58 protein-coding genes (2 of these 58 only partly in view) are annotated in these 54,701 nt (G+C 71.8%); 27 read left to right on the top strand and 31 right to left on the bottom strand.

The window, feature by feature from the left end; translation table 11 throughout:
* On the bottom strand, window positions 1-160 hold the beginning of the coding sequence (locus AB0J42_RS16070; RefSeq protein WP_364294370.1) for a TetR/AcrR family transcriptional regulator. 524 nt of this gene lie to the left of the window's left edge; only the first 160 of its 684 coding nucleotides appear in the window; it begins with the start codon at window positions 158-160; the stop codon falls past the left edge of the window.
* 119 nt (window positions 161-279) lie between these two features.
* Between AB0J42_RS16070 and AB0J42_RS16075 the strand changes: the two genes are divergently transcribed.
* The 10 genes from AB0J42_RS16075 (at window position 280) to AB0J42_RS16120 (ending at window position 7,603) form a co-directional block, all read left to right on the top strand.
* Window positions 280-801, top strand: a complete 522-nt coding sequence (locus AB0J42_RS16075) for a cupin domain-containing protein (protein WP_364294373.1) — start codon at window positions 280-282, stop codon at window positions 799-801.
* Between the two features lie 669 nt (window positions 802-1,470).
* The gene (locus AB0J42_RS16080; RefSeq protein WP_364294376.1) at window positions 1,471-1,827 is read left to right on the top strand and encodes a YciI family protein; all 357 of its coding nucleotides are present in this window, start codon (window positions 1,471-1,473) and stop codon (window positions 1,825-1,827) included.
* A 460-nt stretch (window positions 1,828-2,287) separates the two neighbouring features.
* Complete coding sequence (locus AB0J42_RS16085) at window positions 2,288-2,542, top strand: hypothetical protein (RefSeq protein ID WP_364294379.1); 255 nt, start codon at window positions 2,288-2,290, stop codon at window positions 2,540-2,542.
* Window positions 2,517-3,029, top strand: a complete 513-nt coding sequence (locus AB0J42_RS16090) for a DUF6879 family protein (RefSeq protein WP_364294382.1) — start codon at window positions 2,517-2,519, stop codon at window positions 3,027-3,029. The genes AB0J42_RS16085 and AB0J42_RS16090 overlap by 26 nt, the downstream gene beginning before the upstream one ends.
* A complete protein-coding gene (locus tag AB0J42_RS16095) occupies window positions 2,963-3,886 on the top strand; it encodes a helix-turn-helix transcriptional regulator (protein ID WP_364294385.1) in 924 nt (307 codons plus the stop codon). Before AB0J42_RS16090 ends, AB0J42_RS16095 begins: the two co-directional genes overlap by 67 nt.
* 57 nt (window positions 3,887-3,943) lie before the next feature.
* Window positions 3,944-4,324, top strand: coding sequence for a hypothetical protein (locus AB0J42_RS16100; RefSeq protein ID WP_364294388.1), 381 nt, complete (start codon window positions 3,944-3,946; stop codon window positions 4,322-4,324).
* Window positions 4,321-4,548 carry a hypothetical protein gene (locus tag AB0J42_RS16105; protein ID WP_364294390.1) on the top strand — a complete coding sequence of 76 codons (228 nt, stop codon included), beginning with the start codon at window positions 4,321-4,323 and terminating at the stop codon, window positions 4,546-4,548. The genes AB0J42_RS16100 and AB0J42_RS16105 overlap by 4 nt, the downstream gene beginning before the upstream one ends.
* A gap of 632 nt (window positions 4,549-5,180) precedes the next feature.
* Window positions 5,181-5,816 carry an epimerase gene (locus tag AB0J42_RS16110; protein ID WP_364294393.1) on the top strand — a complete coding sequence of 212 codons (636 nt, stop codon included), beginning with the start codon at window positions 5,181-5,183 and terminating at the stop codon, window positions 5,814-5,816.
* Window positions 5,817-5,891: 75 nt separating this feature from the next.
* Window positions 5,892-6,992 carry an LLM class flavin-dependent oxidoreductase gene (locus AB0J42_RS16115; RefSeq protein ID WP_364294396.1) on the top strand — a complete coding sequence of 367 codons (1,101 nt, stop codon included), beginning with the start codon at window positions 5,892-5,894 and terminating at the stop codon, window positions 6,990-6,992.
* Window positions 6,989-7,603, top strand: a complete 615-nt coding sequence (locus AB0J42_RS16120; RefSeq protein WP_364294399.1) for an FMN reductase — start codon at window positions 6,989-6,991, stop codon at window positions 7,601-7,603. Before AB0J42_RS16115 ends, AB0J42_RS16120 begins: the two co-directional genes overlap by 4 nt.
* A gap of 1 nt (window position 7,604) precedes the next feature.
* Here AB0J42_RS16120 and AB0J42_RS16125 read toward each other — a convergent pair whose 3' ends face one another.
* The 8 genes from AB0J42_RS16125 to AB0J42_RS16160 form a co-directional block, all read right to left on the bottom strand.
* Entirely contained in the window at window positions 7,605-8,204 is a 600-nt protein-coding gene (locus AB0J42_RS16125) for a DUF1349 domain-containing protein (RefSeq protein ID WP_364294402.1), read from the bottom strand.
* Window positions 8,205-8,371: 167 nt separating this feature from the next.
* Window positions 8,372-10,414 carry a bifunctional aldolase/short-chain dehydrogenase gene (locus tag AB0J42_RS16130; RefSeq protein ID WP_364294683.1) on the bottom strand — a complete coding sequence of 681 codons (2,043 nt, stop codon included), beginning with the start codon at window positions 10,412-10,414 and terminating at the stop codon, window positions 8,372-8,374.
* A 29-nt stretch (window positions 10,415-10,443) separates the two neighbouring features.
* Window positions 10,444-11,589, bottom strand: a complete 1,146-nt coding sequence (gene rhaI / locus AB0J42_RS16135) for an L-rhamnose isomerase (protein ID WP_364294405.1) — start codon at window positions 11,587-11,589, stop codon at window positions 10,444-10,446.
* Between the two features lie 13 nt (window positions 11,590-11,602).
* Window positions 11,603-11,914: an L-rhamnose mutarotase gene (locus AB0J42_RS16140; protein WP_364294408.1), complete on the bottom strand. Its 312-nt coding sequence runs from the start codon at window positions 11,912-11,914 to the stop codon at window positions 11,603-11,605.
* 70 nt (window positions 11,915-11,984) lie between these two features.
* Window positions 11,985-13,058 (bottom strand): rhamnose ABC transporter substrate-binding protein, encoded by a 1,074-nt coding sequence (rhaS, locus tag AB0J42_RS16145; protein WP_364294411.1) that lies wholly within the window; start codon window positions 13,056-13,058, stop codon window positions 11,985-11,987.
* Window positions 13,055-14,029, bottom strand: coding sequence for an ABC transporter permease (locus AB0J42_RS16150; RefSeq protein WP_364294414.1), 975 nt, complete (start codon window positions 14,027-14,029; stop codon window positions 13,055-13,057). Before AB0J42_RS16150 ends, rhaS begins: the two co-directional genes overlap by 4 nt.
* Window positions 14,022-15,053, bottom strand: a complete 1,032-nt coding sequence (locus AB0J42_RS16155; protein ID WP_364294417.1) for an ABC transporter permease — start codon at window positions 15,051-15,053, stop codon at window positions 14,022-14,024. The genes AB0J42_RS16150 and AB0J42_RS16155 overlap by 8 nt, the downstream gene beginning before the upstream one ends.
* Window positions 15,050-16,546: a sugar ABC transporter ATP-binding protein gene (locus AB0J42_RS16160; protein WP_364294419.1), complete on the bottom strand. Its 1,497-nt coding sequence runs from the start codon at window positions 16,544-16,546 to the stop codon at window positions 15,050-15,052. The genes AB0J42_RS16155 and AB0J42_RS16160 overlap by 4 nt, the downstream gene beginning before the upstream one ends.
* A 168-nt stretch (window positions 16,547-16,714) precedes the next feature.
* On the opposite strand from AB0J42_RS16160, the gene AB0J42_RS16165 reads away from it, so the two are divergent.
* The 6 genes from AB0J42_RS16165 to AB0J42_RS16190 all read left to right on the top strand — a co-directional run bounded on the left by AB0J42_RS16165 (window position 16,715) and on the right by AB0J42_RS16190 (window position 21,923).
* Window positions 16,715-18,031: a rhamnulokinase family protein gene (locus AB0J42_RS16165; protein ID WP_364294686.1), complete on the top strand. Its 1,317-nt coding sequence runs from the start codon at window positions 16,715-16,717 to the stop codon at window positions 18,029-18,031.
* Window positions 18,028-19,074 (top strand): substrate-binding domain-containing protein, encoded by a 1,047-nt coding sequence (locus AB0J42_RS16170; protein WP_364294426.1) that lies wholly within the window; start codon window positions 18,028-18,030, stop codon window positions 19,072-19,074. The genes AB0J42_RS16165 and AB0J42_RS16170 overlap by 4 nt, the downstream gene beginning before the upstream one ends.
* Window positions 19,075-19,107: 33 nt before the next feature.
* Complete coding sequence (locus AB0J42_RS16175) at window positions 19,108-19,617, top strand: hypothetical protein (RefSeq protein WP_364294429.1); 510 nt, start codon at window positions 19,108-19,110, stop codon at window positions 19,615-19,617.
* Window positions 19,618-19,646: 29 nt separating this feature from the next.
* Window positions 19,647-20,252 carry a cyclodeaminase/cyclohydrolase family protein gene (locus tag AB0J42_RS16180; RefSeq protein WP_364294432.1) on the top strand — a complete coding sequence of 202 codons (606 nt, stop codon included), beginning with the start codon at window positions 19,647-19,649 and terminating at the stop codon, window positions 20,250-20,252.
* Between the two features lie 160 nt (window positions 20,253-20,412).
* Entirely contained in the window at window positions 20,413-21,240 is an 828-nt protein-coding gene (locus tag AB0J42_RS16185) for a bifunctional 5,10-methylenetetrahydrofolate dehydrogenase/5,10-methenyltetrahydrofolate cyclohydrolase (protein ID WP_364294435.1), read from the top strand.
* 2 nt (window positions 21,241-21,242) lie between these two features.
* Window positions 21,243-21,923, top strand: a complete 681-nt coding sequence (locus AB0J42_RS16190; RefSeq protein WP_364294438.1) for a type 1 glutamine amidotransferase — start codon at window positions 21,243-21,245, stop codon at window positions 21,921-21,923.
* Window positions 21,924-21,993: 70 nt separating this feature from the next.
* On the opposite strand, the gene AB0J42_RS16195 is transcribed toward AB0J42_RS16190, so the two are convergent.
* Complete coding sequence (locus AB0J42_RS16195) at window positions 21,994-22,734, bottom strand: sulfite exporter TauE/SafE family protein (protein WP_364294441.1); 741 nt, start codon at window positions 22,732-22,734, stop codon at window positions 21,994-21,996.
* Window positions 22,735-23,142: 408 nt separating this feature from the next.
* Entirely contained in the window at window positions 23,143-24,384 is a 1,242-nt protein-coding gene (locus AB0J42_RS16200; RefSeq protein ID WP_364294444.1) for an alpha/beta hydrolase, read from the bottom strand.
* Between the two features lie 86 nt (window positions 24,385-24,470).
* Here AB0J42_RS16200 and AB0J42_RS16205 point away from each other — a divergent pair, with 86 nt between their 5' ends.
* On the top strand, window positions 24,471-25,163 hold the full coding sequence (locus tag AB0J42_RS16205; protein WP_364294447.1) for an endonuclease V: 693 nt from the start codon (window positions 24,471-24,473) through the stop codon (window positions 25,161-25,163).
* On the opposite strand, the gene AB0J42_RS16210 is transcribed toward AB0J42_RS16205, so the two are convergent.
* Window positions 25,126-25,497, bottom strand: a complete 372-nt coding sequence (locus AB0J42_RS16210; RefSeq protein ID WP_364294450.1) for a hypothetical protein — start codon at window positions 25,495-25,497, stop codon at window positions 25,126-25,128. The genes AB0J42_RS16205 and AB0J42_RS16210 overlap by 38 nt on opposite strands.
* Between AB0J42_RS16210 and AB0J42_RS16215 the strand changes: the two genes are divergently transcribed.
* Window positions 25,490-25,621 carry a hypothetical protein gene (locus AB0J42_RS16215; RefSeq protein WP_364294453.1) on the top strand — a complete coding sequence of 44 codons (132 nt, stop codon included), beginning with the start codon at window positions 25,490-25,492 and terminating at the stop codon, window positions 25,619-25,621. The genes AB0J42_RS16210 and AB0J42_RS16215 overlap by 8 nt on opposite strands.
* Here the strand turns inward: AB0J42_RS16215 and AB0J42_RS16220 are convergent.
* Entirely contained in the window at window positions 25,598-26,221 is a 624-nt protein-coding gene (locus AB0J42_RS16220) for an NAD(P)-binding domain-containing protein (RefSeq protein WP_364294456.1), read from the bottom strand. The genes AB0J42_RS16215 and AB0J42_RS16220 overlap by 24 nt on opposite strands.
* An 82-nt stretch (window positions 26,222-26,303) precedes the next feature.
* Between AB0J42_RS16220 and AB0J42_RS16225 the strand changes: the two genes are divergently transcribed.
* Window positions 26,304-26,738, top strand: coding sequence for a helix-turn-helix domain-containing protein (locus AB0J42_RS16225; RefSeq protein ID WP_364294459.1), 435 nt, complete (start codon window positions 26,304-26,306; stop codon window positions 26,736-26,738).
* On the opposite strand, the gene AB0J42_RS16230 is transcribed toward AB0J42_RS16225, so the two are convergent.
* Window positions 26,630-27,106 (bottom strand): DUF2283 domain-containing protein, encoded by a 477-nt coding sequence (locus tag AB0J42_RS16230; RefSeq protein WP_364294462.1) that lies wholly within the window; start codon window positions 27,104-27,106, stop codon window positions 26,630-26,632. The genes AB0J42_RS16225 and AB0J42_RS16230 overlap by 109 nt on opposite strands.
* A gap of 68 nt (window positions 27,107-27,174) precedes the next feature.
* On the opposite strand from AB0J42_RS16230, the gene pyrF reads away from it, so the two are divergent.
* Together pyrF and AB0J42_RS16240 are read left to right on the top strand one after the other, a co-directional pair.
* Window positions 27,175-27,963 carry an orotidine-5'-phosphate decarboxylase gene (gene pyrF / locus AB0J42_RS16235; protein ID WP_364294465.1) on the top strand — a complete coding sequence of 263 codons (789 nt, stop codon included), beginning with the start codon at window positions 27,175-27,177 and terminating at the stop codon, window positions 27,961-27,963.
* 130 nt (window positions 27,964-28,093) lie between these two features.
* Complete coding sequence (locus AB0J42_RS16240; protein WP_364294468.1) at window positions 28,094-28,267, top strand: hypothetical protein; 174 nt, start codon at window positions 28,094-28,096, stop codon at window positions 28,265-28,267.
* Window positions 28,268-28,638: 371 nt separating this feature from the next.
* On the opposite strand, the gene AB0J42_RS16245 is transcribed toward AB0J42_RS16240, so the two are convergent.
* Window positions 28,639-30,201 carry a 2-isopropylmalate synthase gene (locus AB0J42_RS16245; RefSeq protein WP_364294471.1) on the bottom strand — a complete coding sequence of 521 codons (1,563 nt, stop codon included), beginning with the start codon at window positions 30,199-30,201 and terminating at the stop codon, window positions 28,639-28,641.
* 180 nt (window positions 30,202-30,381) lie between these two features.
* Here AB0J42_RS16245 and AB0J42_RS16250 point away from each other — a divergent pair, with 180 nt between their 5' ends.
* Both AB0J42_RS16250 and bla read left to right on the top strand, forming a co-directional pair.
* The gene (locus AB0J42_RS16250; protein ID WP_364294474.1) at window positions 30,382-31,071 is read left to right on the top strand and encodes a FadR/GntR family transcriptional regulator; all 690 of its coding nucleotides are present in this window, start codon (window positions 30,382-30,384) and stop codon (window positions 31,069-31,071) included.
* A gap of 579 nt (window positions 31,072-31,650) precedes the next feature.
* A complete protein-coding gene (bla, locus tag AB0J42_RS16255) occupies window positions 31,651-32,553 on the top strand; it encodes a class A beta-lactamase (protein ID WP_364294477.1) in 903 nt (300 codons plus the stop codon).
* A 373-nt stretch (window positions 32,554-32,926) separates the two neighbouring features.
* Here bla and AB0J42_RS16260 read toward each other — a convergent pair whose 3' ends face one another.
* The 11 genes from AB0J42_RS16260 to AB0J42_RS16310 all read right to left on the bottom strand — a co-directional run bounded on the left by AB0J42_RS16260 (window position 32,927) and on the right by AB0J42_RS16310 (window position 44,065).
* Window positions 32,927-33,151 carry a hypothetical protein gene (locus tag AB0J42_RS16260; protein ID WP_364294480.1) on the bottom strand — a complete coding sequence of 75 codons (225 nt, stop codon included), beginning with the start codon at window positions 33,149-33,151 and terminating at the stop codon, window positions 32,927-32,929.
* A 109-nt stretch (window positions 33,152-33,260) separates the two neighbouring features.
* Window positions 33,261-34,145: a ribokinase gene (gene rbsK / locus AB0J42_RS16265; protein ID WP_364294483.1), complete on the bottom strand. Its 885-nt coding sequence runs from the start codon at window positions 34,143-34,145 to the stop codon at window positions 33,261-33,263.
* Window positions 34,142-35,470, bottom strand: coding sequence for an ADP-ribosylglycohydrolase family protein (locus tag AB0J42_RS16270; RefSeq protein WP_364294486.1), 1,329 nt, complete (start codon window positions 35,468-35,470; stop codon window positions 34,142-34,144). Before AB0J42_RS16270 ends, rbsK begins: the two co-directional genes overlap by 4 nt.
* Complete coding sequence (locus AB0J42_RS16275) at window positions 35,470-36,609, bottom strand: ADP-ribosylglycohydrolase family protein (protein WP_364294489.1); 1,140 nt, start codon at window positions 36,607-36,609, stop codon at window positions 35,470-35,472. Before AB0J42_RS16275 ends, AB0J42_RS16270 begins: the two co-directional genes overlap by 1 nt.
* Entirely contained in the window at window positions 36,606-37,574 is a 969-nt protein-coding gene (locus tag AB0J42_RS16280; RefSeq protein WP_364294492.1) for an ADP-ribosylglycohydrolase family protein, read from the bottom strand. The genes AB0J42_RS16275 and AB0J42_RS16280 overlap by 4 nt, the downstream gene beginning before the upstream one ends.
* 5 nt (window positions 37,575-37,579) lie before the next feature.
* Window positions 37,580-38,698, bottom strand: coding sequence for an ADP-ribosylglycohydrolase family protein (locus tag AB0J42_RS16285; RefSeq protein WP_364294495.1), 1,119 nt, complete (start codon window positions 38,696-38,698; stop codon window positions 37,580-37,582).
* Complete coding sequence (locus tag AB0J42_RS16290) at window positions 38,695-39,990, bottom strand: sugar ABC transporter substrate-binding protein (RefSeq protein WP_364294498.1); 1,296 nt, start codon at window positions 39,988-39,990, stop codon at window positions 38,695-38,697. The genes AB0J42_RS16285 and AB0J42_RS16290 overlap by 4 nt, the downstream gene beginning before the upstream one ends.
* A gap of 9 nt (window positions 39,991-39,999) precedes the next feature.
* Window positions 40,000-40,818, bottom strand: a complete 819-nt coding sequence (locus tag AB0J42_RS16295) for a carbohydrate ABC transporter permease (protein ID WP_364294501.1) — start codon at window positions 40,816-40,818, stop codon at window positions 40,000-40,002.
* The gene (locus AB0J42_RS16300; RefSeq protein WP_364294504.1) at window positions 40,815-41,705 is read right to left on the bottom strand and encodes a sugar ABC transporter permease; all 891 of its coding nucleotides are present in this window, start codon (window positions 41,703-41,705) and stop codon (window positions 40,815-40,817) included. Before AB0J42_RS16300 ends, AB0J42_RS16295 begins: the two co-directional genes overlap by 4 nt.
* Window positions 41,702-42,751, bottom strand: coding sequence for a LacI family DNA-binding transcriptional regulator (locus AB0J42_RS16305; protein WP_364294507.1), 1,050 nt, complete (start codon window positions 42,749-42,751; stop codon window positions 41,702-41,704). The genes AB0J42_RS16300 and AB0J42_RS16305 overlap by 4 nt, the downstream gene beginning before the upstream one ends.
* Before the next feature lie 108 nt (window positions 42,752-42,859).
* The gene (locus AB0J42_RS16310) at window positions 42,860-44,065 is read right to left on the bottom strand and encodes an MFS transporter (RefSeq protein ID WP_364294510.1); all 1,206 of its coding nucleotides are present in this window, start codon (window positions 44,063-44,065) and stop codon (window positions 42,860-42,862) included.
* 24 nt (window positions 44,066-44,089) lie between these two features.
* On the opposite strand from AB0J42_RS16310, the gene AB0J42_RS16315 reads away from it, so the two are divergent.
* Entirely contained in the window at window positions 44,090-45,613 is a 1,524-nt protein-coding gene (locus AB0J42_RS16315; protein ID WP_364294513.1) for an ROK family protein, read from the top strand.
* 398 nt (window positions 45,614-46,011) lie between these two features.
* Complete coding sequence (gene mihF / locus AB0J42_RS16320; RefSeq protein WP_364294516.1) at window positions 46,012-46,317, top strand: integration host factor, actinobacterial type; 306 nt, start codon at window positions 46,012-46,014, stop codon at window positions 46,315-46,317.
* A 205-nt stretch (window positions 46,318-46,522) separates the two neighbouring features.
* On the opposite strand, the gene AB0J42_RS16325 is transcribed toward mihF, so the two are convergent.
* Both AB0J42_RS16325 and AB0J42_RS16330 read right to left on the bottom strand, forming a co-directional pair.
* Complete coding sequence (locus tag AB0J42_RS16325) at window positions 46,523-47,170, bottom strand: response regulator transcription factor (protein WP_364294519.1); 648 nt, start codon at window positions 47,168-47,170, stop codon at window positions 46,523-46,525.
* Window positions 47,161-48,408 (bottom strand): sensor domain-containing protein, encoded by a 1,248-nt coding sequence (locus AB0J42_RS16330; RefSeq protein ID WP_364294522.1) that lies wholly within the window; start codon window positions 48,406-48,408, stop codon window positions 47,161-47,163. The genes AB0J42_RS16325 and AB0J42_RS16330 overlap by 10 nt, the downstream gene beginning before the upstream one ends.
* Window positions 48,409-48,571: 163 nt before the next feature.
* On the opposite strand from AB0J42_RS16330, the gene AB0J42_RS16335 reads away from it, so the two are divergent.
* Both AB0J42_RS16335 and AB0J42_RS16340 read left to right on the top strand, forming a co-directional pair.
* A complete protein-coding gene (locus tag AB0J42_RS16335) occupies window positions 48,572-49,846 on the top strand; it encodes an acyltransferase (protein ID WP_364294525.1) in 1,275 nt (424 codons plus the stop codon).
* Window positions 49,812-52,349, top strand: a complete 2,538-nt coding sequence (locus AB0J42_RS16340) for a DUF3516 domain-containing protein (RefSeq protein WP_364294528.1) — start codon at window positions 49,812-49,814, stop codon at window positions 52,347-52,349. The genes AB0J42_RS16335 and AB0J42_RS16340 overlap by 35 nt, the downstream gene beginning before the upstream one ends.
* Here AB0J42_RS16340 and AB0J42_RS16345 read toward each other — a convergent pair.
* From AB0J42_RS16345 to dusB, 3 genes are all read right to left on the bottom strand, one after another.
* Complete coding sequence (locus AB0J42_RS16345) at window positions 52,336-52,797, bottom strand: GNAT family N-acetyltransferase (RefSeq protein ID WP_364294531.1); 462 nt, start codon at window positions 52,795-52,797, stop codon at window positions 52,336-52,338. The genes AB0J42_RS16340 and AB0J42_RS16345 overlap by 14 nt on opposite strands.
* A 307-nt stretch (window positions 52,798-53,104) precedes the next feature.
* A complete protein-coding gene (locus AB0J42_RS16350; protein WP_364294534.1) occupies window positions 53,105-53,668 on the bottom strand; it encodes a hypothetical protein in 564 nt (187 codons plus the stop codon).
* A gap of 18 nt (window positions 53,669-53,686) precedes the next feature.
* A protein-coding gene (gene dusB, locus AB0J42_RS16355) for a tRNA dihydrouridine synthase DusB (RefSeq protein WP_364294537.1) crosses the window boundary here: on the bottom strand, window positions 53,687-54,701 show its 3' portion. 95 nt of this gene lie beyond the right edge of the window; only the last 1,015 of its 1,110 coding nucleotides appear in the window; its start codon lies beyond the right edge, outside the window — the gene reads right to left on this strand; the stop codon is at window positions 53,687-53,689.

Here is a 54,701-nt window from a genome sequence, read left to right on the forward strand (position 1 = left end):
CGTGCGCGACCCCGGCGGTGCGGGCGATGTCGGCGACGGTGACCTCGGCGTAGGGGCGCCGCGCGAAGTTCTCCATCGCGGCCTGCAGCAGTTTGCGGCGCGTCTCCTGGGCGGCCAGTTGCCGCCGGGTGGGCGGCTTGCCGGTGACGGGCGGGGTCACGTCTGTTCCTTCCGGCGCGGGCGGTTTCTCACCAGGGTAGGGCTCTCACTTGATTGACTGTCGTTCAATGACTTATATTCAACCAAAGTATGAGCGACACCGCGCGAAAGGACCCCACCGTGGCTTTCCGGTTACCGCTGCCCGACCAGGACGACCCCGTCTGGACGGCGGCCAACGGCTTCATCGTGCGCAGGGACGAAGGCACCCTCCGGCGCATCGGGCACGAGAGGATGACGGTCAAGATCACCGGTGACGAGACCGGCGGCACCCTCGCCCTCATGGACGGCGTCATCGAGCCCGGCCACGGCAACACCCCGCACATCCACTCCAAGGAGGACGAAGCCTTCTACGTCGCCTCCGGCGCCTTCGAGTTCATCAACGGCGACCAGAAGATCAAGGCCGAGGCCGGCGACTTCCTCTACATCCCCAAGGGCACCCGCCACGGCTTCCGGAACATCGGCGCGGACCCGGCCCGACTGCTCATCTTCTACCTGCCTGCCGGCCCCGAAGCCTTCTTCCTGGCCCACGGCGAAACCGACGGATCACCGGCCCCGTGGACGGACGAGAAACTCAACGGCATGGTCGACATCCTGGGCGCCCACAACATGGTGCTCCTCCCCACCAACCACGACTGGGACTGAGCCCGTCAGCCAACCCCCCGCTAAGAGGTCTTAATAAGCTAAGGGCTTCGCCGTAGAGGCGCTTCGCGCCTTTCCCGCTCAGGCGTTTCTTCCAGTCGGCCCGGCGGCCGACCCCTGAAGGCCCTCGCTCCACTCGGACGGCTTTCTTGGAAGAGCGCCTGGCGGCGCTCCACCAGGGGGATCTGGTCACCATCTATGCAATAGATAGGCAGTCAGGCGTCGTACGCGTCGGCTCAAGGCCGGGGCGCGGCGTGAGGCTGCCAGGGCCGTCAGACCTCGCCGGGACCGATTGATCGTCAGCACCTCGCCCGACCCAGACGACCTTCCCTCCGGGGAGATAGGCGCCCCAGCAACCTTCCCTCCGGAGATAGGCCCAGCGGCCCCTTCACGGATAGGCGCCCCAGCGACGCGAGGGCACGCCTACAGCGCTTATCTGAGGATCCGATGGCCAGTGTCTGGTGAGGTGGGGCCCATGTCCCACACGTCGATGATTAGCATCTCCGAGGCCGTGGACTTGAGCTGCACGAATGCCGCTTCGCTTCATGACACCTGAGATTGTGTCGGGAGCCATGTCGAGTCCGGCGGTACACGTTCGACGCGTCGGCGAGGGGACGGAGATCCGGTCACCCTCGCACGAAGTCGACCAGGTACTCATCCCGGAAGGAAGCCATGAAATACGTGCTGATGCAGTTCGGCGACGAAACCGTCCTGAGCGGCAAGTCTCAGGAATGGGTCCAGCAGATGATCAAGTTCATGAGGAAGTTCACCGAAGGGCTGAGGGAGTCCGGTGAACTGCTCGCCGATGAAGGGCTGGCACTCGCACCGAATGCGAAGCTGGTGAGTCTCGAAGACGGCGAGGTGTCCGTGCGGGACGGCACGTTCGCCGAGCCCAGCCAGTCACTGGCCGGCTGGTGGCTGGTGGACGTCGTGGACGAGGCCAGAGCGCTGGAGCTCGCCCGCCAGATCGTCGCCGGGGCCGGCGAACCGGTGGAGGTCCGCCGATGCCACGAAGCTCCGGTGATGTGAACGGATCAGGCCAGGAGTCCCAGAGTCTCGGGCATCTCGCAGGCCGTCAGTGAGAGGGCACGGGCTCGCTTAGGAGATGCGGTTTCGGCTATCGGCTATCGGGAGGTGGTTACCGCAGTAACCCGTCCCGCGTTTCTGGTGGAGCGCCGCCAGGCGCTCTTCCCGGGAAGGCTGTCCGAGCGGAGCGAGGGCCGTCAGGGGTCGGCCGCCAGGTCGACCGGAAGAAACGCCTGAGCTGGAAGGGCGCGGAGCGCCTGGTGGCGAAGCCCACACAAGGGCACCTGAGTGCCGACGAATGGCATGGGATTTAGAGTTGGCATGCCATTCAGAAAAAGGAGGCATATGGACAGCTTCTCCCGCTATGTCTGACGGCCTCCAGAGCGTGATTTCCATATCGCTTGACGGTCCAGGCGTCACCATCCAGGCTCGCGTGTGTGCAAGTCCACGCACCTTCGGAGCAGTGGAGGCCATCATGGCGCTTCGGTTCATCGGCATCGACGGCACCAGCGAGCACGGCGGCTGTCCCTCCGTCTGGGTCGATGACGAGGACGGAAGCTTCGTCATCCAAGGCGTCGTTGTCACGGATCCGGCGAAGGTGCGGCAGGTCGCGGCCCGAAGCCCGCTCGCACCGGGCGAGATGATCGTCAGACTCCCGGCTCACATGCGCGGCTACCTCCTGGAGGCGTGTGATGGACGTGTCCCCGACGCTGGATGAACTGCTCGGGCGCTGCACACGCTCAGCCGTGCACCTGGAGATGCGCGACGGCTACGGTCATGGGAGCCCCGGCTATCAGGCCTGGAGAGAGGGCCTTCCCTTCGACCGCACCGACTTCGACGCACCGTGGGTCAACCTGATCAGGGAGACGGTCGGCCGCGGGATCGTGGTGCGCCGTGCCCGCATCGTCTCGGAGCCTGTCAGCGATTACATCCGCTACGAACATGCCGCCACGCCCTACGCCAATCTCGCGGGCGGCGAGCAGGTTCGCTGGCTCCCTCGGGCCAGAGCCTCCGATCTGACCCTGCCCGGCAATGACTTCTGGCTGTTCGACGGGCGGCTCGTGCGCTTCGGTCTGCACTCGGGCGACGGCGAAGCCACAGGTCATGAGGACTGCGGTGACCCGGCTGTGGTGGCACTGTGTTCCTCTGCCTTCGAGGCCGTCTGGGAGCGCGGCATCGACCACGTGAACTACCGACCGGCCTGATTTCGGACGTGTCCACCTCGCCTTCGTCCAGCGCCCATGAGGCCCGCCTGTCCATCGGCAAGCGGCTGCGAGAAATTCTCCGGGATTCGGGCATCACCGCCAGGGCTCTGGCTCGGCAAGCCGGCTGGGACGAGTCGAAATGCTCTCGACTTATCAATGGCCGCACCCTGCCGTCCGACGACGACATACGGACCTGGTGCCGGATCTGCGGCGCCGAAGACGAGATCCCCGATCTGATCGCCGCCAGCCGCGACGCCGACAGCATGTACGTGGAATGGCGGCGGTTACAGCGCAGAGGCATGAAGCACCTGCAGCAAACGCGGCTCTCCCTGTACGAGCAGACCCGGCTCTTCCGCTTCTACTGCTCCCAGTTCATGCCGTGGCCCCTCCAGACGCCCGGCTACATGCGAGCCGTCCTGTCAGCGTTCGCCGACTTCCACGAGGCGCCACGCGACATCGACGAGGCCGTCCAAGCCCGCGCCGCCCGCAGCAGGCTGCTCTATGAGGGACAGCACCGGTTCGCCATCATCATGGAAGAGTCGGTCCTGCATGATCGGATCGCCGACGATGCCGTTATGGCCGGGCAACTCGGACAGCTCCTGGAGGGCATGTCTCTCCCGTCCGTGTCCCTGGGGATCATCCCGTCCGACGCCCCGCGCCGCCTGTGGACGATGGAGACCTTCTCGATCTACGACGACAGGCGCGTGTTCGTGGAACTCCTCTCAGCGGGGGTGACCGTCACCCAGCCCAGGGAGATCGCGCTGTACGTCAAGGGATTCACGGAACTGGCAGACCACGCGGTCTACGGCGACAAGGCCCGCGCTCTGATCACGGCCGCGCTGGCGTCTCTTGCCTAATTGCAAGTTCGTACAAGTTCGTTGAGCCCCGAAACGGCCGGCTCCTACCGTCGGATCATGGCCCGCACACGCACGATCGCCCTCTCCGATGACCACCTATCGGAAGAGGAAGCGGGGGCGCAGAAAGCCGCCCTGGATCAGCTTCTCCCTCACCTGACAGCCGTCGGACTCCACACGGAACTGCTCCAAAGGGTGACGATCGGAGCGGGGCAGCCGAACCAGGCCGTCGAATCCCGTCGGCATCCGCCTCAGCTCATCGTCTACGCGGGCCTCCGGAAGATCGCCACGATCAGCATCGGGCCTCGCTCCGGCAGTTACCTGATCGAGCTGGGGGGCTGCGGCGCACTGATCCAGTCGGCCCCGATCGAAGTAGTCCCTGCGTCGCGGCCGGACCGAGCGGCCCAACTCATCAAGGAACATGCCGGAGCGCCGGAATGACGTCGGACCCGCCGCCGATCCGCTGGTCCCCCTCCCCTCGTTCCCTGACCTGCGAGCTCGGCCGGGTGGGCACGCGGACGCTGTTCTCGATCATTGATCGGCGGTACGAGTTCGCGCTGCATCCCCAGATCCCTGGACGCGACGGGATCACGCTGCGCAGCGAGGCGTTCGAGGTTCACGATCAGCCTCCTGAAGCCGCCCGGGAGAGGGCGGGCGCGCGCTAAGGAGATGTGGCACGAGTTCCTGCTGGACCTGGCCATGCCCAGCGGGCACCGTAGCCCGGACAGAAGAAATCGAACGAGGCGACGAGGTCTTTCAGCTTCGCACAGGCGTCGGACGAAGTCGGCACCACATGAGGTCGGACAAAGTCGGCACCGCATGGAGGCCGGACAGGGTTTCCGGCACGGCTCGGAGGTCGGACGAGGCCCTCCGACAACCACACGGAGTCACGACGACCCGGTGAGAGCGTGCCGGCTGTCCACGGCTCCCCCACCGGTGACCGCACCCGGCCAGGGGTTCCCGGTACACGCCCATCAGGAGCGGCTACCGCAGCCACCCCGTCCTTGAACGCCTATCGGGAAGTGGCTACCGCAGCCACCCGTCCCGGGTTTCTGGTGGAGCGCCGCCAGGCGCTCTTCCCGGGAAGGCTGTCCGAGCGGAGCGAGGGCCTTCAGGGGTCGGCCGCCAGGCCGACTGGGGGAACGCCTGAGCTGGAAAGGCGCGCAGCGCCTCTACGGCGAAGCCCTTTGGCGAAGCCCTTTGGCGAAGCCCTTTGTGGTGAGGCCCTTTGTGGTGAGGCCCTTCGGGTTGACCGTCAGGGGAATGATGGCGGGGTCTGGGTGGTTAGGCTGCGTACGTGCGGGTCATCGTGTTCGGGGCCGCCGGCATGCTCGGGCAGGGCGTGCTCCGGGAGTGCCTGGACGACGAACGGGTGACGGCGGTGCTGGCCGTCGGCTCCCCGGCCGGTGTCGCGCATCCGAAGCTGCGCGAGGTCCGGCACGACGATCTGCTCGACCTCACGCCCATAGCGAGCGAACTGGCCGGTTACGACGCCTGTTTCTCCTGCCTGACCTCGTCGTCGGCGCGGATGCGGGAGCCGGAGTACCGGCGCGTCACGTACGACTCCACGCTCTCGGTGGCGAGGACGCTCGCGGAGGTCGGCCCCGGCTCCACGTTCGTGTACCTGTCGAGGGCCGGCGCGGACGCCCGGAGCCGGACGATGTGGGCGAGGGTGACGGGTGAGACGGAGAACGCGCTGCTGGCGCTGCCGCTGGACGTCTACGTGTTCCGCCCCGGTTACGTCCAGCCGACGCACCGGACCGGGTTCTACCGGCTGGCGTACGTGGTGGCGGCGCCGTTCTATCCGGTGCTGCGGCGGCTGTTCCCGTCGACGGTGACCACGGCGGCGCAGGTCGGGCGGGCGATGATCGCGGTGGCCGAGCGGGGGGCGCCGGGCCGGGTTCTGGATGCGGCGGCGATCAACGCTCTGTGACACCCTGGAATAACGAGCTCCGGCTGGGCGCTTACATAGCTGTTGAAAGTTCAACAGTAAAGATGGGTGACTAATATGCAGTTCGGCATCTTCAGCGTCGGTGACGTGACCACGGATCCGACCACAGGGCGGACGCCCACCGAGGGCGAGCGGATCAAGGCGATCATGCGGATCGCGCTCAAGGCCGAGGAGGTCGGCCTGGACGTGTTCGCCACCGGTGAGCACCACAACCCGCCGTTCGTGCCGTCCTCCCCGACGACCATGCTCGGCTACGTCGCCGCCAAGACCGAGCGGCTCATCCTGTCGACCGCGACGACGCTGATCACCACGAACGACCCGGTCAAGATCGCTGAAGATTACGCCATGCTGCAGCACCTGGCCGACGGCCGGGTGGACCTGATGATGGGGCGTGGCAACACCGGCCCGGTCTACCCGTGGTTCGGCCAGGACATCCGCCAGGGCATCCCGCTGGCGATCGAGAACTACGCGCTGCTGCGCCGGCTCTGGCGCGAGGACGTGGTCGACTGGGAGGGCCGCTTCCGCACGCCGCTGCAGGGCTTCACCTCGACGCCGCGCCCGCTGGACGGGGTGCCGCCGTTCGTGTGGCACGGCTCCATCCGCAGCCCGGAGATCGCCGAGCAGGCCGCCTACTACGGCGACGGCTTCTTCGCCAACAACATCTTCTGGCCGAAGGAGCACTTCATGCGGCTGATCGACCTCTACCGGCGGCGCTACGCCCATTACGGGCACGGCACGCCGGAGCAGGCCATCGTCGGGCTCGGCGGGCAGGTGTTCATGCGGAAGAACTCCCAGGACGCGATCCGCGAGTTCCGCCCGTACTTCGACAACGCGCCGGTCTACGGGCACGGGCCGTCGCTGGAGGAGTTCATGGCCGAGACCCCGCTGACGGTGGGCAGCCCGCAGCAGGTCATCGACCGTACGCTCGAGTTCCGGGAGTACTTCGGCGACTACCAGCGGCAGCTGTTCCTGATGGACCACGCCGGGCTGCCGCTGAAGACGGTGCTGGAGCAGCTCGACATCCTCGGCGAGGAGGTCGTGCCGGTGCTGCGCAAGGAGTTCGCGATCGGCCGCCCGGCCGAGGTCCCCGACGCCCCCACCCACGCCTCCCTGGTCGCCGCCCGGGACGCGAAGAACCCGAAGGAGGTCAACGCATGAAGCTCGCCGTCGTCACGGCTGGGCTGACCCAGCCGTCCTCGACCCGCCTGCTGGCCGACCGTCTCGCGCAGGCCGTCGGCGAGCGTCTCGGCGGCGCGGCCGAGACGACCGTCGTCGAGCTGCGCGACCTGGCGACGGACATCGCCGGGAACTTCGTCACCGGGTTCCCGAACGCCCGGCTGCGCGAGGCGATCGACGCCGTGACCGGGGCGGACGGGCTGATCGCCGTCACCCCCGTGTTCACCGCCTCCTACAGCGGGCTGTTCAAGTCGTTCTTCGACGTGCTCGACCCGGAGGCGCTGACGGGCAAGCCGGTGCTGATCGGCGCGACCGGCGGCACGGCCCGGCACTCGCTGGTGCTGGACCACGCGATGCGGCCGCTCTTCGCGTATCTGCGGGCCGTGGTGGTGCCGACCGCGGTCTACGCGGCCTCGGAGGACTGGGGCGGCGGCGGTGACGCCTTCACCGACGGGCTGTCGGACCGGATCGCCCGCGCGGGGGCGGAGCTGGCGGCGCTCATGCGCCCGTGCCGGCACTCCCCGAACGGGAAGCAGACCGAGGAGGTCGTGCCCTTCGAGGAGTATCTGGCCTCGATCCGGCCGCCGTCCTGACCTACTCGCCGTTGCGCAGGTCGGACAGGCGCGTCGGGGTGTGGCGGATGTCCTCGAAGCGGACGGTGGCGCCCGGGCCGGTGGGGCTCTGGGCGAGGAAGCCTGCCTCGGGCTCGCCGTCGAGCGCGAAGTACCTGATGAGGCTCCAGGGGCCGGCCCCGGCTGCGGCGTGGAAGGCGAACGCGGGGCCGACCCTGGAGACGCGGAGCCGGACGTCGTCGCCGGTCATGGGCAGGGAGTTGCAGTCGTCGGAGACGCCGCCGCGAGTGACCACCGAGACGATGGTGGGGACGCCCTGCGGGGAGAGCTCCAGGCAGAGCTTGGCCCATCGCTCGTCGTCGGCGTAGAGGAGCAGGACGCCCGCGTCGAAGGTGGAGCGCAGGTCGACCCTGATCCGGGCGCTGAGGGTGAAGTCGCCGTCCAGGCGCCCGACGAGGGCGGGGGCGTTGGCGTAGTGCTTCGGCTCGCCGGGGTCGGAGAAGAGGTCGGTGCGCGGCCCGGCGGTGATGACGAGGGCGTCGTCGCCGTCGGCGTGCCACTGTCCGGGCTGGTTGAGCCAGCGGAGCGGCGCGGGGAACGCTGGCAGGGTCACGGCGGCCATCAGGTGTTCTCCTCCCGGGGGTGTCGCGGACGGGCCCACCCTAGCGCCCCGGGGCGGGAGCCCGTCCGCGCCCCCGGCGCGCGGGCGGGCTCCCTGGCACGGATCAGCGCAGGTACGGATCAGCGCAGGTACGGATCAGCGCAGGTACGGATCAGCGCAGGTACGGATCAGCGCAGGAACGCGGCGGCCACCCCCGCGTCCACCGGAACGTGCAGGCCGGTGGTGTGCGTGAGGTCGCCGCCGGTGAGCGCGAAGACCGCCGCGGCCACGTGCTCCGGCAGCACCTCCTTCTTCAGCAGCGTCCGCTGGGCGTAGAACTCGCCGAGCTTCTCCTCCTCGACCCCGTACACCTTCGCCCGGTTGGCGCCCCAGCCGGAGGCGAAGATGCCGGAGCCGCGGACCACCCCGTCGGGGTTGACGCCGTTCACCCGGATGCCGTGGCCGCCCAGCTCGGCGGCAAGGAGCCGGACCTGGTGGGCCTGGTCGGCCTTGGCGGCGCCGTAGGCGACGTTGTTCGGCCCGGCGAAGACGCTGTTCTTGGAGGAGATGTAGACGATGTCGCCGCCCAGGTCCTGGTCGATCATGACGCGGGCGGTCTCGCGGGAGACGAGGAACGAGCCGCGCGCCATCACGTCGTGCTGCAGGTCCCAGTCGTCGAGCGTGGTCTCCAGCAGCGAGCGCGACAGCGACAGCCCGGCGTTGTTGACGACCAGGTCGACGCCGCCGAAGGCGAGCACGGCCTGCCGGAGCGCCTCCTGGACCTGCTCCTCGGAGGTGACGTCGACGCCTGCCGCGATCGCCACGTCCTGCGGCCGGTGGGCGTGGGCGCCCAGTTCGGCGGCGACCTTCTCGGCGGCGGGCAGGTCGCGGTCGGCGACCACGACGCAGGCGCCCTCGGCGGCCAGCCGCCTGGCGGTGGCGGCGCCGATGCCGGATCCGCCGCCGGTCACCAGGGCGACCCGACCGGTGAGCGGCCTGGGCTTGGGCAGGCGGCGCAGCTTGGCCTCCTCCAGCTCCCAGTACTCGATGCGGAACTTCTCCGCCTCGTCGATGGGCCGGTAGCTGGACAGCGCCTCCGCGCCGCGCATCACGTTGATGGCGTTGACGTAGAACTCGCCGGCCACCCGGGCGGTCTGCTTGTCCTTGCCGAAGCTGAACATGCCGACGCCGGGCACGAGCACGATGGCCGGGTCGGCGCCGCGCATCGGCGGGGAGTCGGGGGTGGCGTGGCGCCGGTAGTAGGCGGCGTACTCCTCCCGGTAGCGGGCGTGCAGCTCGCGGAGCCGGGCGACCGCCTCCGCCAGCGGCGCGTCCGGGGGCAGGTCCAGCACCAGGGGGGCGACCTTGGTGCGCAGGAAGTGGTCCGGGCAGGAGGTGCCGAGCGCGGCCAGCCGGGGGTGCTCGGCCCGCGACAGGAAGTCGAGGACCTCGGGGGTGTCGGTGTAGTGGCCGACCTGGCGGGCGTCCGTGCCGGCCAGGCCCCGGACGACGGGGAACAGCTCGGCGGCGCGGCGGCGCCTGGCCTCCTCCGGCAGCGGCTCGTGGACGACCGGCCCGAACGGGTCGGGGCGGCCGTGCTCGGCGATGTAGGCCTCGGCGGTGCGGATGATGTCGAGGGAGTTGCGCTCGCACTCCTCGCTCGTGTCGCCCCAGGCGGTGATGCCGTGGCCGCCGAGGATGCAGCCGATCGCCCGGGGGTTGGCGGCCTTGATGGCGGCGATGTCGAGGCCGAGCTGGAAGCCGGGCCGCCGCCACGGCACCCACACCACCCGGTCGCCGAAGATCCGCCGGGTCAGCTCGGGGCCGTCGGCGGCGGTGGCGATCGCGATGCCGGAGTCGGGGTGCAGGTGGTCCACGTGGGCGGCGTCGACCAGGGCGTGCATGGCGGTGTCGATGGAGGGGGCGGCGCCGCCCTTGCCGTGCAGGCAGTAGTCGAAGGCGGCGACCATCTCGTCCTCGCGTTCGACGCCCGGGTAGACGTCCACGAGTGCGCGCACCCGGTCCAGGCGGAGCACGGCCAGACCGGCGGCCTTGAGCGTGCCGAGGTCGCCGCCGGAGCCCTTGACCCACATCAGCTCGACGTCGCCGCCGGTGACGGGGTCGTTCGCGGTGCCCTTGGCGGAGGTGTTGCCGCCGGCGTAGTTGGTGTTGCGGGGGTCGGCGCCGAGGGCGTGGGAGCGGGCCAGGAGCTGTTCGACGGTGCTGTTCATGTCGGGGCCGTTCATGTCGGGGGTGGTCATCAGGCGCCCCAGCCCGCCTGGTCGCCGCCCACCCGCTCGGCGGCGATTGTCTCGAAATATCCGGACTTGGCGTAGGCGGCCATCGGGTCCGGCTCCAGCCCCATCTCCTCCCGCAGCTCCGCCAGGAGCGGGCGCACGTCAGTGTTGTAGGCGTCCATCAGCACGGCGTTGGCGCCGAGCACGTCACCGGCCCGCTGCGCCGCGGCCAGCGCCTCCCGGTCCACCAGCAGCGCCTTGGCGGTGGCCTCCTGCACGTTCATCACCGACCGGATCTGCCCGGCGATCTTCGGCTCGATGTTGTGGCACTGGTCCAGCATGAAGGCGGTCCGCTCGGTGTAGCCGCCGCCCCTGATCACCTCGTACATGATCCTGAAGAGCTGGAAGGGGTCGGCGGCGCCCACCATGAGGTCGTCGTCGGCGTAGAAGCGGGAGTTGAAGTCGAAGCCGCCGAGCTTCCCCTCGCGCAGCAGGAACGCCACGATGAACTCGATGTTGGTGCCCGGCGCGTGGTGGCCGGTGTCGACCACGACCTGCGCCTTCGGGCCGAGCTTGAGGCAGTGCGCGTAGGCGGTGCCCCAGTCGGGCACGTCGGTCATGTAGAAGGCGGGCTCGAACAGCTTGTACTCCAGCAGGAAGCGCTGCTCGTCGCCGAGCCGCTCGTACACCGCCGCCAGCGCCTCGGCCAGCCGGTCCTGGCGCTCGCGCACGTCGTCCTGGCCGGGGTAGTTGGTGCCGTCGGAGAACCAGAGCTTGAGCGTGTCGGACCCGGTGGCGTCCATGATGTCCACGCATTCGAGCAGGTGCGCCAGCGCCTTGGCGCGTACCTCCGGGTCCGGGTGGGTGACGCTGCCGAGCTTGTAGTCGTCGTCCTGGAACACGTTGGAGTTGATCGCGCCGATGCCCACCCCCAGCTCGGCGGCGTGCCGGGCCAGGTCCTCGTAGTCGTCGACCTTGTCCCACGGGATGTGCAGCGCCACCGTCGGCGCCACCCCGGTGAACGCGTGCACCTGCGCGGCGTCGGCGATCTTCTCGTACGGGTCGCGCGGCACCCCCCGCTGGGCGAAGACCTTGAAGCGGGTGCCGGAGTTGCCGTACGCCCACGACGGGGTCTCGATCCGCTGCCTGCGGAGCTGTTCCTTGATCATTTGTCTCCCCGATTCAGTCGAGATGGAAAACTTCTTCGAGCAGGACCCGGCCCTCGTCGGCGCGGCCCGTCTCGAAGAAGGGCGCCATGTCGGTCTCCCACCGGGCGCTCACCTCGGCGGCGGCCATCGCCCGCTGCGCCGCCTCGAAGTCGTCGGTCTCCAGGTAGCCGACGAGCAGCCCGTCGTCGCTGAGGAAGAGCGAGTAGTTGCGCCATCCCGCCTCACGCAGCGCGTCGAGCATCTCGGGCCATACCTGCCGGTGTCTCTCCCGGTACTCCTGGAGCCGGTCCGGCCGGACTCGCAGCAGGAAGCACACCCGCTCCACAGATCTCTCCTTTCCGCGCGCACGCGCGCCCCGGGCCGGTCCCGGGGCGCGCGGTGCGTGCCGATGAGGGTCAGAAGTCGAAGTCGTCGATGTTGGAGGCCTCGAAGGTGAACGGCGGGCCGAGGATGATCTCGCCGTTCGCGCCGACGGTCCGCTCGCCGAGCCGGCCCGCCTGGAACGTCTCGCCCTCGGCGCCGGTGATCTGCCCGGACACCAGCGCGGCGGCGGCGTAGGAGGCCAGGTAGCCGAGGTCCTTGGGGTTCCACAGGGCGAACTTCTCGACGGTGCCGTCCTTGACGAACTGGCGCATCTGGTTCGGCGTGCCGAGGCCGGTGAGCACGACCTCGCCCTTGTACTTGGAGCCGGAGATGTAGCGGGCCGCCGCCGCGACGCCGACGGTGGTGGGCGAGATGATGCCCTTCAGGTCGGGGTAGGCCTGCAGCAGGCCCTGGGTCTCGGTGAACGACTTCTGGTCGTCGTCGTCCCCGTAGGCGACCTTGACGAGCTCCATGTCCTTGTACTCGGGCTTGGTCAGCTCGTCCTTCATGAACTCGATCCAGGTGTTCTGGTTCGTGGCGTTGGCCGTGGCCGACAGGATCGCGATCTCGCCCTTGTGGCCGATCATCTCGGCGAGCAGCTGGATCTGGCTGCGACCGATCTCTTCGGATCTGGCCTGGTTGATGAAGAGGTCACGGCACTCGGGAGCGGCGTCCGAGTCGTACGAGACGATCTTGATGCCCTTCTCCCTGGCCTGGTTGAGCGGCCCGCACACGGCGTTGGGGTCGTTGGCCGAGATGAGGATGGCGTCGTGGCCCTGCTGGGTGAGGGTGTTGATGTAGGAGATCTGCGAGGACGCGGAGGCGTCGGACGGGCCGACCTCCTTGGCCTCACCCTGGAACTCCGCCGCCGCCTCCTCCCCCGCCTTGGCGACGATCGTCATGTACGGGTTGTTGATCTGCTTGGGCAGGAAGGCCAGTTTCAGGCCCGGCTTGATCGGCGCGTTCGGGTCGGCGGAGGCCGCCGCCGCGGAGGAGGCGGGCGGCTCGGCGGGCGCGGAGGTGACGCTCGACTTGGTGGTGCCGCCGCAGGCGGCGGCGCCGAGGGCGAGCACCGCGGTGAGGACGGCGAGGCGCATCGGTCTCATGAGGTTCCTTTCAGTGCCGACGTGCCGGTTCTGACCGGTTTGAGCAGGGAGATGAGTCGGGGGGTGAGCACCGAGACGATGAGCAGGAGGCCGGTGACGATGGACTGGATCTCGGTCGAGACGTCGTTGAGCATGAGCAGGTTGCGCAGCAGCCCGATGAGCAGCACGCCGGCGATGACGCCGCCGAGCGTGCCCTTGCCGCCGTCGAAGTCGACGCCGCCGAGCAGTACGGCCGCGATGACCGCGAGTTCGATGCCGAGGCCGTTGTCGGCGCGGGCGGAGCCGTAGCGCAGGGTGAAGACGACCCCGGCGAAGGCGGCGACGGTGCCGGAGAAGACGAAGAGCAGCAGCTTGATCCGCTTGACCCGGATCCCGGCGAAGAACGCGGCCTGCTCCTGCGCGCCGATGGCGAACAGCGCCCGGCCGAACCCGGTGGCGTGCAGCACCACCGCGACGACCACGGCCAGCAGCACGAAGAGCGCGATCGGGTACGGGATGAACGTGCCGGGCACGTTGCCCACGGCCAGCGCCGTGTACTGGGGCGGGAACTGGGCCACCGCCTTGTCGCCAAGCACCACGTACGCCAGGCCCCGGTAGAGGGCGAGCGTGCCGATCGTGACGGCCAGCGACGGCAGCCCGAGCCGGGTGACGAGCAGCCCGTTGACCAGCCCGCAGAGCGCGCCGGCGAGCACCACCAGCGGGATGATCGTCTCGATGGGCAGGCCGCCGTCCCACAGCGCGCCCACCAGCGCACTCGACAGGCCCAGCACGGACGCGACCGACAGGTCGACCTCGGCGGCCACCACGAGCATGGTCATGGCGAGCGCGATGAGCGCGATCTCGCCGAGGTCGCCGAGCGCGAACGACAGGTTGCCGGCGGTGGCGAACGCAGGCGAGCCGAGCGAGCCGCCCGCGAAGACGGCGACCAGCAGCAGCCCGATGATCACATCCCAGCGGAGCACCCTAGCCATGTCGGCTCCTCCTCCTGAGCAGCCGGGCGACCCGCAGGGCCAGCACCCGGTCGACGCTGATGGCGAGCAGCAGCAGCGCGCCGGTGATGGCCTGCTGCCAGAACGGGTTGACCCGGAGCACGACCAGGGCGCTGCCGATCACGGTGAGCAGCAGCGCGCCGAGCGCCGCCCCGTACACGCTGCCGACGCCCCCGGTGATGGCCACGCCGCCGACCACGACGGCGCTGATCACCAGGAGTTCCCAGCCGTTGGCCGAGTCGGCGACGACGGTGCCGAAGCGGGCCAGCCAGAGCACCCCGGCGAGCCCGGCCAGGCAGCCGCTGACCAGGTAGGCGGCCAGGATGCGGCGGCGGACCGGGACGCCGGCCAGCCGGGCGGCCTCGGGGCTGGACCCGATCGCGTAGAACTCCCGCCCGCTGGGGTAGGCGCGCAGGTAGTAGCCGATCGCCAGCATGATCACCACGGTGATGAGCGGCAGGTACGGCACGCCCAGCACGGCCCCGTTGCCCAGCGACAGCAGCGCGGGCGGCAGGTCGACCGCGTTGATCTGCCGCCCGGCGGCGACGTAGTGGCACACGCCCTGGAAGACGTAGAGGGTGCCGAGCGTGACGACCAGGGCGGGCACCCGGCAGAAGCTGACCAGCAGCCCGTTGAGCAGGCCGCAGGCGGCGCCGACGGCGATCCCGAGCACGACGCCGGGCACCGGGCCCCAGCCGCTGGCCAGCACGTCGCCGACGGTGAACGCGACCAGCCCGACCACGGAGCCGACGGACAGGTCGAGGTTGCGGGTGATGACCACGATCGACTGGCCGACGGCCAGCAGCGCGAGGATGGCGGTGTTGAGCAGGATGTCCTCGACGCCCTGCCCGGACAGGAAGTTCGGGTTGGCGGCGGCGGTCCCGCCGACGAGCGCGGCCAGCGCGATGACCAGGCTCAGCTCGCGGGCCCGGAAGACCAGGTCGACCAGGTTGCGGGCGCTGCGCTCGCGCACGGCCGGCTCGGGCTGGGTGGCGGTGGCCGTCATGCCGCCCTCCCGGTCGCGGCGGACATGACGCTCTCCTCGGTGGCTTCGGTACGGGGGATCTCGGCGGTGATCCGGCCCTCGTGCATGACGAGCACCCGGTCGGCCATGCCGAGCACCTCCGGCAGGTCGGAGGAGATCATCAGCACCGCGATGCCCTGCCCGGCCAGCTCCGACAGCAGCCGGTGCACCTCGGCCTTGGTGCCGACGTCGATGCCGCGGGTGGGCTCGTCCACGATGAGCACCGACGGCTCGGTGGCCAGCCACTTGGCGAGCACGACCTTCTGCTGGTTGCCGCCGGACAGCACGCCGACGCCGTCGCCGAGCCCGGCGAACTTGAGCCGCAGGCGCACCGCCCAGTCCCGGGCGCGGGCGCGCTCGGCGGCGCGGGAGATGACGGGGCCGCGGCGGAGCGAGCGCAGCCCGGTCAGGCCGATGTTGCGCTCGATGGACATCTCCATGACCAGGCCCTGCTGCCGCCGGTCCTCGGGCACCAGGGCGAGCCCGGCGGCCATGGCGGCGGTGGGGCTGGCGGGCGGCAGCGGGCGGCCGGCCACGTGCACGGTGCCGGCGTCCCACCGGTCGATGCCGAAGACCGCCCGGGCGACCTCGCTGCGGCCCGCCCCGACCAGCCCGGCGAGGGCGACGATCTCGCCGCGCCGCACCTCGAACGAGACGTCGGTGAACACGCCCTCGCGGGTCAGCCGTTCGACCCGGAGCGCCACCTCGCCCGCCTCGCTGTCCTGTTTGGGGTAGAGGGAGCCGAGCTCGCGGCCGACCATGCGGCGGATCAGGTCGTCGTGGGTGAGGCCCGCGACGGGCTCGCTGGCGATCCAGGCGCCGTCGCGCAGGGTCGTGACCCGCTGGCAGAGGGAGAAGATCTCGTCCAGCCGGTGGGAGATGAACAGCACGGCGCAGCCCTGCTCGCGCAGCGCCTCCACCACCGAGAAGAGCCGGGTGACCTCGTTGCCGGAGAGCGCGGCGGTCGGCTCGTCCATGATCAGGACGCGGGCGTCCCGGGAGATGGCCTTGGCGATCTCGACGAGCTGCTGGTCGGCGATGGACAGGCCGCGGGCGGGCTGTTCGGGGTCGACCGTGACGCCGAGCCGGTCGAACAGCCCGGCGGCTTCGGCGCGCATGGCCCGGCGGTCGATGCGGCCGAGGGTGGTGCGGGGCTGGCGGCCCATGAAGATGTTCTCGGCCACGGACAGGTCGGGGAAGAGCGTGGGCTCCTGGTAGATGACGGCGACCCCGGCCCGCTGGGCGTCGGCCGGGTTGTGGAAGACGACGGGCTCGCCGTTGAGCAGCACCTGGCCGCTGTCGGGCCGGTGGACCCCGGCGAGCGTCTTGACGAGCGTGGACTTGCCTGCGCCGTTCTCGCCCGCGAGCGCGTGAGCCTCTCCTGCGAACAGCTCCAGCGACACCTCACGCAGTGCCCGCACCGCGCCGAACGACTTGCTGACGCTGGCGAGCGCGAGGGTGGGGGGACCACTCATGCGTCCTCCGGACGACAAACGTTTTAACGGGATGTTCCCGGAATCTAGGTGCTGGGTCCCTGGGCGTCAATCCCCTGAGAGGAGAACTGGCGCACACGAGATTGTTACGTTTTAATCGAGATCGTGCGATTCACAGCTGTTGATCTCGGCGCCTCCAGCGGGCGGGTGATGAGCGCCGGTGTGTCCGGCGGACGGATCGAGCTGCGGGAGGTGCACCGATTCCCCAACCGGCCGGTACGGGTCGCCGGCACCCTGCACTGGGACATCCTCTCCCTCTACCAGGGGGTGCTGGACGGGCTGCGCGAGGCGGGCCCGGCCGAGTCCGTCGGCGTCGACTCCTGGGCGGTCGACTACGGGCTGCTCGACGGCGACGGCAGGCTGATCGGCAACCCGGTCCACTACCGCGACGCGCGCACCGCCCGCTTCACCGAGCGGATCGACCCGTACGAGGTGACGGGGATGCAGTTCCTGCCCTTCAACACCGTCAACCAGCTGCTGTGCGAGCGGCTGGACCGGGCCGAGACCATGCTGCTCATCCCGGACCTGCTCGGCTACTGGCTGACCGGGGTCATCGGGGCCGAGCGGACCAACGCCTCCACCACCGCCCTGTACGACGTGAGCAGGCGTGACTGGGCGTGGGAGCTGATCGGCAAGCTGGGGCTGCCCAGACGGATTTTTCCTGATTTTTCGGAAAGCGCTTCCCCGCTGCGGGCGGACGTGGCCGAGGAGATCGGCTACACCACCGAGGTGGTCAAGGTCGCCTCCCACGACACCGCCTCGGCCGTCGTCGCGGTGCCCGCCGAGACCGACCGCTTCGCGTACATCTCCTGCGGCACGTGGTCGCTGGTCGGCGTCGAGCTGCCCGCGCCGGTGCTCACCGAGGAGAGCCGCCTGGCCAACTTCACCAACGAGGCCGGCCTCGACGGCACCACCCGTTACCTGCGCAACGTCATGGGCCTGTGGATCCTCCAGGAATGCCTGCGCGCCTGGGGGAACCCGCCGCTGGAGCCGCTGCTGGCCGCGGCGGAGAGCGCGCGCAGCGGCACCGTCATCGACCCGGACGACCCGTCGTTCCTGCCGCCGGGCGACATGCCGGCCAGGATCGCCGCCTACTGCGCCCGCACCGGGCAGCCGGAGCCGGAGGGGCGCCCGCAGGTCGTACGATGCATCCTGCAGAGCCTCGCCCTGGCCTACCAGCGGGCGATCGCCGACGCCGTCCGGCTCAGCGGCCGGCCGGTCGAGGTGGTCCACCTGGTGGGCGGCGGGTCGCTGAACACGCTGCTGTGCCGGCTCACCGCCGACGCCACCGGCCTGCCCGTCGTGGCGGGCCCGGTCGAGGCGGCCGCGATCGGCAACGCGCTGGTCCAGGCTCGCGCGCGCGGCCTGGTCGGCGGCCTGGCCGAGATGCGGGAGCTGGTCCGGCGGAGCGCGGGCGTGCGCACGTACGATCCCGGCCACCCCTACGAGTCACAGGAACGCGGATGAGCACCGACGGATGGGACGAGGCACCGGCCGGGAGCACCCGGCCGAGCCCATCGATCAAGGATGTCGCGGCCCTGGCCGGAGTGTCGCCCGGCACCGTGTCCAACGTGCTCAACCGGCCGGAGAAGGTCGCCGGGGCCACCCGCGACCGGGTGGAGAGCGCGATCAGGGAGCTGGGCTTCGTCCGCCACGGCTCGGCGTCCACGCTGCGCGCCGGCCACAGCCGCACCATCGGCCTGTCCGTGATCGACATCGGCAACCCGTTCTTCACCGACGTGGCCGCGGGCGTCGAGGACCTGGCCAGCGAGCGCGGCTACGCCGTCATCCTCGGCAACTCCTCCGGCAGCCGGGTCAAGGAGGAGCGCAACCTGCTGGTCTTCGCCGAGCAGCGGGTGCGCGGGGTGCTCATCACCCCCTCCGACCAGGACACGCTCCGGCTCGACCGGCTGCGCGAGCGCGGCATCAGCGTGGTGCTCGTCGACCACCCGGCCGAGCGGGCCGACCAGTGCGCGGTCGCGGTCAACGACGTGACCGGCGGGGCGATGGCCGTCGAGCACCTGCTGGCGGGCGGGGCCGACCGGATCGCGTACGTCACCGGGCCGGCCGCCATGCGCCAGTGCCAGGACCGGCGGCGCGGCGCCGAACGCGCGCTGGCCGCCGCCGGGCGCGACCCGGGCAGCCTGCGGGAGGTCGCCATGCCCGCGATGACCGCCGCCGCCGGGCAGCAGGCCGCCGAGAAGCTGCTCGCCCAGGACGTGCTGCCGGACGCGCTGTTCTGCGCCAACGACCTGCTGGCGCTGGGCGTGCTGCGCGGGCTGATGCAGGCGGGGGTGCGGGTGCCGGACGACGTCTCGCTCATCGGGTACGACGACATCGACTTCGCCTCGGCCTCGGCCGTCTCGCTCAGCTCGATCAGGCAGCCGACCTACCAGCTCGGGCGGACGGCCACCGAGCTGCTGCTGGACGAGTGCGACAACCCCGACACGCACGCCCACCAGCAGATCATGTTCCAGCCGGACCTCGTCGTGCGGGAGTCCACCCGGTAGCTTGGTGGGCCGAACCGAACAACGGGGATATTCATGACAAACGGTGTTCGCCACGTGCTCGGGTTCGTCGCCGGTGTCTTCCTGCCGTCGCTGATTCTGGCCGGTCTGTCCTACTCCACGGGCCGGCTCGCGGTCTCCCTGCAGCGGTTCTCCGGCATCGACGGGCAGGCGATGGCGGTGCTGATCCTCACCGGCGTCGGGCTGGCGTTCCTGACCTCGTCGCGGCTTTCCCCGGTCGCGTCGCTGCTCGGCGCGCTGCAGTACCTCGTGCTGGGGGCGCTGCCGCTGCTGGAGCTGAGCGGGCTGCGCCTCCTGCCGGGCAACTGGCTGCCGTACCCGTTCGCCTCGGGATTCATGAACGTCGGCTACACCGGCCTGCTGTTCCTCCTCGGGGTGTTCCTGCTCGCCGTCTCGGCCTTCCCCTCGCGGTGGCGCGGCCGTCCGGCGCCGAGCGCCCCGCCCTACCCCGGTCCCCCTCCCGCCGATTCCCCGTACGAGCCGTGGCGAGGAGACGACGCGACCCGGCCGATGCGCCGCGACTGACCACCGGCCGGGCTGACAGAATGCCTGCCATGCGCGAGACGAGCATCGCCCGATTCCTGTCCGAACTGGCCGGCAAGGTCCCCGCCCCCGGCGGAGGCGCCGTCGCGGCCCTGCACGCCGCGCAGGCCGCGGCGCTGCTCGGCATGGTGGCCCGCTACTCCACCGGCGACAAGTACGCCGAGCACGCCGAGACCGTGGAGAGCGTGATCTCCGAGACGGACGAGCTGCGGGCGCGGGCGCTGGACCTGATGGAGCAGGACGCGGCGGCGTTCACCGCGGTCACCGACGCCTACCGGCTGCCCAAGGGCGAGGAACGCACCCTGTCGATCGCCCGCGCGCTGGCCGGCGCCGCCGAACCGCCCGCCCGGGTGGCCGAGACCGCGCACCGGCTGGTCGAGCTCTGCGAGACGCTGCTGCCGATCGGCAACCGCAACCTGCTCACCGACGTGGCGGCGGCCGCCGAGGCGGCCCGGGCGGCGCTCACCACGGCCCGGGTGAACGTCGAGGTCAACCTGGGCGGCATCACCGACGAGACGGTCCGCTCCGCGCTGCTGTCCCGCCTGGCCGGGGTGGACGCCGCCGCGGACCGCGCCGCCCGCGTGACGGCCGAGGTCCGCGCGGGTCTCAAAATCTGAACGTTTCGCCACCGGGCGAGCAACCTCCGCCCCGTACCACGTACAAGATCAAACGTAGCGACCCGAACGTTCCCGTACCGCCCGGTAGGGCGGGGGGCTCTCCGGTGCGGGAGGGAAGGGATGGGAGGGTGAGGGTGTCGGCGGACGAGAGGGCGGGCGTGTGAGAAAGCTCAGCGGCAAGGACCTGGCGCAGGCGATCAGGGCGCAGACGGCGGCGGAGGTGGAGGCCGGGCCGCAGCCGCGGCTCGCCGTCGTGGTGGCGACCGGCGACGAGGCGAGCCTGTGGTACGTGCGATCGATCGCCAAGGCGGCGGCCGGGGTGGGCATCGCGGCCGACATCGTGGACCTCGGCCCCGACGCGCGGCCCGAGCAGATCCGGGAGAGCCTGATCAGGCTGAGCGGCGACAGCGGCGTGCACGGGCTGATGCTGCAGACCCCGCTGCCGCCGGGCGCCTCGGCGCAGGAACTGGCGGGCGCCATCGACCCGCGCAAGGACGTCGACGGCGCCAACCCGCTCTCGCTGGGCAGGCTGGCCGCCGGGCTGCCCGCGTTCGCGCCCGCCACGGCGGCCGCGGTGATGGCGCTGCTCGACCACTACGAGGTGGAGCTGAAGGGCAGGCGGGCGGTCGTCGTCGGCCGGTCCACCGTCGTCGGCAAGCCCCTGGCCCACCTGCTGCTCGACCGGCACGCGACGGTCACGGTCTGCCACTCGCGCACCCGCGACCTGGCCTCCGTCACCTCCGCCGCCGAGGTCCTGGTCGCCGCCGTGGGCCGGGCGGGGCTGATCGGCGCCGAGCACGTCGCCCCCGGCGCGGTCGTCATCGACGTCGGCACCAACCCGACCGAAGACGGCGGCCTGACCGGCGACGTGGACTTCGAGGCGGTCTCGGCCAAGGCGGAGGCGCTCACCCCGGTGCCGGGCGGCGTCGGGCCGGTGACGACCGCGCTGCTGCTGCGCCACACCGCCCGGGCGGCGAACCTGCCGTGAAGATGACGCGTGAGGTTCTGGTGGTGCAGAACAGCCGGAGCGGCGGCCCGAGCCGGTGGGGCGCCTGGATGGAGGAGGCGGGGCTCCGGCTCGACGTGGTGCACGCCTACGACGGCGCGCCGGTGCCCGACCGGCTGGAGCACGACGCGATGATCGTGCTGGGCGGCGGCTACCTGCCGGGCGACGACCACCGGGCGCCCTGGCTGGCCCCGACTCGGAAGCTGGTGGCGCAGGCGCTGGCGGACGAGGTGCCGCTGTTCGGCATCTGCCTGGGCGGGCAGATGCTCGCCGAGGTGGCGGGCGGCGAGGTGACCGCGGACGCCGGCGCCCCCGAGAACGGCAGCCTGCCGGTGACGATCCGGCCGGAGGCGTCCGGCGACCCGCTCTTCCACGGCCTGCCCGGGGTGGTGCCGGCCATCGAGCACCACGTCGACGCGATCACCGCGCTGCCGCCGGGCGCCGTGTGGCTGGCAGAGACCGAGAGCTGCCCGTACCAGGCGTTCCGGGTGGGCGGCCGGGCGTGGGGCGTGCAGTTCCATCCGGAGGTGCTGCCGGCGCGGATCCGGGAGTGGCGGGCGGACGGGTTCGACCCCGACGAGGTGTACGCGCGGGCGGTGGCGGACGAGCCGGTCTCGACCCCGATCTGGCACCAGGTGGCCCGCCGCTTCGCCGACCTGGTCTGACCGGCCGCGCGAGCTTCTTTGTGGAGTCCGCGTTTCTTCGGAGAGACACCCGTGTCTTTTGACAGACCCGTCAGGCGGTGTAAGCGTCGTAGCCGAGTTTGACCGACACCGCCAGGCCGCAGGCGGCGGCGAGGTAGCGGAGACTCTGCCCCGGGAGGCGGCGCGCGATCTTCGGGCCGAACCAGCCGCCCAGCAGGAACCCCAGCGCCAGCGGGACCGCCGCGCCCCAGTCGACCGGCCCGAAGATCGCGAACCCGGTGGCGGCGACCGCGTTGGCCATGCCCGACAGCACGTTCTTCACCGCGTTCAGCCGGGCCGGGGTGCCCTCCAGCATCGACGTCAGCACCGCCAGCATGAGGATGCCGCCCGCCGCCCCGAAGTAACCGACGTAGATCGCGACGGCGAACAGCGCGCAGCGCGTGAGCGGCCCGTGCTCGCCGCGCCGTCTCCCCCGGGGCGGGCGGATCAGCAGCAGCGAGGCCAGCCCGATCAGCCAGGGCGCGAGCTGCCCGAACGTCTCGGACGGGGTGACCAGCAGCAGGAACGCGCCCGTCGCGCCGCCCAGCATGGTCAGCCAGCCCAGCCGGACCACCTGCGCCCCCTGCCCGGCCAGCTCCGGCCGCGAACCGAAGGCCGCGCCGAGACCGGTGAACAGCAGCGCGACCGTGTTGGTGACGTTCGCGGTCAGCGGCGGGAGCCCGAACGCCAGCAGCGCCGGGTAGGACACGATCGAGGCGAGGCTGACGACGGTGCTGACCACCCCGGCCAGCGCCCCCACGGCAAGCAGGCCGAGCAGCTCTCCCAGGATCACCCGGACATGCTAGGCGGCACCCGTCCTCGCACCGCGCCCGCCCCCGACCATCGGCGTCGCCCGTCTCCTCTCGCCGCGCCTGACTCCGATTTCTCGGCGTCGCACCGTACGGACGAGCCTGGCCGTCAGGAGGACGCCGGCGCCGCCAGGTGACGCGGCACTCCACCTCGGAGCACGGGGTACTGAAGAGCGACACCAGCCCGTGCGGGCCGAGCAGCGCCTTCACGCCTGGCATGACGGTGGCGGCATCCAGCGTGGCCTCCGTCGCTCTTCCGTACGGCCGAGCAGGCATCCGAAGAGGCCCGCACCGGAGTGATCTCCGTCACTCCTTCGTACGGGCGAGCAGGCGTGAGATCGGGGGCCGGGCATACCGGGATTAGATCGGCATCCCGCTGACGCCGCGAGTGATTATCCGCGGAGGGCCTCGGTGATGGCCTGGGCGGTGGCCTGCCAGATGGGGGTGGCGGGGTCGATCACGTCGAAGTGGTCGCCCACCATCTCCAGGTAGGTGACCTCGTCTCCGGCGTTGGCGGCTGCTCGCGCGTACCGCCGGCCGAAGTCCACCAGGTCGAGGGCGTCGCCGGAGCCCTGGACGATGAGCTGCCGTACCTTGAGCGGCACCCGCGTCAGCGGGGAGGCCCCGCCGTAGACGCGTTCGGCGGCGGCGTCGTCCCAGGTGGTGGCGCCGAGCGCGGAGGCCACGGCGCCCGCGCTGAGCCACCGGCGGTCGCCCTCGACCAGGTCGAGCACGCCCGCCAGCGACACGGCCAGCGCGACGCCGGCGCCGTCGGCGGCGGCCCGCAGGGCGAGCTGGCCGCCGGCCGAGTGCCCGGCGATCGCCACCCGCTGCGGGTCGAGCGGCGCCTCCAGGCGGGAGAGCGCGGCCAGCCCGGCGGCCACGTCGGCGACGGTGGCGTCCCAGCCGTGCAGGTCGGGGCGGCGGTACTCCAGGTTCCAGACGGCGAACCCGCGGGCGGTCAGGTCGGCGCAGAGCGCCTCCATGAGGTCGGCCGCCCAGATGGACCGCCAGTACCCGCCGTGCAGGAGCACCACGACCGGCCACGGTCCGCCGGTGGATTCACCGACTCGGGTTTCCGGGGCCGGGGCGCGGCGGCGTGGCAGCGCCGGTCCGTCAGAGGGCTCTTCCGGGCGGCGCCGTCCGGGAACCTCGGATGCCGCCGCGTCGTCCGCCTGCGGGAGGTAGAGGTGGCCCCACTGGTCGGGGTGCGGTCCGTACGGGACGCGCACGTGGGGGTGCCTGAGGCGGTGGACGGCGTGACGGATGGCCCAGCGGAGGCCGTCGAGACCGCGGCCGTGCAGGTGGGTGGCGTCCTCGGCCACCTCGGCGCCGTCCGCGCGCCAGAGGTCCAGCCAGGTGACCGGGCCGAGCGGTTCCGTCATCAGGGCGCGCAGTTCGCCGGGGCCCGGCAGGATGACGACCGCGTGGCCGTCCGCGTTCCGCCGCTCCCCCGGGTCGCCGCCCGGGCCCTGGTGGCGGCGGCGGGCGCGGGAGCGGACGTCGGCGGGGTCGCGGACGCGCGTGATGACCCCGCGCACGCCGAGCGAGACGAACTCGCGTTCGGCGATTTCGCCTAGGAGGGGCTCGTCCGCGGCCAGTCCGGGGCCGATCAGCACCAGGACATCGCTCATGACTTCCGACACTACAGAAGTTTCACCATCTGGGCCTTTGCTTAACCTTGTATCGGTATGGAAGTGCGAGGCGTAGGTTGTGAGGCGTGCGGGTCGATCTTCATCCATGGCCGGGGAGCATCGCGGAGGCGGAGGCCATACAGGAATTGCTCCGCCCTCGGGTCGAGCTGACCGGTCCCGAGCAGTTCGGCACCGTGGCGGGCCTGGACGTGCACTACCACGGCGACGACGAGTTGACGGCCGCGGTGGTGGTGCTGGACGCGGCCACCCTCTCCGTGGTCGAGGAGGTGGTCGCGCACGGCAAGGTGGAGTTCCCGTACGTTCCGGGACTGTTCGCCTTCCGTGAGCTGCCCGCGCTGGTGGACGCGCTGCAGAAGCTGACGATCACACCGGACCTGCTGGTGTGCGACGGGTACGGGCTGGCGCATCCGCGCGGCTTCGGGCTGGCCTGCCATCTCGGGGTCATCACGGGCCTGCCCGCGCTGGGCGTCGGCAAGACCGAGTTCGTGGGCACGTCCGAGACGCCGCCGCCGGAGCGCGGCGCGTGGTCGCCCATCCTGGTGGACGGGGTGGTGGCCGGCCGCGCCCTCCGCACCCACGACGGCGTCAAGCCGGTGTACGTGTCGCAGGGGCATCGCATCTCCCTGGACACGGCGACCGAACAGGTGCTCCGCCTGGCGCCCCGGTACCGGCTGCCCGAGCCGATACGTCTCGCCGACCACCTGGCCAGGCGCGGCAACCCTAGGGGCGCCAGGACCAGACCACGAGCCACACGCTGAGCCCGAACAGCGCCATCCCGAGCGGCAGATGAGCCATCACCTGCCCGGCCCCGCCCAGCATGGTCTGCACGAACCCGAGCACCAGCATCGCCGTGCTGACCAGGGCGGGCCAGGCGGCGCCCCGCCCCGGCCGCCAGAGCAGGACGGCCGTGACGACCAGGACGAGGCCGAGCAGGTGGACGGCCCCGGTGCCCGCCCCGTGCGGGCCCGCCCCGGCGCCGCTCAGCAGCTGTCCTGCCGTGACGGCCTGGAAGAACACCGCCGCCGCGTAGAGCAGCGCCGCCGCCCGGAACGCCGTCAGATATCCGCTGCGCTGCGCGACCTGGGTGACCACAGTTCTCTCCTTCGACTCGTACGGGATCACCAGGATCGCGGCCGCCTGCCCGCACGACATCCGCCGGCGGGCGGCATCGCGCGTACTCCAGGAGTGGTACTCAGGCGGCCGGGTGGGCGCCTGACCGCGCGAGGGGCGGGAGCACCGCCTGGGCGTCGGCGCCGCCGGCCCACAGCCCGATCATGAACGCGGCCGTGGCCTCCAGCAGCTCGGCCCGGCCGAGCCCGCCGCCGTCCATCGGCGTGCACCCCAGGTCGGCGGCCAGCTCACGGGCGAGCGCGAGCGCGCCCGGGTCGTCCCCGCAGAGCGGCACGGCGAGCGGGCGCCCGCCGAAGACCGGCGGCGTCATCCGCCACACGTCCACATGGCAGAGGTTGAACGCCTTGACCACGTGGCCGCCGCTCAGCCGGGCGATCTCGCGGGCGACGGGGCGGAAGCCGTGCGGCCCCACGTCGTTGGTGACGTCGATCACCGGCTTTCCCCGCAGCGCGTCCCCTGTCTGGGCGATCACCGCGGGCACCGCGCCGGCCAGGACCGCCACCACGGCGACCTCGCCGAACGCCGCCGCCTCCTGCCACGTCCCGGCCCGGGCGCCCAGCGTCGCGGCCAGGGCCGCCGTCTTGCCCGGGTCGCGCCCGCTGACGATGACCTCGTGACCGGCCCGTACCCACTGCTCGCCGAGAGCGGCGGCCATGTTCCCCGCCCCCAGGATCCCGATCCGCATGTCACTCCTTCACGTGCTGATACATGGAGGAGCGACCCTAGAAAGCCCGATACGCACCGTTCGGTGCCCGACGGAGGCCGCGTTGTTCCTCGCCGACTGCCAGGCCCGGCTCGCCTTCGACCTGCTCGCCAACACCTGGAACGCGGTCGTCCTGTGGGCGCTGCGCCACGGCCCCCGCCGCCCCGCCGACCTGCGCACCCAGATCGGCGGCATCAGCCAGAAGGTCCTCACCGAGACGCTGCGCCGCCTGGAGTTCAACGGGCTGGTCCACCGCCGGGCGTACGCGGAGGCGCCGCCCCGGGTCGAGTACGAGCTGACAGAGCTGGGGCGGAGCCTGCTGGAGCCGATCGGCGCGCTCGGCGCCTGGGCGTTCGAGCACGCCGGCGAGGTCATGGACGCCCAGGAGGTCTACAGCCGCATGTCCGCGGGCATCAGGTTCTCGGCGTCGGACAGCTCCACGCCCAGCAGCTCCCCGCCGCCGCCGAAGTCGAGCACCACGCCGTCGGCCGACACCTGACGCGCCGCCTCGCCCGCCACGGTCTCATGCTTCATCGATATATATGCGATGTTGTGGTCGCGGTCCCAGCTGAGGTAAACCGTGCAAGGCCGTCTGCCGCCCGGCTCCTCCTCCCAGACGAGCAGGCCCTCCTTGCGTTCGTGCGAGCCCGCCAGCGCGGCCCGCACCATCGCCATCGCCAGCTCCACTGCCTGCAGGGAATCCGCCCCGGTGGCCTTCCGCTCGTGCTCCCAGCCGGCCAGCCCGTCGATCCGGTACGGGCAGGACCACTCTCCTCCGGGCTCCGCGTACGGCATGCCGATCGCGGCGACCACTTCCCGAGGGGGATCGGTGCGCAACATCAGCGTGCGCCGGGCCATCTCGTACATGTTCGTCGCTTTACCCGGAGCGCCCGCTCCGGAAGACTGCCCATGCGACTTCACGAAGGGGGCCTGTGATGACCGAGTCGTTCGGGACACGGTTACGAGCCAGACTCGACAAGTACGGACCGCTCTGCGTGGGCCTGGACCCCGGCCCCGACCTGCTGCACGCGTGGGGGCTGGACGATTCCCCCGCCGGTCTGGAGCGCTTCAGCCGGGGCGTGGTCGACGCGGTGAGCGACCTGGCCGCCGTGGTCAAGCCGCAGTCTGCCTACTACGAACGCTGGGGCAGCCGGGGCATCGCGGTGCTGGAGCGGACCATCGCCGACCTGCGCGACGCCGGTCCGCTGGTGCTGCTCGACGCCAACCGGGGCGACACCGGCGGCCCGATGGCCGCCTACGCGGAGGCCTACCTCGACCGGGGCAGCCCGCTGGCCGCCGACGCGGTGACGTTCCACCCGTATTTCGGGTTCGGCAGCCTGGCGGGGGCGATCACCTCGGCGCTGGCCAGCGACGCGGGCGTGTTCGTGCTCGCCCGCACGGGCGCGCGGCTGCAGGAGGCGGCGGCCGGGGAGATCTACGAGGGGGTACGGGCCGCCAACGCCGACCGGGAGCCGCTGGGCTCGGTGGGGGTGGTGGTGGGCGCTTCCGTGGCCGACCCCGGTTACCCGCTCGACCGTCTCAACGGGCCGGTCCTGGTGCCGGGCGCCGAGGGTTCGACGCCCGCCGAGGTAGGGCGGGTGTTCGGCGCCGCGCGGCACGCGGTGCTGCCGTCCGTCTCTCGCGCCCTGCTCGGCGAGCAGTCGGGACTGCGGGCTCGTACGGAGCGTTATCGGGACGAGTGCGTTCACCACTTGTCGCCCTGACCTCCTCGGCATCGGCAGGCGGGATGATCACTACTACTTCGGCGGACGGCACCGAGGTCCGCGCCCATGACGACGGGCAGGGGCCACCGATCCTGATGGTCCACCCCGGGCTGTCCGACGGGACCCGCTGGTGGCCTCGCCGTCGTCGTTCGCCGGAACCGTCATCTTCGAACCGGCCTCGGTGATCGGGCCGCCCATGTCGGGCCCGGGCGGCGAGGTGCTGAAACAGGCCCGCGCGGCCGTCGCGGCGGACAAGCCCGGCAAGGCGCTGACGATCTTCCTGCGCAAGCTCCTGCCCGTATGAGCGTGTCTCTTGGCCCCGTCCACCCACCCCTTGCCCCGTGCATCCCTTGACCCCGTCAGCCCACCCGCCCACAAAGGCCCTCGCTATCGCTCGGACGCTTTCCCGGGGCCGGGCTGCGCCCGGCGGCTGTCGCCCCGCCTGAGCACTCCTGGGTGAGCCCGGGCATTGAACACCGATCTCGACCCCCGGTTTTTCCGTACAAGAGAAAAAGGCTCAGGCCACTCAGACGAAAAGCACCCGCAGATCAGCGAGATCAAGGGCGTCACATAGGCCCATTCAGGCTTCGAGAAAAGCGCGCTGGAACACACGCCGCGTGCCCTGGAAGCCCCCGAGAGCGACACGCAGCGCATGTTCGGCGAAGCCTGACAGCCTCAGCGGATCCGCGCCGCCGCCGCGCGGACCGCCTGCGCCGCCGCCTCCTCCGGTGTGCCCGCCATCGCCGCGCCCCACCAAAGGGCCCCGCCCGCGCGGATCTCCGTGTAGGCGACGTGCCGCCCGTCCACCTGATGCCCCGCCTCGTACAGCACTTCCACCCCGGCGGGCACCACCTCGGCGGGCGTCACCAGGTACGTCTCCTGGAACAGCGCCCACAGTTCCTCAGCCGTGACCTCCTCCCCGCTGCCGTCGGCCCGCCGCTGCACCACGGCCGCGAAGTCGATCTGCAGGCGCCGCGGCAGTTCGAGCCCGTAGCGGGTGCCCAGCAGGTAGGCGATGCCGCCTTTGCCCGACTGGCTGTTGACCCGGATGACCTCCTGGTAGCCGCGGCCCACGTCGGCGGGGTCGATCGGCAGGTAGGGGACGTCCCACGGGGCCTGCTCGGGCGGCACGCCCAGGTCGGCGGCGCGTTTGGCGTGGTGGGCGAGGCCTTTGCCGATGGCGTCCTGGTGGGTGCCGGAGAAGGCGGTGTAGACCAGGTCGCCGGCGTAGGGGTGGCGGTCGGGGACGGGGAGCCGGTTGCAGTGCTCGACGGTGCGGCGGATGCCGTCGATGTCGGACAGGTCCAGCATCGGGTCGACGCCCTGGGCGTACAGGTTGAGCGCGAGCGTGACCAGGTCGACGTTGCCGGTCCGCTCGCCGTTGCCGAACAGGCAGCCCTCCACCCGCTGCGCCCCGGCCATCAGCGCCAGTTCGGCGCAGGCGACGCCGGTGCCGCGGTCGTTGTGCGGGTGGACCGAGAGGATCACCGAGTCGCGCCGGTCCAGGTGGCGGTGCATGTACTCGATCTGGTCGGCGTAGACGTTCGGGGTGGAGATCTCGACGGTGGCCGGCAGGTTGTAGGTGACCGGGTGGTCGGGGCCGGCGTCCCAGAGGGCGGTCAGTTCGTCGCAGATCTCCAGTACGTAGTCGGGCTCGGTCAGGTTGAACACCTCGGGCGAGAACTCGTACCGGACCGGCGGGCCGCCGCGGGCGTCGGAGAGCCGGGCGATCTGCTCGGCCGACCGCCTGATCAGGGTGCGCAGTTCCTCGCGGTCCAGCCCGAGCACCACGTCCCGCCAGACCGGCGCGGTGGCCGCGTACAGGTGGACGACGACCCGGGGCAGCCCTTCGACGGCCTCGAACGTACGCGCGATCAGGTCGTCCCTGGCGGCGGTGAACGCCACCACCGTGACGTCGCCGGGCACCGTGCCGGGCTCGGCCAGCAGGCGCAGGAAGTCGAAGTCGAGCTGGGAGGAGGAGGGGTAGCCGGCCTCGATCTCCTTGAAGCCGGTACGGACGAGCAGGTCGAACATGCGGCGCTTGCGCTCCGGGTCCATCGGCTCGGCCAGGGCCTGGTTGCCGTCGCGCAGGTCGACGGGCACCCAGAGCGGAGCCTGCCGGATGCGCCGGGACGGCCAGGTGCGCTCGATCGGCGGCACGTGGACGCGTTCGCAGGCGGGACGGTAGCGGTGGCAGGGCATCGGGCTGGGACGTTGCGGGTTCCAGTCGGCGGTCACGGGGCTTCCTTCCGGTCTCGTACGGGAAACGGGAGAGGACCGGCATGGCCGGGCCACCGCGGCGGGGTGCCGGCCCGGTCAGGCCCCGCCGCGGCGACTGAGAAGGAGACCGCGGAACGTCATGCGCGGTACGATAAAACACCTCAGGTCCTCAGACAAGCTGAGAGGTTGCTTTTCCCTATGTCGCTAGGCGCCCTCAACCCCAGCCCCCTCGTCGAACAGGCGACCGAGCGGCTGCTCGAGCAGATCACCAGCGGGAAGTGGCCCGTCGGCACCCGCCTCCCCGGCGAGACCACGCTGGCCAAGACCCTCGGCGTCGGCCGCTCCACCGTCCGCGAGGCCCTGCGCGCCCTCGCCGGCGCCGGGCTCGTGCAGGCGCGTCAGGGGTCGGGCGTCTTCGTCATCGCCACCGAACCCGCCGAGAACTGGCCCGCCCGCCTGCGCCGCGCCGCCATCACAGACGTGTACGAGGTCCGCATCATGGTGGAGACCGGAGCCGCCCGCCTCGCCGCCACCCGCCGCACCGACGAGGACATCGAGACCCTGCGCACCGCCCTGGAGGCCCGCCGCGCCGCCGCGACAGGGGACGACGCCGCGTTCGTAGACGCCGACATAGCCCTGCACGCGGCGGTGGTGTCAGCCGCCCGCAACCCCGTCCTGTCGGACCTGTTCGCCGAATTCGCCCCCGCCCTACGCGAACGCCTCATCGACCTGGTAGACCTCCTCGGCCTGCGATCCACCGACCCCAACCCCGGCGACCACACCCACGCGTCCCTGGTCGAAGCCATCGCAGCAGGCGACGCCGACACAGCCGAACGCGTCCTCCACGAAGAACTGACCGCCACCCTCCGCCACCTCCACACCACCTGACCCCATCAGCCCGGAACATCCCTTAACCCCGCCAGGCGGGAACATCCCCTTAACCCGTCAGGCCGGTGCATCCCTTGACCCCGTCAGCCATGCCCCCACCCCTTGCCCCGTGCATCCCTTGCCCCCGTCAGCCCACCCGCCCACAAAGGCCCTCGCTATCGCTCGGACGCTTTCCCGGGGCCGGGCTGCGCCCGGCGGCTATCGCCCCACCTGAGCCACCCGAACACTCCTGGGTGAGACAGAGGGACGCGGGCATCGACCCACTCGTAGATTCAGCGCCCCTGTTCGCCGAATTCGCCCCCGCCCTACACGAACGCCTCACCGACCTGGCAGACCTCCTCGGCCTGCGATCCACCGACCCCAACCCCGGCGACCACACCCACACGTCCCTGGTCGAAGCCATCGCAGCAGTCGCAGCCGAACGCGTCCTCCACCGGGACAGAGCTTTTCCGCGCGTCTCCGGAGGGATTCACGAGCCTGGACCAGGCGGCTGCCCTGCCCCGATATCTAGATCGATATCGCTGGGTGAGCGATATCACTATTGGACGCCCTCGCTCGCTATCTGATCTTCTCTTCCGCATGCGACGACATGTGATGCTGCGACTCGGGATCGCGACGCTGACCGCCACCGCGCTCCTGAGCAGCCCCGCCGGTGCGAGCGCCCCTGGCCTGAAGGAGACGTTGCGGCAACTGGAGAAGTCCTACGACGGGCGGATCGGAGCGGTCGGCATCGACCTGGCCACCGGCAAGACGGTCGGCTACCGGGCCGGTGAGCGCTTCCCGTTCAACTCCAGCTTCAAGGTGTTCGCGTGCGCGGCCGTGCTGCACAAGGCGCGCACCGGCGATCCGGGACTGATGGACAGGGTGGTCCGCTGGAAACCCGCCGACATGGCCGAGCTGACCGGGAACTCCCCGGAGACCCTGGAATACACCGACACCGGCATGACACCCGCGCAGCTGTGCCGCGCCGGGATCACCAAGTCCGACGGATTCGCGGGCAACACTCTGCTGAAGCAGCTCGGCGGGCCGTCCGGGCTGACCCGCTTCTTCCGCGCCACCGGCGACCGGACGAGCCGGCTCGACCGTACGGAACCCACCCTGACCCAGTGGGAGCCCGGCGAGAAGCGCGACACCACCACCCCCGCGGCGGCCGCGCGGACCTTCGCCGAGCTGACCACCGGTAAAACCCTGCACGCCCATGACCGGGCCCGGCTGGTCGGCTGGTTGAAGGCCAGTCTCACCGGCGCCAACCGGATCAAGGCGGGGCTTCCCCAGGACTGGACGGTGGGCGACAAGACCGGCACCGGCGGCGCGAGCAACCACGGCAGCGCCAACGACCTGGCGATCGTCTGGACGCCCGGGGCGAAGGCGCCGATGATCCTGTCGGTGTTCACCAACCGGAACGCCGACAACACCCCGCACGACGACAAGGTGATCGCCTCCGCCGCTACGGCGCTTGCCAAGGCTCTCGGCAGGTTGTGAGCTGATTCGGTCCCTGGGTGCCGGAGGGGATTCGGCCCAGGGATGGGGGTGGGTTGACGGGGCGGGCGATGGCTGCCGGAGTCTTCGGGTCTCACTCGGGAGTGTTGGGGTGGTTCAGGTGGGGCGATAGCCGCCGGGCGTAGCCCGGCTTTGGGAGGGCGTCCGAGCGATAGCGAGGGCCTTTGTGGACGGGTGGGCTGACGGGGTCAAGGGATGACCGGCCTGACGGGTTAAGGGATGTTCCGGCCTGATGGGGTCAGGTGGTGTGAAGGTAGCGGAGGGGTAGCGGTCCGTTCTTCCCCCAATCCATCGGTAGAGGCGGAACTCCCGGTCCAGCCGGAAAGCCTCGTCCCACCGGCCGAGGCGGAGCGGTTCAGCCGGTCGGGCCGATGTCGGGGCGTTCCTCGTCGCCTTCGGCGTGGCCTCGCTCCTCCGGCCGGTCGTCGTCCGCCCAGTCCGGCGCGTCACGCGACTCGGGCGGCTCCGCCGGGACGGGGCGGCGGGACTTGCCGGTGCTGGAGCCGGAGCGCTCCGCCACCACGTCGCTTTCCCCGCCGATCCCGGTCGCGGCGGGCATGTCGTCGGGGTTCTCGCTCATGCCCTGCCCCTGCCCCGCTGGGAGAGTTCGATGCGGATGTCGGCCGAGCGCGGCCTCGATCTCCGCACGGAACCCTGCCCCTGCCCCCAGGAGGGGTTCGATGCGGGCGTCAGCCGAGCGCGGCCTCGATCTCGGCACGGAGGGGCATCGAGGTGGAGGCCCCTTCGCGCTGCACGGACAGCGCGGCAGCGGCGGCGGCGAAGCGGAGTGCGTCGGCCGCCGGTCTGCCTTCGGCCCTGGCGACGGCGAGCGCGCCGGCGAACGTGTCGCCCGCCGCCGTGGTGTCCACCGCTTTCACCGGTACGGCGGGGACGGTCAGCCGTTCCCCGGAGCGCGATCCGTACAGGGCGCCTTCGGAGCCGAGCGTGATGACGGCCTCGCCCACCCGGCCGAGCAGGAGGTCGAGGGCGGCGGCGGGAGTGGCGGCGCCGGTGATGCCGGCGGCTTCGTGCTCGTTGGGCAGCAGCAGGGTGACGGCGTCGAGCAGGTCGTCCGGGAGGGGCTGGGCGGGGGCGGGGGTGAGGATGACGGGGACGCCGGCATCGCGGGCGGCGCGGGCGGCGGCGGTGACGGCTTCCATCGGCAGCTCCAGCTGGAGCAGGAGTGCCTGGGAGGCGGCGATGACGGCGCGTTCGGCTTCGGTGGGGCCGGTGACGGTGCCGTTCGCGCCGGGGACGACGATGATCGAGTTGCCGCCCTGGTCGTCGACCACGATGTGGGCGATGCCGCTCGCCCCGGGGACGCGGCGGAGGAGTGACACGTCGACGCCGGCGTCGGCGAGGGTGTCGCGCATCTCGGTGCCGAAGGCGTCCTCGCCGACCGCGCCGAGGAACGTGACTTCGGCGCCCGCGCGGGCGGCGGCGATGGCCTGGTTGGCGCCCTTGCCGCCGGGCACGGTGCGGAAGTCGCGGCCGGTCACGGTCTCGCCCAGTTTGGGGGCTTGGGAGACGTAGGCGACCAGGTCCATGTTGGCGCTGCCGAAGACGGTGATCACTGGTGCATCAACTCCTGGGTGCGGCGGGCCAGTTCTGCGAGCCCGATGCCGTCGAAACCGGTGAGGCTGCTGGCCAGGCTGTCACGGAGCGCCCACCGGGCGGGAACGCCGCCGTTGAGCGCTCCGGCGACGGAGCCCGCGGTGGCGCCCGCGGAGTCGGTGTCCCAGCCTCCGGCGACGGCTCCGGCGATGGTGGCGGTGAAGTCGCCGCGGGCGTGCACGAGGGCGGCGGCGATCAGGGCGGCGTTGTTGAGCGTGTGGACCCAGTGGAGGCCGCCGTGCCGTTCGTGCAGCAGGTCGATGACCCGTTCGAAGTCGTCCTCGCGGGCGGCGTCCTCGACGGCCTGCCGGACGGCCCGGTGCAGCCGGGAGCGGGGCGGCACCACCGACAGCCCGGCCGCCACGACCTCCTCCGCCGAGTCCGCGACCAGCGAGGAGGCACACATGGCGGCGGCGAACATGGCGCCGTAGAGGCCGTTGGCGGTGTGGGTGAGCCGGGCGTCGCGCCAGGCGTATTCGGCGGCGGTGCCGGGATCGCCGGGATTGACCCACCCGTACACGTCCGCTCTGATCAGCGCGCCGATCCACTCGCGGAACGGGTTGCGGCGGGTGGCCGTCTCGGGGGGTTCGACGCCGTCGAGGAGGTTGCGGTACGCGACGCGCTCGGCGGTGAACGTGCGCCCGGCGGGCAGCTCGTCCAGCCAGAGCCTGGCCACGTCGTCGGTGGTGAAGCCGCGGCCGTGCCGTTCGAGGACGGACAGGGCGAGCAGCGGATAGTTGAGGTCGTCGTCCTCGGGGATGCCGTCGATGTTCTCGGCCAGGGAGTCGACGGCGCTGCGCCGGTTCCACGGCCACCGCGCCGCCACCTCCGGCGGCAGGCCCTCGGCGGTGAACCAGCCGCGGATCGGCCAGTTCCCGGTGGTCTCGGCGATCTCTCTGATGCCCGTACGGGGGATCTTCTCGACCGGCTTGCCGAGCACGCACCCGGCGGCGCGGCCCCGCCACGCGCCTAGCACCCGATCACCCGCGGCGGCGGCGCGGCGTCCGGGCCGGGGCCAGTCCGGGCAGGCGGCGACGATCGCGGCCAGGTCGGAGGGCTCGTCCAGGGGCGACGGGATCGCCGCCAGCTCGTCGAGGAGTTCCTCGGCGAGCGGGCGGAGCGCCCGCTCGCCGGGTCCCGACGCACCGGCGCGGGGCGGGGCGTCGTGGCCGCCGGCGGCGCGCCAGCGCGCGGCGATCGCGGCGACGTCCCTGCCGTCCTCGGCGGCCTGCCGCAGCTCGTGGCCGATCAGGTCCTCGGGCTGGACCCAGGTGAGCCGGATCATCAGCCCTCCAGCAGCGCGGCGAACGCGGCCTCGTGGGCGCGGCGCCTGGCCACGTCGGCGGCGTGCACGCGGCGGGCGACGGCGGCGATGACGCGTCCTGGCGCCACCAGGTCGGTGCGGCTGGCCGTGCCGACCTGCTCGACCCATTCGGGCGGGACCGCGCCGAGCCCGCCCAGCGCGCCCGCGATGGCGCCGCCCATGGAGGCGATCGAGTCGGCGTCGCGGCCGTAGTTGACGCCGCCCAGCACGGTCTCTCGGTAGTCGCCCTTGGCGATCACCAGGAACGCCAGCGCCAGCGGCAGCTCCTCGATGCTGTGCACGCGGCTCGGGCGGCGGGCGCCGAGGCCCTGGTCGCGGTAGGTGTCGGCGACCGTGTCGTACGGGCGGACGGCGGCGCGCAGCACCTCGAACGAGCCGTCCCAGTGGCCGAGCCCGCGGGCCGTCTCGCACACGGCCTCGATGGCGGCGCGGGTGCCGTCCTTGGCCAGCCGCAGGCAGGTGGCGACCACGGAGTCGGGGCCGGCGCCCGGCCGCATCGCCTCGGCGACCGCGGCGGCCATCACCCCGGCGGCCTCCCGGCCGTAGCTGGACTGGTGGGCGCCGGTCAGGTCGATCGCCTCGGCGTAGGCGGCGTCGGGGTCGCCCGCGTTGACGATGCCGACGGGGGACACGTACATGGCGGCGCCGCAGTTGACGATGTTGCCGACGCCGGCCTCGCGCGGATCGGCATGGCCGTAGTGCAGGCGGGCCACGATCCACTTCTCGGCCAGGAAGACCCGCTGCAGGAGCAGCGCCTCGCTCTCCAGCTCCGGGATCCACCGCCGCTCGGCCATCAGCTCGGGCACCAGGTGCTCGGCGACGGCGTACGCGTCGAGGTGGCCGCCCGCCTTCTCGTAGGCGCGGATGAGCGCGTGGGTCATCAGGGTGTCGTCGGTGATGTGGCCGTCGCCCTTGTGGTACGGGGCGATCGGGCGGGCGTTGCGCCAGTCGGCGTTGAACGGCGGCACGATGCCCTCGACCCGGCCGCCGTAACGTTCCACGATCTGCTCGGGCGTCCACCCCTCGGTCGCGCCGCCCAGCGCGTCGCCCACCGCCGCCCCCGCCACGCAGCCGGTGGCCTTGTCTTCAAGCGGCGTCATGCGAGTTCCTCCGTGAGTTCGATGAGATCCTTGCCCGCCAGCTCCGGCAGGCAACAGCCCGCCAGCGTGCGGGCCGGCGCGACCCATCCTCGCGGGATCGCGCCGTATCCTCCGCAGGCTCCCGTGAGCGCGCCGGTGAGCGCGGGGGCGGAGTCGGCCAGCGACGGCAGGCACGCGGCGGCGGGCACGGCCCGGCCGAGCGCGCCGTCCGACACCTCGGTCAGGGCGAGCGCGGCCGGCACGGTCAGCGCGGCGCCCACCCCGTAGCTGTAGACGTGGTCGAGGAGCGCGGCGTCCAGCGCGGGCACCGCGCCGAACGGGTCGCCCGCCGCACGGGCGGCGTCCAGCGCCAGGCGGGCGTTCCGGCCGATCGCGGTGTCTTCCGGCAGTACGTCGAGCGCGGCGGCGACGGCCTTGGCCGCCGATCCGGTGGTGACGGCCTCGGCCACGGCGGCGGCCATCGCCCGAGCGCCCAGCAGACCGTCACCGGCGTTGGTGACCTGGGCGTCCTCATCGGGATCAGCGCCGCGCAGACCGAAGGCGACGGCCCTGACGGCGGCGGCGTCGTCGAAGTAGTGCGGATTGTCGTGACCGCTGGCGGGCGGTTCGACACCCTTGGCGAGATTGTCCAGCGCGGTGACGACCGAGATCCTGGCCCGGATGTCGTCGCGCCCGGCCAGCGCCCTGAACGCGTCGGCCCGCGGCGTCCTCATCGTGAGGATTGTCCAAGCGAGCCATTCGGCATCGTCGGACGGCCCGACCGCCAGCGGCGCGGTCGGCTGGTTCAGCGCGAACGGCACCGGCAGCGTCGTCACCCGATGCTCCTCGGCGAACGCGTCAAGCTCCCGATACAACCGGCGGCTCCACGCCGCATGCAGCGCCGCCCGGTGCCTGGCCGCAGGCCACCCCGCCGCATCACCCACAGCGAGCCCGACAACGGCCCCTGCGACCCTGTCCCCCCTCATCCGCCCTACAGCCCTTCCACCCGCTCGTCGTTCCCGGCGGCCTGCGTCATCGGACCTGCCGGGTTCACCTCTCCCCCACCCCCATCTGCGGACGCCGCCACGCCTCGCCGAGCCCCAGCGGAGGCCGACGACCCCGCCGGGCCTGCCTCTCCCCCACCTGCGGACCTCGCGCGGTCGTGAGCCGTGACGAGTTCGTCCGCCACGTCCAGGACGTGCCGCCCCGCGACGACCGGGAGGCATTTGCCGGTGGCCGGGCCGATGCGGGCCGCCCAGCGGGCCGGGACGCCGGATTCGCCCTGGCCCGCGCCCGCGACGGCGCCGGCGATGGCGGCGATGGTGTCGGCGTCCCTGCCCAGGCTCACCGCGAACGTGACGGATGCCTCCACGTCGCCGCCGCCGTGCAGGCAGGCGGACAGGGCCAGCGCGACGGCCTCGGGGGCGACGTCGGTCCACGGGTAGTGACGGGCCACGACCGCGTCGTGCAGGGCCTGGGCGGGGTCGGCGGCGGTGAGCGCGGCGCGGGCGCGGACGACGTTCCGGGCCGTCCACGAGTCGGCGGGCACCACGGACAGGGCCGCCTCGATCACCTGCGCCGGATCGGCCCCGGCCATGGCGGCGGCGACGGCCCCGGCGACGGCGCGCCCGCCGAGGATGCCCTCGCCCGACTGGCTGACCCGGCCGTCCTCGGTCACCAGCCGCGCGGCCTCCACCGGGTCTCCCGGGCAGAACACTCCGTACGGGGCGGCCCGCATGGCGAGCCCGTCGGACCAGCCGTGCTGGTGGATCAGCCCGGTCATCGGCGGTTCCAGCCCGCGCCGGAGCGCCTGGACGGTGCCGAGCTCGGAGAACCCGGCCCCGCGCATCGGCCCGGTGACGGCGGGGATCACCAGGTCCCGGTAGGCGGCGGCGACCAGTTCGGCGGTGAGCCCGTGGCCGTGCGCCACCAGCAGCCCGGCGGCGAATATGGCGTACTCGGTGTCGTCGGTGCCGCCGCCCTCGATCTCGGTGAGCCGCCCCCACCGGCGGCGGATCTGCTCGGGCGTGAGGTTCTCGGCGGGCGCCCCGAGGGCGTCGCCGGCCGCCAGGCCGAGCAGACACCCCCGGGCCCTGTCGCGATGGGTCACCGCTGGTACCGCTCCAGCACCTGGTTGCCCTCCTCGACGAGCTTGCCGGCCGCCTCGTCCAGGGAGATCTTGTTCGCCAGGAACTCCTGCAGCACCGGCGTGGCCACCTTGCTCTTCCATTCGTCGTAGCCGTTCACTTTGAGGAACGGCGCCACCACGAGGTCCTTGGCGGAGGCGGTCGCCACGTCCCAGCCGTTCTCGGGGCTGGTGATCGACGGGTCGGACGCGGCCTCCTGGGAGGTGGGCAGCAGCCAGTCGCCCTTGGCGAGCCGGGCCTGGTTCTTGCCGTTGAGGAAGAACGAGATGAACTCGACGGCCTGCTCCTGGTGCTTGCTGTCGGCGGGCACCGACAGGGTCTGCGAGACCGCGCCCTGGTTGGAGGTGGTGCCCTTGAGCGGCGGCAGGGTCACCCATTCGAAGCCGTCGGGGGCCTGCTCGGCCACCTGCTGGCGCAGGTAGACGCCGACCGGGAGCATCGCGTACTTGCCGGCGAAGAAGCCGGGCAGCGGGTCGGCGGTGCCCATGCCGAGCGCCGACGGGTCGGCCGTCTTGTCCTTGTGGAGCTGGTCGTGGATGCGCTGCAGGACCGCCTTCTCCTCGGGGCCGACCTTGACGGTGGTCTTGCCGCCGGAGGTCTCGAAGAAGGTGCCGCCGAAGTTCAGCGCCAGGTTCAGCACCTTGTTGACCGGGGACTTCATCGGCCAGGCGACGCCGTACGTGCCGTCCTTGGTGAGTTTCCTGCTCGCCTCGCCGAACTCGTTCCAGGTCCACGGCTCGGCGGGGGTCGGGATGCGCACCCCGGCCTCGTCGAGGAGCTTCTTGTTGGCGATGATGACCTGCGACTCCTGCAGGAACGGCACGCCGAAGACGCCTTCGCCGCCGCTGCCGTCGTCGAAGGTGACCGTGTCCCAGGCGGCCTGCGGGATGTCGTCGCGCAGCGAGGCGGGCAGCTTGTCCTTCAGGTCGAGCAGGTAGCCCTTGGACGCGAATCCGGCCAGCGCGGGCGAGTCGTTGTGGAAGACGTCCGGCACGTCACCGCCCTCGAAGGAGGTGACGAGCTGGTCGTTGACGTTGTCCCAGCTCCCCTGGACGTAGGTGACCTGGATCTCCGGGTTGGCCTTGTTCCACTCTTCGACGATCGCCTTGTTGGCCTCCACCGACTCCTTCTGCCAGGCCAGGCTGAGGAAGTCGAGTTTCACCGGCCCGTCCGAGGACTTACCGGTTCCCCCACCACCGCACCCGGTGGCCAGCACGGCGATCGCCACCGCGGCCAGCGCTAACTTCTTACCCATCTGAGCCTCCTAGCCCTTCACAGCACCGGCCATCAGGCCTGATCTGAGCCGGCGCTGGATGATCGCGAAAAAGATCAAGCTCGGAATCGTGGCGACGAGGGAGGCCGCCGCCAGCGGGCCGAGCCGTGCCACTCCCTCTGGTCCGGTGAACCGCACCAGCGTCAGCGGGAGCGTCATCACGTCCGGGTCCTTCAGGACCACGAGCGCGAACAGGAACTCGTTCCACGACGAGATGAACGAGAAGAGCAAGGTCGCCACCACGCCCGGGGCCAGCAGCGGGGCGACCACAGCGGCGATCGCCCGCATGCGGCCGGCCCCGTCCACCGCCGCGGCCTCCTCCAGCTCGCGCGGCACCGAGCGGACGTAGCCCTGGAGCATCCAGAGCGCGAACGGCAGCGTGAACGTCACGTGCACCGCGACCAGCCCCGTCAGCGAGTTGACCAGGTCGAGCTCCCGCATGACCATGAAGAGCGGGATGATGATCAGGATGAACGGGAAGACCTGGCTGACCAGCACCCACCCGAGCGCGATCCGCTTGAGCACGCCCCGGTAGCGGGCCAGCGCGTAGGCGGCGGGCAGCGCGACCGTGACGGTCAGGAACGAGCTGGCCACGGCCACGATCAGGCTGCGCAGCCCGGCCCCGACCAGGTCCTGCTCGCCGAACGCGTCGGCGTAGTTGGCCAGCGTCGGCTCCCTGGGGATCCAGGCCGGGTTCAGGCTCGCCATCTCCTGCGGCGTCTTGAGCGACGTCGACAGCATCCAGATCAGCGGGAAGGCCAGGAAGACCAGGTAGAGCAGGAGCGCCGCGTACTGGGAGATCCTTCTCACGACGCCTCCCTCAGCTGCCGCCACAGGTACACGCCGAGCAGGCCGAGCACGACGATCATGATGGTGACGCCGAGCGAGGCCGCGTAGCCGAAGAAGCCGTACTGGAACGCCTCCTCGTAGGCGAACAGCATCGGCAGTCTCGTGCGGCCGCCCGGCCCGCCCTGGGTGAGCACGTAGACGAGGCTGAACTGGTTGAAGTTCCACACGAAGTTGAGCGAGGTGATGGCGACGATGACCGGCCGGAGCTGGGGCAGCGTGATGTCCCGGAACCTGTTCCAGGTGCCCGCCCCGTCGATGGCGCCCGCCTCGTACAGCTCCTTGGGCACGTTCTGCAGCCCGGCCAGGAGCACCACGGTGGTCTGCGGCATGCCGCTCCAGACGCCCATGAGGACGACGGCGGGCAGCGCCCAGGAGAAGTCGGCCAGCCAGTTGATGTCGGTGCCGAGCGTGCTGTTCACGATGCCGGCGTCCGGGTGGTAGACCAGCCGCCACATCAGGCCGATCACCACGGGCGGCATCGCCCACGGCACCAGGGCCAGCACCCGCGCCACGCCGCGCAGCGCCAGCCGCTCGTTGAGCAGCAGCGCCAGCCCCAGCCCGGCGAGGAACTGCAGCACGGTCACCGAGACCGCCCAGATCAGCCCGACCTGCATGGACTGCCAGAACATGCTGTCGGTGAACAGCCTGGCGAAGTTGTCCAGCCCGGAGAAGCCGGTGACGCGGTTCCTGCCTCCCTGGGCGTCGGTGAACGCCAGCCCGATCCCGTACAGCAGCGGGCCGACGCTGAAGACCAGCACCGGAACCAGCGCCGGCAGCAGGAGCACCCACAGCTCGCGGGTCTGGCGTGACATGCCCCGCCGGTGCCGCCCGGTGGCGACGGCGGTCACGGCCGTCCCCTCTCCGCACCGGGCGGGGGTAACGGTGCGGGCTCCTCCCCCGTCGTGGAAGCCCGCACCGCCAGCCGCGGCGGCACGGTCACCCGGCGGGGCTCCCTGTCGCCGTTCTTCAGCCGGTCGAGCAGCAGCTCGGCGGCGGCCTTGCCGCGCTCGGCCGAGCCGAGCGAGACGCTGGTCAGCGACGGCCAGGAGGCCGCCGCCAGGTCGGTGTCGTCCATGCCGACCACCGCGACGTCCTGCGGCACCCGCCGACCGGCCGCGCGCAGCACGTCCAGCGCGCCGAGCGCGATCAGGTCGTTGGCGCACATCAGCGCGTCGACGTCGGGCCGCCGCCGCAGCAGCGCCGCCACGGCCCGGCCGCCCTCGGCGCGGTAGAAGTCGCCGATCTCGACCAGGTCCTCGTCGTACGGGAGACCGAGCTCTTCCAGCGCCTCCCGGTACGCGGCCCCGCGGGCGGCGCCCGGCACGGTGTCGGTCGGGCCGTTGACCATGCCGATGGTGCGGCGGCCGAGCCCGTACAGGTGGCGGACGGCGAGCTGCACGCCGGTGCGCGAGTCGGCCCGGACGTTGTCCACGGGGGTGCCCTCCGGCACCGAACCGATGATCACCACGGGGGCGCGGGCGGCGGCCAGCATGTCCAGGTGCCGGCGGGTGACGCGGAGCGGGCTCATGATCAGCCCGTCCACGTACCGCTCGCCGAGGCTGTGCAGGACGTCGATCTCGTCGGCCACCACCGCGTCGGTGGAGTGCAGGACGAGGCGGTAGCCGGCGGCTTTGAGCACCGGCTGGATCTGGCGGAGCATGGCCAGGTAGGCGGGGTTGCCGATGTCGGCCATCGCGAAGGCGATCTGGTGGGTGCGGCGGGACTTCAGGGAGCGGGCGACGGCGTTGCGCACGTACCCGAGCTCCTCGGCGGCGGCCATCACCTTGCGGACGGTCTCCTGCCGGGTCGGCAGGCCGTTGAGCACCCGCGAAACCGAGGCGATCGACACACCGGCGCGCTCGGCGATCGTGGTGATCGTGGGTCCGTCGGCCAAGGCTGTCCATCTTCCTGTAAACGTTTACGATGTGCGCGCCATGTAACTAGCTTCCAGCTCGCCCGGTCAAGTCACGATCTCATCACGCATTTCGGGGCATGCCGGGCGTCAGTCGGCGACGGGCACCGGGGCCGGGTTCTTCCTGGTCAGCGCCCGTACGGAGGGGGCCCCTGCCAGGGCGACCACGGCCGACAGGACCCCGGGGACGATCAGCGCCACCGGCAGCGAGAACGACTCGGCGACATAGCCGACGATCGCGGGCCCGGCCAGCAGCCCGGTGTAGCCGCAGGCCGTGACCAGGGCCAGCGCCTTGCCCACCGGGCCGCCCGCGGCGCCGACCGCACTGAAGATCACCGGGACGACCGTCGCCAGGCCCACCCCGGCCAGCGCCCAGCCGGTCCAGGCGCAGACCGTGGCCAGCGCACCGGCCGCCGGGGAGACGAGCACGAGGGCGTACCCGCAGGTCGCGAGGAGACCGGCGAGCCGGATCGTCCGCTCGGAGCCGAGCCGGGCGCGGATGGGGTCGCCCAGCAGCCGGACGGTCGTCATGGCCACCGCGAAGACCGTGTACGCGAGAGGCGCGGCGGCCGGGTCGGCGTCCAGGATCCAGCGGGCGTGCAGGGCGGCCCAGTCGATGGCGGCGCCCTCGGCCAGGTGCCCGGCGAACGCGGCCAGGCCGAGCAGGCCCAGCAGCCACCAGCCCACGGCCCCCGCGGGCCGGTCGCCGCCGCTCTCCGGGCCGGGCTGGGCGGGCGGGTCCTTCAGCAGCAGGCGGGAGGCGGGCACGAACAGCAGCGGCACCACGACCGCCCCCGCCACCAGGAGCACCTGGGCGTCCGCGCCCGCCCCCAGGGCCAGCGCCGTCAGCGCGCCGGCCGCCGCGCCGCCCAGGCTCCAGGTGCCGTGGAAGGCCGAGATGATCGGCCTTCCGTAGCGGCGCTCGACCTCGACCGAGTGGGCGTTCATGGCCACCTCGACCACGCCCAGCGCCAGGCCGAACAGCACGGCCAGCGCGGCCAGCGCGCCGTACCCGGGCGCGAGCGCGGGCCCGAGCAGCGCCAGCGCCGAGACCGGCCCGGCGAACCAGCAGACGACCCGGCTGGAGAACCGGTCCACGAGCGGCCCGGCCGCCAGCATCGACACCAGCGCGCCGCCGGAGACCAGGAGCAGGACGCTGCCGAGCCGGCCCGGCCCGAGGTCCAGCCGCTCGTTCAGCGACGGCAGGCCCGCCGCCCACAACCCCATGACGAACCCGCTCAGCACGAAGAAGCCGAAGACACCGATCCGGGCGCGTCGCGCGTCGATTTTGTTCACGGCCAGAGCATAATAGGTTTCACGATGGCTGAGAACGGAGCGACCACGAGCGGGCAGCTGCGCACCCACAACAGCGTCCGGCTGCTGCGCGCCGTCCACGACGGCGCCGCCGCCAAGACGCGCGCCCAGCTGACCCGCGAGCTGGGCCTGGCCCGGGGAACCGCCTCGGTGCTGGTGAGCGGCCTGACCGAGGACTTCTTGCTGCACGAGGAACCCACGGCCGAACACGCCAGAGGACGCCCCACGATGGTGCCGGGCCCCCACCCCCGCGGACCGGTCGCCCTCGCCGCCGACGTCCGGGAAGACGCCTGGGAACTGGTGGCCTGCGAACTGGGCGGCCGGGTCACCGTCCTGGAGACCCGCCCCCACGACGGCACCCCGCAGGACGCCCTCGCCACCCTCGGCACAGCCCTCCGCACCCACGCCACCCGCTACGCGGGCCGCGTCATCGGGGTGGGCGTCGCCGTAGCAGGCCCGGTCCGCCCCGACGGCCGCGTGGACGTCCCCCACCTCCGCTGGCGCTCAGTCGACGTCCCCACCCTCCTGGCGTCCCAGCCTCCCCACCCCGGAGAAGCACAGGACGCGCCGGTCGATGGAACTCCCCCACACCAGCCGGGAGAGAAGCAGACGGCACTCCACCCCTCCGTAACGCCCGAGCGCACAGACACACCACACGCCCGTCCAGGCGGGACGCCGGGTGGACCCGGAGAGAAGCAGGCGGCGCCCCTCCCCTCCGTGACACCCGAACGCGCAGATACACCGCACGCCCCTTCAAGAGGGGCGCCGGGTGGGGCGGGAGAGAAGCAGGCGGCGCCCCTCTCCTCCTTGACACCCGAGCACGCAGACACACCGCGCGGGGCGGTGTGGCTTCCCGGGTCCGGGTGGGTGACTGTGCGGGTGGGGAATGACACGGCGCTGGCCGGGCTGGCCGAGGCGCGGCGGGGGCGGTTGCGCGGGGTGCGGGTGGGGCTGCATCTGCATGTGGACTTCGACCTCGGCGGGGTGCTGGTGGTCGGCGGGCGGCCGCTGGGCGGGACGAGCGGGTCCGGGGCCGAGTTCGGGCACATGCCGCTGACCGGGGGTGACGCGCCCTGCATGTGCGGGGCGCGGGGGTGCTGGAGCCTGGATGTGGGCGTGAACGCGCTGCTGCGGCAGCTGGGGCTGGAGTACGGGGGCGGACGGGGGCGTGACCGGGCCGGGGAGATTCTGGCGCGGGCTCAGGAGGGGGACGCGCGGGCGCGGGAGGCGGTGCTGGCCGGGGCGCGCGCTCTGGGCAGGGGGATCGCCGCGCTGGTGAACGCGCACGATCCCGAGGTGGTGACGCTGTCCGGGCTGGGCGTGGAGCTGGCCGAAAGGGCCGGGGCGGAGCTGGCCGGGGCGTGCGAGCCGGGCCTGATGACGATCCGCAGGGAGTGCCCGCCGCCGATCGCGCCGTCGGAGCTGGGCGGGCGCGGGGCGCTGCTGGGGGCGATGGAGGCGGTGTTCGACGAGTTCCTCACCCCGGCCGGGCTGACGGCCTGGCAGCGCACGACACGCCCGGAAACATAGTGTGATAAAAACCACGCTTCAGGGCGAAAACCGGGCCTTCGAGGGTGTAACAGGCCTCCAGCCCGAAGGGTGAGAGGTTCCCGCGAGCGCCGGGGCCAGGGACCGCGCCATGATCGCACGTACACACACCCCGGTTTCGACCACATCGTGCCTGGTCAGAGGCCGTCCAGCCACCACCCGGCCCGGCAGACGCGGGAAGGGAGGTCACGGCGGGACGGAGTGCGGCACAAGCACGCACACGGGCACGCCCCGGCGGGCGACCAACACGCCGCCGTGACGCGACGCACACGTTGAGCGGCGCTTTCCGTTACACGACCCGCTGGTATCCGCCATGATTAGCCACTGCACTACGGGTAACAGAACACCCGATCGTTAACTCCCCGAGGAGAGAACAACAGATGGCACTTCCAACACTCACCCCCGAGCAACGCAAGGCCGCGCTGGAGAAGGCCGCGGAGGCGCGGGCCGCCCGGACCGCGCTGCTGGCGAAGGTCAAGGCGGGCGAGATGACGTTCTCGCAGCTGCTGGAGCGTGACGACGACATCGCGAAGAAGATCAAGGTGTCGCAGGCGCTGCGCGCCGTGAAGGGCGTCGGCCCGGCCAAGGCCACCGCGCTGATGGAGGAGGCCGGCGTCGACGAGAAGCGCCGCCTCGGCGGCCTGGGCAGCCAGCAGCGCAAGAAGCTGGTCGAAGCGCTCGGCTGAGAGCCGGGCGGCCAGGTCCGCGCGGCACACGCGCGGACCGGCCGGCGACGAAAGGGGATGACCGGGCCGAGTGGGGGCTGACGGGCGGGACGCGCCGCCCGGAAGCGGGCCCGGTTCCGGCTGCCCCGTCCGCGGGCACGCCAGCTGCTCCGGCCGCCTCCGGGGCAGGCCCGGCGGGGCGCCGCCGTTCACACCATCGGCGACATCAGGAACGCAGATACGCCAGCACTGCGAGAACCCGGCGGTGCTGGTCGGTGTCGTCGGCGTAGAGGCCGAGCTTGTTGAAGATGCTCCTGATGTGCTTCTCCACCGCGCCGTCGCTGACGACGAGCTGCCTGCCGATGGCGGGGTTGGACTTGCCCTCCGCCATCAGGCCCAGCACCTCCCGCTCGCGCGGGGTCAGCGAGGCGAGCGGGTCGTCCCTGCGTCTGCGTACCATCAGCTGCGACACCACCTGCGGGTCGAACACGGTCCCGCCCGCGGCGACCCGCCGCAGGCCCTCCAGGAACTCGTCCACGTCGACGACCCGGTCCTTCAGCAGGTAGCCGACCGCGCCTCTGGCGTCGGCGAGCAGGTCGTCGGCGTAGGACACCTCGACGTACTGCGACAGGATGAGCACCGGCGCCCCCGGCACCCGCTCCCGGGCCCGCACGGCGGCGCGCAGCCCTTCGTCGGTGAAGGACGGCGGCATCCGCACGTCCACCACGGACACGTCCGGCCGGTGCTCGGCGACGGCCTCGACGAGGGCGTCGCCGTCGCCGACGGCCGCGACCACCTCGCAGCCGAACTCTTCGAGCAGCCTGACCAGGCCCTCCCTGATGAGCACGGCGTCATCGGCCACGACTACGCGCACGGCACCTCCGCTACGATCACCGTCGGCCCGCCTTCGGGCGAGCTCACCGCGAGCTCCCCGTCGACGGCGCGGAGCCGGTCGGCCAGCCCGGCGAGACCGTGTCCCTTGGCGACGTGCGCGCCGCCGACCCCATCATCCCCGATGGTGAGCACCAGACGATCATCGGTGTGGACGAGCCGGACGGTGCAGACGGTGGCCTGGCTGTGCTTGGCGACGTTGGTGAGCGATTCGGCGACGACGAAGTAGAGGGCGTTCTCGACCGCCGCGTCGTACCTGCCGGTGACGCGGACGTCCAGCTCGACGGGGACGGTGCAGCGCCCGGCGAGGGCGGCGAGGGCGGGCGCGAGGCCGCGGTCGGACAGGATGGGCGGCGCGATGCCGCGCGACAGGGCGCGCAGCTCGTCCAGCGTCTCCCGGGTGGCGGTGATCGCCGACTTGAGCGTGTCCTGGGCGGCCTCGGGGTCCTTGGCGAGCTGCCGCTGCGCCCGCGACAGGTCCATGGCGAGCGACACCAGCCGCTGCTGGGGGCCGTCGTGGATGTCGCGCTCCAGCTTGCGCAGCGCGTTGGCCTCGGCGGAGACGGCGGCGGCGCGGCCCTCGGCCAGGTCGTCGATGCGTTCCTGCAGCTCGGCCACGCCGGTGAGCAGCGCCCTGCCGAGCCCGGCGCGCAGCAGCGCCGAGCCGCGCACCATGAACGGCAGGATCAGCAGGAACAGCAGCCCGACCGCCACGTAGAAGACCACGTTGACCAGGTAGCCGTCGCCGAGGCCGAGCAGTTCGGGCAGCTCGACGTTGCCGGGGATGCGCGAGGTGACGATCCCGTAGAGCGGGTAGGTCAGGCCGCCCGTGGGCACCGCCCAGAAGACGGCGGTGAGCACGAACGACAGCAGCGCGAGCGGGAAGTTCACGATCGCGTGCAGCAGGTCGAGCCAGTACTGGCCGCTCATGAGCGGGTTGAGCATCCGGCGGACGCGGCCCGCGCCCGGCGGCGCCGGGCGGTAGCGGGGGCGTACGGGCGGGCGCCGGAGCACGTCGGAGAGCCAGGCGCGTTCGGCGTCGGCGAACCCGCGGGCCGCCAGCATCGTCCCGGCCAGCATCGGCAGGCCGATCCACACGACCACGCCGCCCAGGCCGGCGGCCAGGCCGACGAGCGAGATCGCGAAGGCGAGCACGGTCGCGGGGAAGCCCACGAGCGTGTAGCGGGTATCCAGCAGCACCTGCCGGGTGAGGGAACGCATGGCTTCCACGCTAGAGCCGCGCCGCGCCCGTTTCGACCCGGTCTGCCGGTGGCCTGGTGGTAGGGACAGCCCTACCCCGAGACGGCGGTGCGCGGCAATGTGCCGGGCGGCCGCGGACGGAAGCCTTGACGGCGTCCCCACCCCGACGAATCGAGGCGTCCCCATGACCGTCCTGCTGGAGCGTCCCCGCCCGGCGCCGGCCGCCGCGCGCGACCCGTTCATCGACATCCTGCGGGTGTCCGGGCTGGCGCTGGTGGTGCTGCAGCACTGGTCCATCCCGGTGCTCGGCTACGACGGCGCCCGGCTGACCACCGGCAACGCGCTGGCCGCGCCGGGGCTGTGGGTGGTGACGTGGATCAGCCAGGTGATGCCGCTGGTGTTCTTCGCGGGCGGGGCGGCGAACGCGATCAGCTTCGGCCGCTCCCCCGCCGCCGGGCCGCGCTGGGTGGCGGGCCGGGTGCGGCGGCTGGCCTGGCCGCTGCTGCCGCTGGCGGCGGTCTGGATCCCGCTGCCGCATCTGCTGCTCGCGCTGGGCGTGCCGGAGCAGCCGCTGCAGGTGGGGGCGCGGCTGACGGGCCAGCTGCTCTGGTTCCTCGCCGTCTACCTGATCGCCGTGGTCGCGACCCCGTACCTGCTGGGGCTGCACGAGCGGTACGGGGCGCGCGTCCCGGCGGCGCTGGCCGGCGGGGCGGTGCTGACGGACGTGGCCCGGTTCGCGTCCGGGATCGACGCTGTCGGCTACCTGAACGTGGTCTTCGTCTGGCTGGCGGTGCACCAGCTCGGGTTCCTGTACGCGGACGGGCGGCTGGCCCGGCCGGGCCTGATCGCGGCCTGCGGGTACGGGGCGGCGGCGCTGCTGGTGGGGTCCGGCCCGTACCCGGCGAGCATGGTGGGGCTGCCCGGGGAGGCGATGTCGAACATGGCGCCGCCCACCCTGGCGGTCATGGCCGTCGGGTTCGGCCAGGTGGGGCTGGCCGTGCTGCTGCGGGAGCGGATCCTGCGGCTGCCGCTGCGGCGGGTGCTCGCCTGGGCGGGGCCGCGGATGATGACCGCGTACCTGTGGCACATGCCCGCGCTGTTCGCGGTGACGGGCGTGGTGGTGGTGGGGCTGGGCGCCGGGACGCCGGTGCCGGGCAGCGGGGGCTGGTTCGCGGGGTGGCCGCTCTGGTTCGGGCTGCTGTGCCTGGTGCTCTGGCCGCTGATGCGGTGCTTCTCCCGGTACGAGGCGCCGCCCGCGTTCGGTTACCGGGCCGCCGGGTGGGGTACCGTGCTGGCCGCGTCCGCGCTGGTCGGGGGCGGGCTGCTGACGCTGACCGTGGCGGGGTTCGCGCCGGGGGCGGCGCCGGTGGCGGCGGTCGCCGCGATCGGCGGCGGGCTCTGGCTGACCCGCTCCGGACCGGCCGATGTCCCCACCACCCCGCGGGCTTCGGCAGGATAGAGGTGTGAGCCTTCTCATCGACCGCCTGCCCGAAGAGATCGACGCCGATCCCGACACCATCTACGAAGCGTTCGCCTCCTGGAACGCCGAGAGGGGGCTCACTCTCTACCCCGCCCAGGAGGAGGCGCTGATCGAGGTGGTCTCGGGCAGCAACCTGATCCTGGCGACCCCGACCGGGTCCGGCAAGAGCCTGGTCGCGGCCGGCGCCCACTTCACCGCGCTGACCCGCGACCAGCGCACCTTCTACACCGCGCCGATCAAGGCGCTGGTGTCGGAGAAGTTCTTCGACCTGTGCGCCGTGTTCGGCACCGAGAACGTCGGCATGATGACCGGCGACGCCAGCGTCAACCCGGGCGCCCCCATCATCTGCTGCACCGCCGAGATCCTGGCCAACGTGGCGCTGCGCGACGGCGCCCAGGCCGACATCGGCCAGGTGGTGATGGACGAGTTCCACTTCTACGCCGAGCCCGACCGCGGCTGGGCCTGGCAGGTGCCGCTGCTGGAGCTGCCGCACGTGCAGTTCGTCCTGATGTCGGCGACGCTCGGCGACGTGACGATGTTCGAGCGCGACCTGACCCGGCGCACCGGCCGCCCGACGGCGGTGGTCAAGAACGCCGAGCGGCCCGTGCCGCTGGTCTACTCCTACCGGATGACGCCGCTGCACGAGACGCTGGAGGAGATGCTGACCACCGGTCAGGCCCCCGTCTACGTGGTGCACTTCACCCAGGCGGCCGCCATGGAGCGGGCCCAGTCGCTGATGAGCATCAACATGTGCACCAAGGCCGAGAAGGAAGCGATCGCCGAGATGATCGGCGGCTTCCGGTTCACCACCCGTTTCGGCCGGGCCCTGTCGAGGCTGGTCCGCCACGGCATCGGCGTCCACCACGCCGGCATGCTGCCCAAGTACCGGCGGCTGGTGGAGCGGCTGGCCCAGGCCGGGCTGCTCAAGGTCATCTGCGGCACCGACACGCTCGGCGTCGGCGTCAACGTGCCGATCCGTACCGTGCTGTTCACCGCGCTGTCGAAGTACGACGGCAACAAGGTGCGGCGGCTGCGCGCCCGCGAGTTCCACCAGATCGCCGGCCGGGCCGGCCGGGCCGGGTTCGACACCATCGGGTACGTCGCCTGCCAGGCCCCCGAGCACGACATCGAGAACGCCCGCGCGCTGGCCAAGATCGGCGACGATCCGAAGCGGCGGCGCGGCTACGCCCGCAAGAAGCCGCCGGAGGGCTTCGTCGGCTGGAGCGAGGAGACGTTCCAGAAGCTCCAGCAGGCCGAGCCGGAGCCGCTGCAGTCGCGGTTCAAGGTGAGCAACGCGATGCTGCTGGCCGTCATCAACCGGCCGGGCGACTGCTTCCAGGCGATGAAGCACCTGCTGACCGACAACCACGAGGACCGCAAGCGGCAGCGGCGCCACATCAGCCAGGCCATCGCGATCTACCGGTCGCTGCTGGCCGGCGGCGTGGTCGAGCAGCTGCCCGAGCCCGACGAGCAGGGCCGCCGCGCCCGGCTGACGATCGACCTCCAGGAGGACTTCGCGCTCAACCAGGCGCTGTCGACCTTCGCGCTGGCCGCCTTCGAACTGCTCGACCCCGAGTCGCCCAGTTACGCCCTCGACATGGTGTCGATCGTGGAGTCCATCCTGGACGACCCGCGCCAGATCCTGTCGGCCCAGCTCAAGAAGGCGCGCGGCGAGGCCGTGGCGGAGATGAAGGCCGACGGGATCGAGTACGAGGAGCGCATGGAGGCGCTCGCCGAGGTCATGTACCCGATGCCGCTGGAGGACCTGCTGCTCGGCGCGTACGAGACCTACCGGCGCGGCCACCCGTGGGTGGGCGACTACACCGTCAGCCCCAAGTCGGTGGTGCGCGACATGTACGAGCGGGCGATGACGTTCGCCGAGTACATCCAGTACTACGAGCTGGCCCGGTCCGAGGGCACGGTGCTGCGCTACCTGGCCGACGCCTACCGGACGCTGTCGCGGACCGTCCCCGAGCATCTGAAGACCGACGACCTGGTCGACCTGATCGAGTGGCTGGGCGAGCTGGTGCGTCAGGTCGACTCCAGCCTGATCGACGAGTGGGAGCAGCTCGCCCACCCGGAGGAGGCGCTGGAGCGGCGCGAGCAGCTGGAGACCAAGGTGCGCCCGGTCACCGGCAACCCGCGGGCCTTCCGGGTGCTGGTGCGCAACGCCATGTTCCGGCTGGTCGAGCTCTGCGCGCTGGAGAAGGAGGAGGAGCTGGAGGAGCTGGCTCCGGACGTCGACTGGGGCGCCGCGCTGGACGCCTACTACGACGAGCACGAGGAGATCCTGACCGACGCGGACGCGCGGGGGCCCGCGCTGCTGCGCATCGAGGAGGAGCCCGGCGTGTGGAAGGTCCGCCAGACGGTGAAGGACCCGGAGGGTCACGGCGACTGGGGCATCGACGCCCAGGTCGACCTGACGGCCTCCGACGAGGAGGGGCACGCGGTCATCCACGTGCAGGGCCTCAACCGGCTGTGAGCCTGGTCATGAAGACGCTGTGCGGGTCGGGGCGGTAATCCGCGAACGGCTCGCAGTAGGCGAAGCCGAACTTCTCGTACAGCCTCCGCGCGGGCAGGTAGAACGGGGCCGAGCCGGTCTCGAGGCTCAGCCGGGCGAACCCCGTCCGCCGGGCCTCGGCGATGATGTGGCGCAGCAGGAAGGACGCCACACCGCCGCGCCGGCGGGCGCGGGCGGTGCGCATGGACTTGAGTTCGGCGTGGCGGGCGTCGAGCCGCTTGAGCGCGCCGCAGCCGACGAGGGCGCCGTCGTCCCGTACGGACCAGAACGTGATCTCGGGGCGGCGCAGCCCGTCGAGGTCGAGGGCGTGTTTGCTCTCCGGGGGCGAGGTGGCGAGCATTTCCCGCACGTGCTCGGCCAGGAACTCGGCGATGTCGTCGCCGGTGAGGTCGTCGACCGCGATCCGCATGCCGCGACCGTACGACCGGCCTGTTACGGGGAGATGTCGCGCGGGGGTCTGCGTCTTTACGGGTTGTCTTTAAGGAGGGTGGGGGGTCGCCGGGTCCCGGGCCGGCCCCCGCGAAGAGCAGCCCGGCTCCCGGCGGGAGCACGTCACCGCCGGGCGTGCGGGCCCGGCGGGCAAGAAAAAGTCGTGTGCCGGAATGGACTGGCAAGGGCATTCCGGCACACGCCTGTTAATTCATAATGGTCTGTCGATGTTCGGCGTCTCGTCATGACAATGTCCCAAGCTCGTGACATTTCACGATTTGGGGTTTTCAGCAGTTTGCGATCTTGCAGATCTTGCCGAGCATTCTCCTGCTGTCCTTGATCTGCATCTTGAAATCCGCGGACCTGGGCGGGCCCCACTCCCCCGCGACCGTATAGATCACCAGCGCGTTCGCCCGCCGGGTCACGATGGCGCGCTGGCCGCCGATGGACGGCTTCCCGCCGCGATAGACCTGGCCGGTGACGGCCAGCGACTCGTCGCCGAGCTTGCGGCGCTTGACGCTGAAGCGGTAGCCCCGGGTGCCGCAGGCGCGGACGGCGGCCCGGACGTCCCGCATCGCCTTCCTGGCCCTGGCCTTCGACGTGTAGAGGACGACCTGCTCGGCCTTGAAGTAGTCGGGCACGGCCGTATAGATGACGGTCTTGGCGGCCTTGCGCCCATTCCGGGCGAAGCCCGCCCGGTCGCACGGGTTGACGACGAGCCGTTCGGACGTCTTCGCGCTCACCCGCCAGCTGTGTTCCGGATTGTCGTCCTTCTTGGCGGCGGCCTTCTCGTACAGCATGAAGCCGTCGGGGATGGCCACGGCGGCCGCCAGTAAGAGTACGGAGATCATGCCCCGATGCTAGAGCGGCTAGCCGCCGGAGACGTCCGACTCGGCGTCCTCCGGGACGACGGTGTCCCACGGGTCGTCGAGCCAGCCCTCCGGCAGGTGCACCTTGCCGCGCTCGCCCGACTTGCCGCGCGGGGTGTCGGTGTTCGGCGGCCACGGCTGCGCCGGGTCCAGCTCGGCCAGGCCCTCCAGCAGCTCGCCGAGCGAGTTCGCCGTCGTCACCCGGCGGCGCAGCTCCGCGCCGATCGTGAAGCCCTTGAAGTACCAGCCGATGTGCTTGCGGAAGTCGGCGATCGCGTACCGCTCGGTGTCGAAGGCGGCGACCATCATCTCGGCGTGCCGGGCCATCACCTTCGCCACCTCGCCGAGCGACGGCCTGGCCCGCTCCGCGCTGCCGTTGAACGCGTTCTCCAGGTCCCGGAACAGCCACGGCCGGCCCAGGCAGCCCCGGCCCACGACCACGCCGTCGCAGCCCGTGCGCGCGGCCATCCGCAGCGCGTCGTCGGCGCTCCAGATGTCGCCGTTGCCCAGCACCGGGATCTCCGGCACCGCCTCCTTGAGGCGGGCGATGGCGTCCCAGCGGGCCTCGCCGCCGTAGTGCTGGCGCGCGGTGCGGGCGTGCAGCGCGATCGCCGCCACGCCCTCCTCGGCCGCGATGCGGCCCGCGTCGAGGTAGGTGAGGTGGTCGTCGTCGATGCCCATCCGCATCTTCATGGTCACGGGCAGCGGGCCCGCGTTCGCCACCGCCTCGCGCAGGATGCGCCGCAGCAGGTTGCGCTTGTACGGGAGCGCGGCGCCGCCGCCACGCCTGGTGACCTTGGGTACGGGGCAGCCGAAGTTGAGGTCGACGTGGTCGGCCAGGTCCTCCTCGACGACCATCTTGACCGCCCGGCCGACCGTCGGCGGGTCCACCCCGTACAGCTGAAGGCTCCTCGGCCGCTCGGACTCGGCGAACCGGATCATCTTCATGGTCTTGGGATGCCGCTCGACCAGGGCCCGCGAGGTGATCATCTCGCACACGAACAGCCCGCCGCCC

Source organism: Nonomuraea sp. NPDC049649, from assembly GCF_040675175.1.
GTDB lineage: Bacteria > Actinomycetota > Actinomycetes > Streptosporangiales > Streptosporangiaceae > Nonomuraea.

Excerpts from the sequence above, each read along its gene's own strand:
- AB0J42_RS16080 (WP_364294376.1), top strand. The coding sequence starts at position 1,471 with ATGAAATACGTGCTGATGCAGTTCGGCGACGAAACCGTCCTGAGCGGC.
- AB0J42_RS16090 (WP_364294382.1), top strand. The coding sequence starts at position 2,517 with ATGGACGTGTCCCCGACGCTGGATGAACTGCTCGGGCGCTGCACACGC.
- AB0J42_RS16100 (WP_364294388.1), top strand. The coding sequence starts at position 3,944 with ATGGCCCGCACACGCACGATCGCCCTCTCCGATGACCACCTATCGGAA.
- AB0J42_RS16105 (WP_364294390.1), top strand. The coding sequence starts at position 4,321 with ATGACGTCGGACCCGCCGCCGATCCGCTGGTCCCCCTCCCCTCGTTCC.
- AB0J42_RS16115 (WP_364294396.1), top strand. The coding sequence starts at position 5,892 with ATGCAGTTCGGCATCTTCAGCGTCGGTGACGTGACCACGGATCCGACC.
- AB0J42_RS16120 (WP_364294399.1), top strand. The coding sequence starts at position 6,989 with ATGAAGCTCGCCGTCGTCACGGCTGGGCTGACCCAGCCGTCCTCGACC.
- AB0J42_RS16125 (WP_364294402.1), bottom strand. The coding sequence starts at position 8,204 with ATGGCCGCCGTGACCCTGCCAGCGTTCCCCGCGCCGCTCCGCTGGCTC.
- AB0J42_RS16130 (WP_364294683.1), bottom strand. The coding sequence starts at position 10,414 with ATGAACAGCACCGTCGAACAGCTCCTGGCCCGCTCCCACGCCCTCGGC.
- rhaI (WP_364294405.1), bottom strand. The coding sequence starts at position 11,589 with ATGATCAAGGAACAGCTCCGCAGGCAGCGGATCGAGACCCCGTCGTGG.
- rhaS (WP_364294411.1), bottom strand. The coding sequence starts at position 13,058 with ATGAGACCGATGCGCCTCGCCGTCCTCACCGCGGTGCTCGCCCTCGGC.
- AB0J42_RS16150 (WP_364294414.1), bottom strand. The coding sequence starts at position 14,029 with ATGGCTAGGGTGCTCCGCTGGGATGTGATCATCGGGCTGCTGCTGGTC.
- AB0J42_RS16155 (WP_364294417.1), bottom strand. The coding sequence starts at position 15,053 with ATGACGGCCACCGCCACCCAGCCCGAGCCGGCCGTGCGCGAGCGCAGC.
- AB0J42_RS16160 (WP_364294419.1), bottom strand. The coding sequence starts at position 16,546 with ATGAGTGGTCCCCCCACCCTCGCGCTCGCCAGCGTCAGCAAGTCGTTC.
- AB0J42_RS16165 (WP_364294686.1), top strand. The coding sequence starts at position 16,715 with ATGAGCGCCGGTGTGTCCGGCGGACGGATCGAGCTGCGGGAGGTGCAC.
- AB0J42_RS16170 (WP_364294426.1), top strand. The coding sequence starts at position 18,028 with ATGAGCACCGACGGATGGGACGAGGCACCGGCCGGGAGCACCCGGCCG.
- AB0J42_RS16175 (WP_364294429.1), top strand. The coding sequence starts at position 19,108 with ATGACAAACGGTGTTCGCCACGTGCTCGGGTTCGTCGCCGGTGTCTTC.
- AB0J42_RS16180 (WP_364294432.1), top strand. The coding sequence starts at position 19,647 with ATGCGCGAGACGAGCATCGCCCGATTCCTGTCCGAACTGGCCGGCAAG.
- AB0J42_RS16190 (WP_364294438.1), top strand. The coding sequence starts at position 21,243 with ATGACGCGTGAGGTTCTGGTGGTGCAGAACAGCCGGAGCGGCGGCCCG.
- AB0J42_RS16200 (WP_364294444.1), bottom strand. The coding sequence starts at position 24,384 with ATGAGCGATGTCCTGGTGCTGATCGGCCCCGGACTGGCCGCGGACGAG.
- AB0J42_RS16220 (WP_364294456.1), bottom strand. The coding sequence starts at position 26,221 with ATGCGGATCGGGATCCTGGGGGCGGGGAACATGGCCGCCGCTCTCGGC.
- AB0J42_RS16230 (WP_364294462.1), bottom strand. The coding sequence starts at position 27,106 with ATGTACGAGATGGCCCGGCGCACGCTGATGTTGCGCACCGATCCCCCT.
- pyrF (WP_364294465.1), top strand. The coding sequence starts at position 27,175 with ATGACCGAGTCGTTCGGGACACGGTTACGAGCCAGACTCGACAAGTAC.
- AB0J42_RS16250 (WP_364294474.1), top strand. The coding sequence starts at position 30,382 with ATGTCGCTAGGCGCCCTCAACCCCAGCCCCCTCGTCGAACAGGCGACC.
- bla (WP_364294477.1), top strand. The coding sequence starts at position 31,651 with ATGCGACGACATGTGATGCTGCGACTCGGGATCGCGACGCTGACCGCC.
- AB0J42_RS16260 (WP_364294480.1), bottom strand. The coding sequence starts at position 33,151 with ATGAGCGAGAACCCCGACGACATGCCCGCCGCGACCGGGATCGGCGGG.
- AB0J42_RS16270 (WP_364294486.1), bottom strand. The coding sequence starts at position 35,470 with ATGATCCGGCTCACCTGGGTCCAGCCCGAGGACCTGATCGGCCACGAG.
- AB0J42_RS16275 (WP_364294489.1), bottom strand. The coding sequence starts at position 36,609 with ATGACGCCGCTTGAAGACAAGGCCACCGGCTGCGTGGCGGGGGCGGCG.
- AB0J42_RS16280 (WP_364294492.1), bottom strand. The coding sequence starts at position 37,574 with ATGAGGGGGGACAGGGTCGCAGGGGCCGTTGTCGGGCTCGCTGTGGGT.
- AB0J42_RS16290 (WP_364294498.1), bottom strand. The coding sequence starts at position 39,990 with ATGGGTAAGAAGTTAGCGCTGGCCGCGGTGGCGATCGCCGTGCTGGCC.
- AB0J42_RS16315 (WP_364294513.1), top strand. The coding sequence starts at position 44,090 with ATGGCTGAGAACGGAGCGACCACGAGCGGGCAGCTGCGCACCCACAAC.
- mihF (WP_364294516.1), top strand. The coding sequence starts at position 46,012 with ATGGCACTTCCAACACTCACCCCCGAGCAACGCAAGGCCGCGCTGGAG.
- AB0J42_RS16330 (WP_364294522.1), bottom strand. The coding sequence starts at position 48,408 with ATGCGTTCCCTCACCCGGCAGGTGCTGCTGGATACCCGCTACACGCTC.
- AB0J42_RS16335 (WP_364294525.1), top strand. The coding sequence starts at position 48,572 with ATGACCGTCCTGCTGGAGCGTCCCCGCCCGGCGCCGGCCGCCGCGCGC.
- AB0J42_RS16340 (WP_364294528.1), top strand. The coding sequence starts at position 49,812 with ATGTCCCCACCACCCCGCGGGCTTCGGCAGGATAGAGGTGTGAGCCTT.
- AB0J42_RS16345 (WP_364294531.1), bottom strand. The coding sequence starts at position 52,797 with ATGCGGATCGCGGTCGACGACCTCACCGGCGACGACATCGCCGAGTTC.
- AB0J42_RS16350 (WP_364294534.1), bottom strand. The coding sequence starts at position 53,668 with ATGATCTCCGTACTCTTACTGGCGGCCGCCGTGGCCATCCCCGACGGC.